Origin of the sequence: Streptomyces indicus (genome assembly GCF_900100315.1) — a bacterium.
Lineage (GTDB): Bacteria > Actinomycetota > Actinomycetes > Streptomycetales > Streptomycetaceae > Streptomyces > Streptomyces indicus.
In genome coordinates, this window is sequence record NZ_FNFF01000021.1 from 56,860 (window position 1) to 99,470 (window position 42,611).

Here is a 42,611-nt window from a genome sequence, read left to right on the forward strand (position 1 = left end):
ACCGGCCCGACGCTGGCGCGGGTGGCGGACCACCTGGACCATGTCCGCGCGGTGGCCGGGGTCGAGTGCGTCGCCCTGTCCGGTACGTACGACACCGAGGACCGGCCGGCCCAGGGCGTCGAGGACACCTCCCGCTACCCGGAGCTGGTCGCGGAGCTGCTGCGCCGCGGCTGGACCGAGACCGACCTCGCGCAGCTGACGTGGGGCAACGTCCAACGGGTGCTCAGGGACACGGAGTTCACGGCCCGCGCGGCCCAGGAACGCAGGCCCCCGTCTACGGCCACTGCGGAGCGGTTGGACGGCTGAGCGGCCGGGCGGCTGAGCGTCCGGACGGCTGCGTCTGGACGGCTGGGCGCGCCGGCTGGGCGCGCCGGCTGGGCGCGCCGGGGGCGATGTCAGTGGGCGGCAGTAGCCTTGAAAAGGGCACGGCCCCCGGGCGGGAGGGGTTTGTCCGGCGAAGGGGTGGCCACCTTACGCCGCCGGACGCCCCATCGCCCGGTACGTCCAGCCCGCCTCGCGCCACAGGACCGGGTCGAGCGCGTTGCGGCCGTCGAGGATGACGCGCTCGGCCGCGACCGCGCCGAGCGCCGCCGGGTCCAGCTCGCGGAACTCGCGCCATTCGGTGAGGTGCAGCACGACATCGGCGCCGCGGACCGCGCCGAGCGCGGTGTCGGCGTAGCCCAGCGTCGGGAACAGTTTGCGGGCGTTGTCCATGCCCTTGGGGTCGTAGACCGTGACCTGGCCGCCCTGGAGGTGGATCTGCCCGGCGACATTGAGCGCCGGCGAGTCCCGTACGTCGTCCGAGTCCGGCTTGAAGGTCGCACCGAGCACGGCGACGCGCTTGCCCAGGAACGACCCGCCCCCGACCGCCTCGCGCGCCAGCTCCACCATGTGCCCGCGCCGCCGCATGTTGATCGAGTCGACCTCGCGCAGGAAGGTCAGCGCCTGGTCGGCGCCCAGCTCACCGGCGCGCGCCATGAACGCGCGGATGTCCTTGGGCAGACAGCCGCCGCCGAAGCCGATCCCGGCCCGCAGGAACTTCTTGCCGATCCGGTCGTCGTAGCCGATCGCCTCGGCGAGCTTCACCACGTCGCCGCCGGCGGCCTCGCAGACCTCCGCCATCGCGTTGATGAAGGAGATCTTCGTGGCGAGGAAGGAGTTCGCGGAGGTCTTCACCAGCTCCGCGGTGGGGAAGTCCGTGACCACGAAGGGCGAGCCCTCGGCGATCGGCGTCGCGTACACCTCGCGCAGGACCTTCTCCGCGCGCTCGCTCCGCACACCCGCCACGAGCCGGTCGGGGTGCAGGGTGTCCTGGACGGCGAAGCCCTCGCGCAGGAACTCCGGGTTCCACGCCAGCTCCACGCCCTCCGGCAGCAGCTCCGCGAGCCGCGCGGCCGAGCCGACCGGCACGGTCGACTTGCCGACGACCAGGGACCCCTCCCGTACGACAGGGGCGAGCGAACCGAACGCGGCGTCCACGTAGCTCATGTCGCACGCGTACTCACCGTGCTTCTGCGGCGTGTTGACGCACACGAAGTGGACGTCGCCGAACGCGCCGACCTCCTCCCAGGAGGTGGTGAACCGCAGCCGCCCGCTCGACCCGGGCAGCCCCGCCACGTGCCGGGCGAGCAGTTCCTCCAGACCCGGCTCGTACATCGGCACCTTGCCCGCCGAGAGCATCTCGATCTTCTCGGGCACGACGTCGAGCCCGAGCACCTCGAAGCCGAGCTCCGCCATGGCCGCGGCGTGGGTGGCGCCGAGGTATCCGGTGCCGATCACGGTGATCTTGAGGGACATGTGCGGTGCTCCTGTGGATACGGGTCAGGACTGCCGACCGAGCATAGTCGGGGATGCGGAGGGGAACGTTCGTCCGTGGCGCGCGGGCGCTCCGCGCTGTCACCAAGCTCACGTATCCCCCGGGGGGCCCACCCCCTAAAATCTGGGTTACTTAACGGTAGTTAGCACCAGTTGTTTGCACCGGCACGCACCGACCGCAGCAGCGGCACCTTGGGAGTGAGAGAACTTGGCGGGAAACGCTGAATTCGACCTGTACCGTCCGGCCGAGGAGCACGACATGCTCCGCGACGCGGTCCGTTCGCTCGCCGAGGCGAAGATCGCCCCGCACGCGGCCGCGGTCGACGAGGAGGCCCGCTTCCCGCAGGAGGCCCACGACGCGCTCGTGGCCAACGACCTGCACGCCGTGCACGTCCCCGAGGAGTACGGCGGCGCCGGCGCCGACGCGCTCGCCACGGTCATCGTGATCGAGGAGGTCGCCCGCGTGTGCGCCTCCTCCTCCCTCATCCCCGCCGTGAACAAGCTGGGCTCGCTCCCGGTCATCCTCTCCGGCTCCGAGGAGCTGAAGAAGAAGTACATGGGGCCGCTGGCCAAGGGCGAGGGCATGTTCTCGTACTGCCTCTCCGAGCCGGACGCCGGTTCGGACGCGGCGGGCATGAAGACCAAGGCCGTGCGCGACGGCGACTTCTGGGTGCTCAACGGTGTGAAGCGCTGGATCACCAATGCGGGCGAGTCGGAGTTCTACACGGTGATGGCCGTGACGGACCCCGAGAAGCGCTCGCGCGGCATCTCGGCCTTCGTCGTCGAAAAGGGCGACGAGGGCGTCTCCTTCGGCGCCCCGGAGAAGAAGCTCGGCATCAAGGGATCGCCGACCCGCGAGGTCTACCTCGACAACGTCCGCATCCCCGCCGACCGCATGATCGGCGAGGAGGGCACGGGCTTCGCGACCGCCATGAAGACCCTGGACCACACCCGCATCACCATCGCGGCCCAGGCCCTCGGCATCGCGCAGGGCGCCCTCGACTACGCCAAGGGCTACGTCCAGGAGCGCAAGCAGTTCGGCAAGCCGATCGCCGACTTCCAGGGCATCCAGTTCATGCTCGCCGACATGGCGATGAAGATCTCCGCGGCCCGCGCGCTCACGTACCAGGCCGCCGCCGCCTCCGAGCGCGGCGACGCCGACCTCACGTACCTGGGCGCGGCCGCCAAGTGCTTCGCCTCGGACATCGCGATGGAGGTCACCACGGACGCCGTCCAGCTCCTCGGCGGCTACGGCTACACCCGCGACTACCCGGTCGAGCGCATGATGCGCGACGCCAAGATCACGCAGATCTACGAGGGCACGAACCAGGTCCAGCGCATCGTGATGGCACGCAACCTGCCGTAACGACAGCCGCACACACCGACGGCGGGCGTCCCCTTGGGGGCGCCCGCCGTCTGCTCTGCCGAGACCCGCCGGGGTCGCGACGGTCACTCCGTGACGGTGACCTTCTCGTCGTTCTTCAGCTGCTGCACCAGCTGCTGCACCTTGGCCTTGTCCCAGACCAGGTTGCCGCCGCGGCTGCCCGAGATCGGCATGTTCATCGACTTGCCGTCGCCGCCCGTGATGCCCTTCATCGCCCAGAACATCTCGGCCAGGTCGAACAGGCTCATGTCCTTGTCGACGATCAGGGTGTCCAGGCCCGCGCCCATCGTCGGGTAGAGCTTGAAGGGGTTCAGGACCGTGGTCGGGGTGGCCGCCTCGTTGGCGAGGGCCGCGAGGAACTTCTGCTGGTTCTTCGTACGGTCCAGGTCGCCGCCGGCCAGGCCGTAGCGCTGGCGGACGAAGGCCAGGGCCTGCTCGCCGTTCATCTCGTGCGTGCCCGGCTCGAAGTCCGCGCCGGACTTCTTGTCCTTCATGGGCTTGTCGACCTTGATCTCCACACCGCCGACCGCGTCCACGATCTTCGCGAAGCCGCCGAAGCCGATCTCCGCGTAGTGGTCGATCTTCAGGCCGGTGTTGTGCTCGACCGTGCGCACGAGCAGCTCGGGGCCGTCCTCGGCGTACGCCGCGTTGAGCTTCACGCGGCGGCCGGTGTTCGGGAAGGTCTTGCCGGACTCCGAGCCCACGAAGGACGGGATCTCGACGTCCGAGTCACGGGGCAGCGAGATCATCGTGTTCCCGTTGTCCCCGACGTGCAGGATCATCATCGAGTCCGTGCGCTTGCCCTCGGCGGAGCCGGTGTGCAGGCGCTTCTTGTCCTCGGCGGACAGCCCCTCACGGCTGTCGGAGCCCACGATCAGATAGTTCGTGCCCTCGCCGCCGCCGGGCCGCTCGATCACCTTCGACAGGTCGACCTCGCGCTTGAGCTTGGAGTCGGCCCAGAAGTACGTGGCGACGGACCACACCAGCATGACCGCGACGAGCGTGATCAGACCGATCTTGATACGGCGCTTCCAGTCGGGCGCCGGCCGGCCCGCGGCGTAGTAGCCGTCGTCCCCGCCGCGTCCCGCACCGCCCCGGCCGCCGCGGGACGTGCCGCCGTACACCTGGCCGTCGCTGTAGCCGCTGTCGTAGCCGGCGCGTCCGTCGTCGTACCCGCCCTCGTAGCGGTCGTCGTGACCGCCGTACGCGGGCTGCGACGGGACACCGTACGACGGTGCGGCCTGAGGGGCCTGACCGCGCTGGACATGGCGCATCGTGCGCGCGCCCTCCGGCTGCGCACTGCTCGCGCCGCGTCCGTATCCACGGTTGCGGTCGTCACCACTCCACCCCTGGGGCCAGTCATTCATGCCCCCAGTGTGCAGGGTGGATAAAGGCGTACGACAAGGGATGCCGTGAAACCGGGCCAGTGCTGTTGCACACCTGACACAAAGCACCCACGACCAGGCCAGACATAGAGTGGAGGGCATGACAGACCAGGCCCCTCACCCGGAGGCGGAGATTCCGGGCAAGCCGACCGCGGCCTCCCGGACCACGCTCAGCCACATCATGACCCACAACGACACCAACCTTCTGGGCACGGTGCACGGCGGGGTGATCATGAAACTGGTGGACGACGCCGCGGGCGCGGTGGCGGGACGGCACTCCGGCGGACCCGCGGTGACGGCGTCCATGGACGAGATGGCGTTCCTGGAGCCGGTCAGGGTCGGCGACCTGGTCCATGTGAAGGCCCAGGTCAACTGGACCGGCCGGACCTCGATGGAGGTGGGCGTCCGGGTCCTCGCCGAGCGCTGGAACGAATCCACGCCCGCCCAGCAGGTCGGCTCCGCGTACCTCGTGTTCGCCGCCGTCGACGCCGACGGCAAGCCGCGCCGGGTCCCGCCGGTGGTCCCGGAGACGGAGCGCGACCGCCGCCGCTACCAGGAGGCCCAGATCCGCCGCACCCACCGCCTCGCCCGCCGCCGCGCGATCATGGAACTGCGCGAGAAGCGGGCGGCGGAGGGCCTGGACGACTGAGCGGAAGCGGATCGGCCGCTTCCCTGCGGACCGGTCGCTTCTGCGCCTGAACGGCCCTCTCCCCGCGGACCCGCGGACCGGCGGCCCGCCCAGCCGGCCTCTACTTCCCGCACACCACCTGGTCCCCGGTCACCACACCGAACTCGCCCTGGTTGATGTCCGTGGCCCGGACCGGCCGCACCTGCTCGTAGTCGGGCCCCGCCGTCACCTTCAGCGTCCCGCCCTGCCCCTTGACCGCCTTCAGCTCGCAGCCGGGCAGCGCGGTGGCCAGCGAGCGGGCCGAGCGGTCCCAGCGCGGGTCGTACTCGACGAGGGTCCGCTTGACCGGTGCGGCGTCGAGCGGGGCGCCCGTCGTACGGAAGCCCGTCTTGCGCAGGGCCTTGTCCACCCGGGCGCCGAGGCCGGAGACGTCCGTGCCGTTGGCGACCTGGACGCGGATCTGCTGCGGGGCCACATCCACCAGCGTCACCTTGCGCTTCTTGCGCAGCGGCGCGAGCGGCCGGTCCTCGCGCAGGGCCTCGAAGAGCTTCTCCGAGCGCTCCGGGTCCCACTTCAGGGTCGAGCCGATGCCCTTCACCATGTAGCCCATCTCGCCGATCGGCACGGAGGTGAACTCGGAGGACGCCGGGGTGAACCCGCGCATCGCCCGGCCGAGGTCCAGCATCTCGTCGGTGCCGAAGGACTGGTCGGCGCGCACCGAGCCGAGGATGGTCCGGGTCACGTCGCGGAACTTCACCGGGTTCAGGAGCACCCCGGACGAGGTGGCCTTCGCGATGACGGCCGCGAGGAAGCGCTGCTGGCGCTGCATCCGGCCGAGGTCGGCCGCGCCGTCGATATGGCGCGAGCGCACGTACTGAAGGGCCTCGCCGCCGCTGAGGTGGTGCCGGCCCGCGGCCAGGTCGAGCCCGGTGTACGAGTCCTTCATCGGGGTCGTGGTGCAGATCTCCACCCCGCCGAGCACGTCCACCGTCTTCATGAAGCTGGTGAAGTCGACCTCCAGATAGTGGTCGATCTTGACCTTGGTCATGTGTTCCACGGTGCGCACCGTCAGGTTCGGGCCGCCCTCCGCGTACGCCGCGTTCAGCTTGATCGGGTGCGCCTTGTGCTTCTCGCCGCTGTTGCGGTCGGTGTGCGCGGGCGCCTCCGCGTAGGAGTCGCGCGGCAGGCTCACGATGCTGGCCCGGTCACCGTCGGCGGAGATGTGCACGATCATGATCGTGTCGGTGCAGTGGCAGGGTGCACCGCCCAGGCGGTACTTGCGGCGCTCCTGCTCGGTGATCTTGTCGCGGCCGTCGGTGCCGACCAGGAGCACGTTCATGCCGTCGCCCCCGGAGGGACGGTTCTTCATGTCCTTGAAGGGGTCGACCCGGTCGATCCCGGTGTCCAGGCTGGTGACCACCGCATGCCCGACCCCCGCCGCGGCGAGCACCGCCACCGAGAACGTCGTCGCCATCCGCATGGCCCAGCGGGGCCGGGTCCTGGGACGTCTGCGCCGCCCCGCCGCCTGTCGTGTCGAGGTCCGTACGGGCTGCCGTGGCCCTTGCCGGGGAGGGCGGGCGGGGCTGGGCGGCACGGGCACAGGGGACACCTCCGCGAGCTGTACTTTTTTACGACGTGGGCGCAGGGACCGTGCAACCGTAGGCCCATACGAAATGCGGCCCGGGGAGGCCACCCGGGGGCCGCGCACCCGTGTCCCCCATTCGCGGTAACGTGACGGGTGATGAGCGAGAATCCCCAGACGAGTACAGCGCAGCCGACGGCCGTGTCCGTGATCATGCCGGTCCTCAACGAGGAGCGTCATCTGCGCGGCGCCGTCCACGCGATCCTCCAGCAGGAGTACGCGGGCGAGATGGAGGTGGTGATCGCGCTCGGGCCGTCCACGGACCGCACCGACGAGATCGCCGCGGAGCTGGTGGCCGAGGACCCCCGTGTCCACACCGTCCCCAACCCGACGGGCCGTACCCCCGCCGCGCTCAATGCGGCGATCAAGGCGTCCCGGCACCCGGTCGTGGTGCGCGTGGACGGCCACGGGATGCTCTCGCCGAACTACATCGCGACCGCCGTGCGCCTCCTGGAGCAGACCGGCGCGCAGAACGTCGGCGGCATCATGCACGCCGAGGGCGAGAACGACTGGGAGCGCGCCGTCGCCGCCGCGATGACCTCGAAGATCGGCGTGGGCAACGCTGCCTTCCACACCGGTGGCGAGGCCGGCCCGGCCGAGACGGTCTACCTCGGCGTCTTCCGGCGCGAGGCCCTGGAGCAGCAGGGCGGGTACAACGAGGAGTTCATCCGCGCCCAGGACTGGGAGCTGAACTTCCGGATCCGCGAGGCCGGCGGCCTCATCTGGTTCTCGCCCGAGCTCAAGGTCTCCTACCGGCCGCGCCCCTCCGTGAAGGCGCTGGCCAAGCAGTACAAGGACTACGGGCGCTGGCGCCACGTGGTCGCCCGCTACCACGAGGGCTCGATCAACCTGCGCTACCTGGCCCCGCCGACCGCCGTGTGCGCCATCGCGGCCGGCCTGTTCGTGGGCGCGGCGGTGCACCCGCTCGGCTTCGTGATCCCCGCCGGCTATCTCGCTGCGATCGCCGCGGGCTCGGTCCCGGCGGGCAAGGGCCTGCCGCTCAAGGCCCGCCTCCAGATCCCGGTGGCCCTCGCGACCATGCACATGTCGTGGGGCTACGGCTTCCTGACCAGCCCGAAGGCCCTGGCCAAGAAGGTCATCGCCTCGCGTCGCCCTGCGGTGCTGCGCGAGAACGTCTGAGTCGTTTCGTAAGGGATCCCGTACGAGATCGCGTACGAGATCCCGTATGAGATCGCGTACGAGAAGAGCCCCGGCCGGGAGATTCGGCCGGGGCTCTTCCTGACGGGACCTCCCCGTACGGACGGAAGTGGTCACTTCCAGGTGTAGTTCGGGTCCACCTTCATGCAGGCGCCCTTGTCGGCGCCGTTCGAGAGCTGCTCCTTGTCCACGGCCTTCGGGGCCGGCTTCGGCGGGACGTCGCCCTCGCGCCAGTCCGCACCGACGATCAGCGTGACGCCCGGGACGTCGGCTGATTCCTTGACCGAACTCATCGGCAGACCAAGGGACTTGGCGAGCACTTGGGCGTCGCCCTCGAGGTCCGCACGCGGGAAGCGGATCACCGTACGGTCCTGGGAGGTGTCGTCACCGGCCTGGGGCTGTACGGCGGCCGCGCCGGTGTAGCCCTTGCCCTTGAGCAGCTCGGCGACAGCGGTGGCGCGGCCCTGGAGCGGGGCGCGGGTCGCGTCGCCCGACGCGTTGAGGACGGCCACCTCGGTGTCGGCGGGGGAGGCCGCCGGGTCGTCGGAGAGCTCCTCCTTCTTCTTGGCGCCCTTGCCGTCGAGCGCGACGTCCTCGCGTACGAGCTCGAAGAGGTCCTCCGCCTCTCCGGGCTTCGGCTCGACCTTCACGCCCACGTAGTTGAAGGGCATCGTCGTCATGTTGATGCGGGAGGTCGGCACCTTTTGCAGCTCGCCGCCCAGACTGGCAAGCCTCTGCACCGAGTTGAGGCTCTCGTCGAACACGATGGCGTCGATGGCGGCCTCGGCGAGGTTCAGCATCTCGGTCGGATTCGTCAGCCGTGCGCTGGACTTGAGCTCGCGGACCATTGAGTTCATGTACATGTGCTGCGCTTTCGCGCGGGCGATGTCGCTGCCGTCCTCGAAGCCGTAGCGGGTGCGCAGCCATTGCAGGGCCTGCTCGCCCTTGATCTCGGTGGTGCCCTCCTCGAGTTTGAGGCCGGAGCCCTTGCCGTCCCGGGTGCGGGAGTGGATGTTGGCGTCGACGCAGACCGGGACGCCGCCGATGGCGTCGGCCATCGAGACCACACCCGTGAAGTCCACCATCATGAAGTGGTCGATACGGATGCCAGTGAGCTTCTCCCAGGTGAGCACGGTGCAGGCGGGGCCGCCGCGGCCGAGGCTCTCGTTGGTGGGATGGCGGGTCAGGGCCTGGAACTTCTCGCCGGTGTCCGGGTCCTCGCACGCCGGGATGTCGAGCAGCGTGTCGCGCGGCATGCTCACCACCGACATGTTGCTGCGGTCCGCGGACAGGTGGAGCAGCATCTGCACGTCGGCGAGCGGCTTCGCCCCGACGCTGTCCTTGTGGCCGCCGAGCCGCAGGTTCTCCTCGCTGTTCCGGTCGTCGGAGCCGATCAGGAGGATGTTCAGCGGGGTCTGCCCGGCCGCGTTCGGCGTCGCCTTCGGCGCGCGGTTCTTGTCCGGCAGCGGCTTGGTCTGAATGTTGTCGTTCAGGTGCTGGTAATAGAGATACCCGGCCCCGGCGGTGCCGAGTATCAGCACCGCGAACACCACGGCCGACCAGCGCAGCACCTTGCGCCTGCGGCTGCGGGGTCTGCGCGCCGCGCGCCGCCGGGCGCTGCGCGTGGAGGGCTCGCCGTCGCCGGGGCCGCGGGGCCCCGGCACACCGGAGCCCTCGCGCTCGCCCTCGTACAGGCTGTCGTCCCACCCGAGGTCACGTGCATGCGGTGCGCGAGATCGTCGCGCACCTCTGCCGTTTCCGCGCACGCTGTTCTGCGTCATGCCAGTCCCTCCCCAGCCTGGCGCACCATACGACCCCCACCTGTGAACCGTTTGACTCAGCAGACGGTCAAGATGCCCCCGGGGTTGTTCACTTGGCGCAGGTCTTCTTGTCGGCCTCGGTCTTGTCGATGTCCGTCGGCGCGGTCGGAGCCCCCACGGGCGTACCCGGCTCCGAGAAGTCCGCTCCGAGGATCAGGACCATCGCGGGCAGACCCTGATCATTGGTCTCGCTCTCGCCCGGCTTCAGAGCCGACCCCGGAAGTCCCATCACCTCGGCCAGTTTGCGTGCCTGATCGGCCTGGTCGGGGTAGTACTCGAGGGTGGTCTTCGCCTGCTTGGGCTCGTGGTTGCCGAGCTGGCTGGCCTTGTTCATGCCGTGCTCGGTCTGCAGGTACGTGAGCGTCTTGCTCGCCGCACCCTGCGTATCGCTGCCGTTGTAGATGTTCACGCGGACGTCTGCGGCCGCGGACTTGGACCCCTTGAGACGGGCCGCTTCCTTGTCCTTCTGCTTCTTCTTGGTGGCCGTCAGGGACACATCGCCCTTTATGGCGCCGAACAGCGGCTTCGCCTTGGGCTCATTGACCAGGACGGTGGCGCCGTCGGTGTTGTCGACCACCGGGACGGTGGTGAAGCTGATGTTCTTCAGATCCACCTTGCCCAGCTCCATGCCCAGGTCACGGAGCTTGAACACATCGCTGAGCGTGTCGTCGACGGTCAGCGCCTTCGTCGCCGCCTCCGCCAGGTCGAGCATCGTGCCGGGGCTGGTCATCTTCGACTTCATCTTGCGCATCAGCGAACTCAGGAACTGCTGCTGCAACTTGATGCGGTCCAGGTCCGAACCGAAGCCCACCGCATGCCGGGTGCGGACGAACGCGAGCGCGTCGTCGCCCTCGACCGTGCTGGTGCCCTTGGGCAGCTCCAGGTGCGACTTCGGGTCCTTGATGGGCTTCTCGACGCAGACCTCCACACCGCCGACCGCGCTGCTGAGGGTCTTGACCGCGTTGAAGTCCGCGACCATGAAGTTGTCGAGCTTGATGCCCGTCAGCTCGGTGACCGTGCGCATGGTGCAGCTCGGCGTGCGCCCTGACTGCCCGAGGCTCTCGTTGAAGCGCGCCTTCGGCGTGCCCGCGATGACCTTCTCGGAGCCGTCCTCCTGCTGGGTCGGGCAGTCCGGGATGTCCACGATCATGTCGCGCGGGATGCTCAACGCCGTTGCGTTGGAACGGTCCTTGGAGACGTGCAGCAGGATCGTGGTGTCCGCGTGCCCGGGGCTGCCGGCGTCGCCGTAGCCCTCGTTGCCCTTGCCGGTGCGCTTGTCGGTGCCGATGATCAGCACGTTGATCGCCCGGTCCTTGGCCCAGCCGCCGGTCCCCGCGCCGTCGGAGGACACCGAGGTCAGGTTGCCGTTCAGATGCTCTATGTAGAAGTACGCGGTGGCCGCGCCGGCGACCAGCACGAACGCAAGACCGCCGCCCGTCCACAACAGGGCCTTCTTGCCCTTGGACTTCTTCTGCTTGGGCCTGCGCCGGCCCGGGCCGAGCGGCTCCTCGGGCGTCCGCCGCCTGCGCTGCCCGGGGAGGTCACCGGGCGGCTGCTGCTGCGGCCGGCGTCCGGGCGGTGCCTGACGGGTGCCGTTCTGGGCGGTGCCGTTCCGAACAGTGCCGTTCCGGCTGCCGTTCTGACGGGTCTGCGTTGCGTGCGGCGATCTGCGGCGTGGCGAGGGGATGCCTGACTCCGGTGCGGAGGGGTGCAGTCGCAGTTCGTAGTCGCCGGTCTGCGGGTTCAGGACCCACTGGTCTGCGGGGTCGATGTTCTCCGCCCGCCCACGGCCTTGCGCGTCCACGGTTGCTTGAGTCCTCCGTCGGGGCCACGCGGCGCCTTCCCCCTCCAAGGCGTCCGGTCGATCGGTAGTGCAAGTGCGGGTCGCTGCTTCGTCGCAGGCAGGTGCACCGGATCGCTCACACTATCCGCCCGGATCGGCGCGCAGCGACGGCGGTGACAAATTCCACTGCGCTTACAACCGGTCATTACGCCCCAATTCAAGGTCAACGACCCCTTGCGTTTGGGAATCCCTTTACTAACGGCTGGTGCCGGCGGTCCTAGCAGGTCGCCCCGGCGGCCGTGCTGCCGCGGAACGTCGGTGCGGGGGAGGGGGTTTGGGTGGAGGGTTCGTCCGGTTTGTCGTCGGATGCCTCGCCCTCGTCGTCCGACTCGCCCTTTTCGGCCTTACGTTTGGCCGGATCCTCATCCGTCGACTTGCCCTCGACCCAGTACCCGTCGTCGACCCAGTAGCCGTCGTCGCTCCAGTAACCGGTGTCCACCCAGTAACCGCCCCCGCCGTCCTCGGCGCCGTCCCGCTCGCCCGCGGGCTCCTCGCCCTCCGTGCCCTCGTCCGAGGCCTGCTCCGCCTCGGGTGCCTTCTCGGCCACGTGGAGCGGGGCGTCGTTGCGCAGCCGGTCGAAGAGACGCCCGGCATCGGGCTGCACCAGTTCGTCCCTGTTTGCGTCGTATGCGTAGGACTGCCGCGGCACGGTCAGGAACTGCACCTTGTCCGCGGGGATGTTGCGCATGGAGCGGACCAGGTCGTAGAGGTCGGTGAGCTGGGCGATGGCCGGGTCCGTGGTCAGCGAGGAGGTGGCCGCGTCCAGGACCGGGTAGAGCTTGGTCGGGTTGAGCAGGACGCCGCTGCCGCTCACCTTGCTGACGAGCGCGCCGAGGAAGGCCTGCTGGCGGTCCATCCGCTCGGTGTCGCTGCCGTCGCCGAGCGTCTTGCGGGCGCGTACGTAGCCGAGAGCCTGCTCGCCGTTGAGCTTGTGCCGGCCCGCGGGCAGCTTGAGCTTGGAGTCCGGGTCGTCGATCGGGTCCGCGAGGCAGACCTCGACGCCGTCCACCGCGTCCACCATCTTCTTGAACCCCCGGAAGTCCACCACCATGTGGTGGTCGATCCGGATATCCGTGAGCTGCTCGACGGTACGGATGGTGCAGGCGGCGCCGCCCCACTCGAACGCCCAGTTGAACTGGGCGAACTGCTCCTTGGTCCGCGAGCCGTCGCGCTTGCGGCAGCTCGGGATGTCCACCATCACGTCACGCGGCAGCGAGACCGCGGTGGCGCTTTTCCGGTCGGCCGCCAGGTGCAGCAGGATCGTGGTGTCGGAGCGGCCGCCGTCGGTGCCCGAGTCCTTGCCGTAGGTGTCGTTGCCCTCGCCGGACCGGGTGTCGGAGCCGATCAGAAGGATGTTCTGGGCGTTGTGCGTGGAGGGCGCGGGCCGCTCCTTCTCGTAGCGCTCCAGCTCCTCGGCGGCGGTGAGGTCCTCGGTGATGTTGCCCTGCAACTGCTTGTAGATCCCCCAGCCGACCCCGGAGGCGACGAGCACGACCACGGCGAGACCGAGCGCGATCCAGCGGCCCCAGTGGGGGCCTCGGTGCGGCGTCCCGGTGTCCTCGGGGTTCTCAGGGTTCCCGGGGTTCCCAGGGTTCTCGGGGTTCCCGGGGTTCTCGGTCTGCTGCCCGGTTTCCGGCGGGACCGGCGTAGGCGCGTCGTCACCGGACTGCTCCGGAACGTCGGGCGTGCCCGCGGTGTCGGTCACGTCGGTGTCCACCCCTCACAGCGTCGGCATCACGGACGGCACCCTCATGGAGGGCGCTTTTCCGACCATGACCCGAGGGCACCGGCCTCCGCCTGCGGGCGGGGGCGCGAGCTGCGCCGGACGGGTGGACTTCCGGGTGCGCGCGGGTGCTCAGCTTTCCCGGCGTACGGTGACGCGCTCGCTCTCGACCCGCTTCTCCAGCTGCTCGGCGCCGAGCCGGTCCAGGTTGCGGCACAGGACCACCGAGGCGCCGCCGGCCAGCGGGGCGTACAGGCCCGCGGACAGCCCGTCCCACGTTCCGTACGAGAGTCCCGAGAGCATCCGGTCGCCGGGGCCGAGCCCGAGGCCGCGCGCGTCGGCGAGGGCGCGCTCGACGATCTCGGCGCCCGTCAGCGTCGTATCGCCGATGACCAGGGCGTCGTCCGAGGCGTCGACGGGCGCGAAGGGCGCGAACTGGTCGCCCTGGCCCGGCACCTCGACCGCGTAGTCCAGGAACCCGGCCGGCGGCTGCGGGAAGCGGCCGCCGAGCGGGCGCAGCGCGAGCGCGACCCGCTCGCCGGAGCAGGCCGACGCGGCGTCGAGCGTGTCGGGTCCCGAGACGACCAGGTCGGCCTCGGCCGGGTCGCCGCCGACGACGGCCGTCACGCCGGTGGACGAACAGGCGAGCAGCCACACCGCCGTCTGCCAGTGCGCGGGCAGCAGCAGCGCGAGCCGGTCGCCCGGCTCCGCGGAGAGCTCGCCCTGGAGCAGATTCGCGGTCTTGGCCACCCAATTGGCGAAGGTGGCGACGGACAATTCGACGCGCTCGCCGGTCGCGTCGTCGTAGAAGGTCACGAGCGGGCGGCCCGGGTCCGCGGCCAGCGCGGATCGCAGCAGGTCGGCAGGGGTGCGGTCGGTCGCGTTCACACCGGCAAGCCTACGCGCGCACCGCCGAGCGTTCCGCCGGGCGGGGACACGGGCATCCCGCGAACGGGCCGACGGACCGTCAATTCCCTTACGTCCACGACATGCACGGATGCCGGTTTCCTCCCACCATCGACGCATGCGTGGATATCTTGCTTCCTCGATCGGTGTGGCCTGCGCCGTAGCCCTGTCCCTGCCGCTCGCCCTGCCCGCGAGCGCGACCGAGTCACTGCACGAGTCGCTGTCCGAGCCGCTGCGCGAGGCGGCCGCGGACCCGTCGCTGCGCGAAACCGACCTGGCCGGATCGACCCAGTCGCTGCCCCTGAAGCCGCTCGCCTCCGACCGGGCGCTCGGCGCGGGCGCCGCGCAGGGCGTCGTACGCCAGGACGTCCTGCCCTTCGCCCTCGTGGGCGTCGTCTGGGACAACCCCGAGGCCGAGCTGCACGGCCGGGTCGAGGTGCGCACCCGTGCCGCCGAGACCCAGGAGTGGTCGGCCTGGCAGGAGCTCGACACGCACAACAACGAGCACGCCGCCGACCTCGACTCGGCCGAGCGCGCGGGCGGCCGGGTGCGCGGCTCCACCGCGCCGCTGTGGGTGGGCGACTCGGACGGCGTCGAGGTCCGCGTCCTGGCCGAGGCACCCGAGGCCGCCGAATCCGGCTCAGGCTCCGGCTCGGGTTCCGACTCCCACTCGCACTCCGACTCCGGCTCCGACCGCGCTGCCGTCCCGCCGCTGCCGAAGAACCTGCGCCTCGAACTCGTCGACCCCGGCGACGAGCCCACGCCGCCCCAGGGCCCGCCCGCCGACGGCCCGCGCAGCGTCCTGACCGCCGAGGCCGCCGCGAGCTGGGCGGTGAACGCGGAGATGGCGCCGCTCGGCGCGTCCGTCATCCCGGAGCTGACCAAGGAGCAGACCGAGGCCGAGCTGCTGGCCTCGCGCGGCGAGAGCGCCGGCAAGCCGTACATCGGGCCCCGGCCGCGCATCATCACGCGCAAGGGCTGGGGCGCGGACGAGAAGCTCCGCGAGAAGAACTTCGTCTACACGAAGGCGGTCCGTGCGGCCTTCGTGCACCACAGCGCGTCCGGCAACAACTACCGCTGTGCGCAGGCCCCCTCCGTACTGCGCAGTATCTACCGCTACCACGTCAAGAGCAGCGGCTGGCGGGACTTCGGCTACAACTTCGCCGTCGACAAGTGCGGAAACATCTACGAAGGCCGCGCGGGCGGTGTCGCCAAGCCTGTCTACGGCGCACACACGCTCGGTTTCAACACCAACAGCATGGGCATCGCCGTCCTCGGGACCTACACGAACTCCGCGCCCCCGAAGGCCGCGCTCAACGCGGTCGCCAAGCTCTCGGCGTGGAAGCTCGGCCTGTACGGAGCCAATCCGAAGGGCACCACGGTCCTGAAATCGGGCGGCAGCAACCTCTACAAGAAGGGGAAGAAGGTCCGGCTCCACGTGATCTCGGGCCACCGGGACGGCTTCGCCACCGAGTGCCCCGGCCGCCATCTGTACAACAAGCTCGGCACCGCCCGGAGCACGTCGGCCCACTACCAGGGCCGATGACACATCCGGTACGACACGTTCCGTAGCACCAACTGCATACACTGGCCGATCCGTGACCAGGGCCGTCCGGCCCCCGGCAGGAAGCGAAGACATCGGTGACTGAAGCGATCCTTCTGGTCGGCGGCAAGGGCACCAGGCTCCGCCCGCTCACGGTGAACACACCCAAGCCGATGGTCCCGGCGGCCGGTGTCCCCTTCCTCACGCACCAGCTGGCCCGCGCCCGCGCCGCCGGGGTCACCCACATCGTCCTCGCCACCTCCTACCTGGCCGAGGTCTTCGAGCCGCACTTCGGTGACGGCGCGGACCTCGGCCTGGAGCTGGAGTACGTCACGGAGGACGAGCCGCTCGGCACGGGCGGCGCCATCCGCAACGTCGCCCCGCGCCTGCGCTCAGGACCCGACGAGCCGGTCCTGATCTTCAACGGCGACATCCTGACGGGCCTCGACATCCGCGCCCTGGTCGCGACGCACGAGTCCACCGGCGCCGACGTCTCCCTGCACCTCACGCGTGTCCCCGACCCCCGCGCGTACGGCCTCGTCCCGACCGACGACACGGGCCGTGTGACGGCCTTCCTGGAGAAGCCCCAGACGCCCGAGGAGATCGTCACCGACCAGATCAACGCGGGCGCGTACGTCTTCCGGCGCTCGCTGATCGACACGATCCCGGCCGGGCGCCCGGTCTCCGTCGAACGCGAGACCTTCCCGGGCCTGCTCGCCGAGGGCGCCCATCTCCAGGGCATGGTCGACTCCACGTACTGGCTGGATCTCGGCACCCCGCAGGCGTTCGTACGGGGCTCCGCGGACCTGGTGCTCGGCCGCGCCCCGTCCCCGGCGGTCCCCGGCCGCTGCGGCGACCGTCTGGTGCTGCCCAGCGCCCGCGTCGCCCCCGACGCCAAGCTGACCGGCGGCACGGTGGTGGGCGAGGACGCGGTCGTCGGCTCCGGCGCGCGCATCTCGGGCAGCACGATCCTCGCGGGCGCGGTGGTCGAGCCGGGCGCCGTGGTCACGGACTCGCTGGTGGGCGCGGGCGCCCGCATCGGTGCCCGCACCACGCTGGACGGCGCGGTGATCGGCGACGGCGCACAGATCGGCACGGATAACGAGCTGCGAGCCGGCGTCAGAGTGTGGTGCGACGCCACACTCCCGGACGGCAGTGTGCGCTTCTCGTCGGACGCGTAGCAGAGCGTTCGGGCCCGTCCCCCTGACAGAACGGCCTACCCTCGTAGAGCACCTCATCCACGCACCTCACCTCACCCGCACCCCCAGGAACCCCGTGGCCGGCCGCTTCGAACCCCGCGCACAGCGCCTCAACCGCACCACCGTGCGCGCCGGCGACACGCGCCTGCCGCGCCCGGCGCGCGCGCCGCGGTCGGCCCGCGCCCACGCGGCCCCGGCCAGGACCCGCACCTGGACCCCCACCGCCCCCTTCGACCTGGGCCTGGTCGTCGGCCCTCTCAGGCGCGGCCCCGCCGACCCCACCTTCCGCGTCACGAACGGCACGGTCTGGCGGGCCACCCGCACCCCCGAGGGCCCGGCCACCCTCCGCCTCACCAGGAGCAGCACCGGCATCGAGGCCGCAGCGTGGGGCGAGGGCGCCGACTGGCTGCTCGACCGGCTGCCCCATCTCCTGGGCGACACGGATGACCCCGGCGCCTTCACCCCGCGCCACCGCCTCGTCGCCGACTCCCACCGCCGCCGCCCCGGCCTGCGCCTGCTGCGCACAGGACTCGTCATGGAGTCCCTGATCCCGTCGGTCTTGGAGCAGAAGGTCACCACCGACGAGGCCTACCGCGCCTGGCGGATCCTCGTGCGCAAATACGGCGAGCAGGCGCCCGGCCCGGACGGCATGCCCGACCTGTACGTGATGCCGGAGCCGGCGACCTGGCGCATGATCCCGTCCTGGGACTGGCACCGCGCCGGCGTGGACAACAAGCGCGCCCAGACGATCCTGCGCGCGGTCCGCGTGGCCCCGCGTCTGGAGGAGGCCGTCGCACTCGACCCGCAAGCCGCCCGCAAGCGGCTGGAGTTGGTGCCCGGCATCGGACCGTGGACCTCCGCCGAGACGGTGCAGCGCACGCACGGCGCACCGGACGAGGTCACCGTCGGCGACCTGCACCTGCCCGGCATCGTCGGCTACGCGCTCGCCGGCGAACGCGACGCCGACGACGCCCGCATGCTCGAACTCCTCGAGCCCTACCGGGGCCAGCGCCACCGGGCGGCCCGCTACATCCTGCTCACGGGCCGCACCCCGCCGCGCCGCACCCCCAAGATGCCGAAGACGGACATCGGCAAGCTCTGACCCCGGCCGGCCGCCCTGACCGTCCGCCGGACCAGCCGGAGCCTCTGCCGGACCTCCCGGCGCGCCTACCGCACCTCGATGAACTCCGAAGCCGCGCGCGACGGACGGGACTTGGGCGCCGCGGCCGCGTGCCCCACGGCCACCGCCCCCATCGGATCCCAGTCCGCGGGAAGCCGGAGCACCTCGCGCACGACATCACGGCAGAACATCGTCGAGGAGATCCACGCCGAGCCCAGCCGCTCACCGGCAAGCGCCACCAGGAAGTTCTGGATCCCGGCGCCGGTCGCGACCACGAACATCTCCCGCTCGGCGGCATCGCGTCGCGCGTGCCCGTACGTGTGCGCCCCGTCCATCACCAGGCAGGGCACCACCAGATACGGCGCCTTGCGCAGCACGTCCCCGCGCCGCACCCGCTTCGCGATCGACTCCTCGGACTTGCCGTCGCGCCGCAGGTCCTCGATCCACTTCTCCCGCATGGCGTCGAGCAGCCGCACCCGCGACGCCTCGGACTCCAGGAGCACGAACCGCCACGGCGTCGTGTGATGGGGCGCCGGTGCCGTCACGGCCGCCGCGACCGCACGTCGGACCGCGCCCGGATCGACCGGCTCGTCGGTGAACTCCCGTACCGTCCGCCGCTGCGTGACCGCTTCCCGTACGGCCTCGGACGTGCCGAGCCGGAACATGTCGTCGGCGGCGGAGCGCACCAACTCCCGCGCGCCGCCGTCCTCCTGGGCCACCGCACCCGACAGCCCGCGCACCACCGCGACCGGCAGCCCGGCCGCCTTGCCCTTCACCAGGTCGCCGGCCGCGGCCAGTTCGTCGGCGGTGGCCACCACGGTGGCGCTCAGCGGATTGCCGTACGCGTCCGTGCCGCCGCGCAGATCGTCCAGGACCCGCACGCCCGCCGCACCGATCGCCACATCCGTCAGCCCGTTGCGCCACGGCCGGCCGAAGGTGTCCGTGACGAGCACGCCGACCTCGACCCCGAGCGCGTCGCGCAGCCCGTCGCGGATCGCGCGCGCCGAGGCGTCGGGGTCCTCGGGCAGCAACAGCACGGTCCCGGCAGGGGTGTTGGAGGCGTCGACGCCGGCCGCGGCCATCACGAGCCCCTGCCGGTTCTCGACGATACGCAGCGTCCCGCGCCGCGCCACGACCCGGACCGTCTCCGCGTCGATGGCCTCCTCGCGGGAGTCCGCGGCCACGATCCGGCCCTCGGCCTTGGACACGATCTTCGAGGTGACGAGCACGACGTCACCGTCGGCGAGCCCCGGTTCGGCGGCGGCGATGAGCTTGGCGAGGTCGTCACCGCGCTGCACCTCGGGCAGCCCGGGCACGGCCCAGACGCGGAACTGCGGAACCTCGTTCACCCGCGTACCTCTTCGGCCATCGCGAGCGCGGCCCGCGCCATCTCGGCGGTCGCGTCCAGGTCGGTCATCATCAGCGGCACCGCCTTGCAGCGGATCCCGGCCGCCTCGACCCGCTCGACCGCGCCCTTGTCGACGGTGTCGACGAGCCACCCGTCGAGCAGCCCCGAACCGTAGTGCTCGGCGACCGCCGCCGCACTGGACTCCACACCGACCGCGGCGAGCACCTTGTCGGCCATGCCGCGCACCGGGGCGTCGCCGACGATCGGCGAGAGGCCCACGACCGGCACACCGGCGTCGGCGATGGCCTCGCGGATGCCGGGCACGGCGAGGATCGTGCCCACGCTCACGACCGGGTTGGACGGCGGGAAGAGCACGACGTCCGCCTCGGCGACGGCCTCGAGCACCCCGGGCGCCGGCTTGGCCTGCTCGGCCCCGACGGGCACCACGGCCAGCGCGTCCACGGAGGCGCGCAGCCGTACCCAGTACTCCTGGAAGTGGATGGCCTTGCGCTCGCCGTCCAGTTCGACCGCCACATGCGTCTCGACCCGGTCGTCGGACATCGGGATCAGCCGGACACCCGGCTGCCACCGGTCGCACAGCGCCTCGGTGACCGCGCTCAGGGGGTAGCCCGCGGCGAGCATCTGGCTGCGCACGATGTGCGTGGCGAAGTCGCGGTCGCCGAGCCCGAACCACTCGGGCCCGACCCCGTACGCGGCGAGCTCCTCCTTGACCTTGAAGGTCTCGTCCGTACGCCCCCAGCCCTGCTCCTCGTTGATGCCGCCGCCGAGCGTGTACATCACGGTGTCGAGGTCGGGACAGACCTTCAGGCCGAACAGATGGATGTCGTCACCGGTGTTCCCGATCACCGTGATGTCCGCTTCGGGCGCGGCCGCCTTGAGGCCACGCAGAAAACGGGCACCACCGATGCCGCCGGCCAGAACCACAATGCGCTGCATGCGGACAGTCTCGCAGGTGCCCGCACGGAGCCTCGGCCGCCTGTGGACAACTCCCGCCTACCTCAAGGAAGTACGAGGTCAGACCACCGCCGCGGCAGCCTGAGCGGGCTGCGCAGCCGTCTCGCGCACCTTGTCGTGCATCGGCATCTCGGTCAGGCCCGGGTAGTAGACGTGCAGGCTGACGGCCGGCTCCAGGCCGTCGTTGACGATCTCGTGCACCGAGCCGGGCGCGTACACCTGCTGGGCCCCGGCGCCGAGCGGCTTCGTGCCGGAGCGGGTGTGCTCGGTGAGCTCGCCGTCGAGGACGGTCAGCACACCGGAGGAGGGGCCGTGGTCGTGCAGCCCGGTGCCCTGGCCGGGCAGCCAGGTCAGGATCCAGACCTCGTAACCGGGCCCGGTGCGCAGCCGGTGGTAGTAGCGGCTGGTCGCGTCGTACTGCACGAGGTGCTCCCACTGGGAGCGGTCGGAGGCGATGGAGCGCGCGAGACCGACGAACTCGGCCAGGGTCGAGGGGTGCTCACGTGCGGGCTGCAGGAGGTGCGGGACCTCGAGGATGTCGCCGGCGATCTGCAGGTCGCTGTCGCTGTTCATAAGGTGCGGGGTTCCTCGGCGGGAGAAGTGCTGGCGTTGCGGTCTGCGCCCGGGTCGCGGGCGGGGTGCCATGAGGCGGTTGCCCTGAGGTGGGGGCGGTGGCTCGGATCATGCGGCCGGCGGGCCGGATCGGCGAGCGGAGAGATCAGCCGGAGCTCGTTGGGCTCAACAGCTGGGACAGCAACAGCAACAGCTCGCGAGGGCAGCACTGCGGAACCCACTGCTGTGGGTCCGGGTGAGCGCCAAGTTCGCAAGCATGCCCACCAGGAGACCGGTTCACACACGGACTGTCAACCCAATGTCCGTATTGCGAGATATGTTTCACCGTATCCGGTTGTCCTGTCTGCTGAAAGGTTTGTGCAGGGGATGCGAAGGACAGGTGGCGCAGTGTCCGGGTGCGCAAACCTCGTGGTCGTTCCGTGATCCGACTGTGATCCGTTTCGCTTCGGCGCTCACTCTGCAACGAGATCAAACTCCAACGCGTCCTTCTGTATGTCGGATGGATGTACGGGGTTGGCCAAAGGTAAGTGTCTGGGTTTATGGCGATTTGAACACTTTCCGCACAGCCTTGGTTCCGCAGAGTGAATAAGGGGCCCAATAGCAGATCTCGGCTTGACTGGCCCGGATCGGCACACTTGTAATTTCACTCGTGTCGTTCGGCCGAAATCGGTAACGGCACCATCACGGGGCTGCACCAAACAGACGAGGGGCGCACATGACCGAGTCGTTCCAGCAACTGCTGGTCGAGGACGCGGAAGAGGAACTCGGCTGGCAGGAGCGCGCGCTGTGCGCCCAGACCGATCCCGAGTCCTTCTTTCCTGAGAAGGGCGGCTCCACCCGCGAGGCCAAGAAGGTCTGCCTCGCCTGCGAAGTCCGCTCCGAGTGCCTCGAGTACGCGCTCGCCAACGACGAGCGCTTCGGCATCTGGGGCGGCCTGTCGGAGCGCGAGCGCCGGCGCCTCAAGAAGGCGGCGGTCTGAGCCGGTTCGCGGCCGCCGGCCGGGTGGCGCGCGATGGCCGGCCGGCCCGGCGCGCGGTGACCGGCTGATCGGAATCCCGCCGCGAGGGCGCCTATCCGATCAAACCGCACACAGTGATACGTAGAGAACGGTCCGTCGTCCGTGGGTTGTCCACAGGCGGCGGACCTCGTTGTCTGGTTGCCGTTAGTGTGGGGCCCCGTCCGAGACGCCCCGTGCCCCCCGTGGGGCACAGGCGTCCACCGCAGTCCATCGAACCGGGGCCCGTACCTCGATGTCCGTGCACAGCTCACCGGCAGGCGCCTACGGCGCCGCCGCAGTCGACCCGAACCGCCCGGCGCTGTCCGACCCCACGCGCGCGCCCGAACACCCGCGGCACGTGGTCACCGCCGTGCTGGTCTCGCACGACGGCGCCCGCTGGCTGCCCGAGGCCCTGTCCGGCCTGCTCGGCCAGGAGCGCCCGGTGCAGAACGTCATCGCGGCCGACACCGGCAGCGGCGACGACTCCGCGCGGCTGGTCACCGAAGCGCTCGGCGCGGACCGGGTGCTGCACCTCGCCCGCCGCTCCGGCTTCGGCGCGGCCGTGGACGAGGCGGCCCGCACGGCGGGGATCCTCACGCCCGAGGAGCTGCCGTACCTCAAGCGCCCCAGCGGCTGGGACCCGGTCAGCAGGACCTGGCGCGACGACGCCTACGACCTGCCCGAACTGCCGTACGGCGAACCGGTCCAGTGGCTCTGGCTGCTGCACGACGACAGCGCGCCCGAGCCCGACGCGCTCGCCGAGCTGCTCCGCGTGGTCGAGAACGAGAAGGAGCTCGGCCGCGACGTGGCCGTCGTGGGTCCCAAGCTCCGCGGCTGGTACGACCGCAGGCAGCTCCTCGAAGTGGGCGTCTCGATCGCCCACAGCGGCCGCCGCTGGACCGGCGTCGACCGCCGCGAGCAGGACCAGGGCCAGCACGACCAGGTGCGGCCCGTCCTGTCCGTGTCCACCGCGGGCATGCTCATCCGGCGCGATGTGTACGAGGAGCTGGGCGGCTTCGACCGCCGGCTGCCCCTGATGCGGGACGACGTGGACCTGTGCTGGCGTGCGCAGGCCGCCGGCCACCGCGTCCTGATCGCGCCCGACGCGGTCATGCGCCACGCGGAGGCGGCCTCGCGCGAGCGGCGCACCGTGGACTGCGTGGGCCGCACCAGCACGAGCCCGCACCGCGTCGACAAGGCCGGCGCCGTCTACACACTGCTCGCCAACACCCGCGCGGCCATGCTCCCGTGGGTGCTGGTGCGCCTGGTGCTCGGCACGCTGCTGCGCACGCTCGCTTATCTGGTGGGCAAGGTGCCCGGCCAGGCGGTCGACGAAGTCGCCGGACTTTTCGGTACGTTGCTGCGCCCCGGCCGGATCATCGGCGCGCGCCGCCGCAGGCGCGCTGTCGTGGAGGCGGCCGAACTGCGGCCGCTCTTCCCGCCGCCGGGCGCGACCGTGCGGCTCACCGTCGAGCAGGTCGCCTCCCAAGTGGTGGGCCGCAGCGACCCCGAGACCTCGGCCGGCCGCCATGGCGCGGTCGAGTCCGGTCCCGGTGGCGACGACGCCGACTTCCTGGAGATCGAGCAGTTCGCGCGGCTCAAGCGGATCGCGCGCAAGCCCGGCCCGATGCTCTTCGTGGTCCTGCTGTTCGTGTCGCTGATCGCCTGCCGCGCCCTGATCGGCGGCGGCGCGCTGGCCGGCGGCGCCATGCTGCCCGCGCCCGCGGACGCCGCGGGGCTCTGGTCGCGCTACCTGGACGGATGGCACGCGGTCGGTACCGGCGGCACCGAGGCGGCGCCCCCGTATCTCGCGCTGGTCTCCGCGCTGGCCACGGTGTTCTTCGGCTCGACCGGACTCGCCGTCACCGTGCTCCTGGTGTGCTCGGTCCCGCTGGCCGGATTCACCGCGTACTTCGCCTCGCGCTCGCTGGTCCAGTCGCGCCTGCTGCGCGCCTGGGCGGCCGTCGCGTACGCCTTCCTGCCCGCCGCCACCGGCGCCCTCGCGGGCGGCCGGATCGGCACCGCCGTGCTCGCCGTGCTGCTGCCGCTGATGGCCCGCGCGGGCATCGCCGCGAGCGGGCTGCGCACGGAGAGCCAAGGGCTGCGCGGCAGTTGGCGTGCGACCTGGGCGTACGCCCTGCTGCTCACGGTCACCACGGCCTTCACGCCGATCGTGTGGCCCCTCGCGCTGCTGCTCGGCATCGGGCTCCTCGTGCTGCGCCGCGCCGACCTCACGGCGTACGGGCTGCGCTTCCTCGCCCAGCTCGGTACGCCGCTCCTGGTTCTCGCGCCGTGGTCGCTCTCGCTGCTGCCCTTCGGGTTCTTCCGCGAGGCCGGTCTCGCCTTCGGCGCCGGTTCCGCCGGTGCGCTCGACCTGCTGGGTGCGAGCCCGGGCGGGCCCGGCACCGTCGGCGGGCTGCTGCTCATCGGTGTCGTGCTCGCGGCGCTCGGCGCGCTCCTGCGCAGTGAGCGCGTCCTGCCGATCCGTACGGCGTGGGCCGTGGCGCTGCTCGGCTTCTTCTTCGCCGCGTTCTCCAACGGCTCCACCTGGGCCGGGCCCGCCACCCTCGTGCAGGGCCTCGCGCTGATCGCGGCCGCGGTGCTCGGCGCCGACGGTGCGCGCTCCCGCGTGGCCGAGCAGAGCTTCGGCTGGCGCCAGCCCGTCGCGGCCCTGATCGCCCTCGCGGCTGCCGCCGCGCCGCTGCTGTCCGCCGCGGGCTGGATGATCCGCGGCGCGGACGGCCCGCTGCAGCGCACCGACCCGGCCCAGGTCCCGGCCTTCGTGGCCGAGGAGGCCAACACCCGCGACCAGGCCCGCACCCTGGTCCTGGACAGCGAGTCGGAGCACTCCGTCGCGTACACGCTCGTCCGAGGCGCCGGTGCGCGTCTCGGCGACGCGGAACTGGCGGCGCACGGCAAGGGCGGCGACCTGCTCGACGAGACCGTGGCCCGCCTGGTGGCCGGCTCCGGCGCCGACCAGGCCGACGAGCTCGGCGGGTTCGCGGTGCGCTACGTCATGGTGCAGGAGGGCGCCCCGCGCCAGATGATCCGCGTCCTCGACGCGACGCCGGGCCTGTCCCGGCTCAGCCAGCAGGACGGCACCTACCTGTGGCGGGTCGACCGCCAGGTCTCGCGCGCCGCGATCCTCTCCGGGGACGAGGCGCCCAGGCCCGTCGCCGCGGGTCCGGTCGAGGTGCACACCGACATCCCGGCGGCGCAGGCGGGCGAGAGCGGGCGCGTCCTGCGGCTCGCCGACTCGGCCGCCGGGGGCTGGACGGCCACGCTCGACGGCAAGCCGCTCACCAAGAAGACGGTGGACGGCTGGGCGCAGGGCTTCGAACTGCCGTCCGGCGGCGGCCGGTTGAGCGTGGTGTACGAGGACTCCGGCACCCACACCGGATGGCTCTGGGCCCAGGGCGCGCTGGCCCTCGTACTGGTCGTGCTCGCCCTGCCGGGCCGCCGCAGGACCGTGGACGACGATCTGCCGCAGGAGGCCGTCGAGCTGCCGGCCCAGGCCGCGGCGGGCGAGGGCCGCAGGGCACGCAGGCTGCGCGCCCAGGCGGAGCAGAGCGCCCAGGCCGCCGGCGGACAGGGCGAGCCGGCCGAGGTCCCCGCGCAGGGGTCCTACGGCGAGTGGGACGAGCCGCAGCGGGTGGCCGCCGGAGAGCAGTCCTACGAGGCGGGCGCCTACCAGCAGCCGTACCAGGCAGACCCGTACCAAGCCGACCCGTACCAGGCGGGACAGAACCCCGACGGCGGGGGCCAGTTCGACCCGTACGGCTACGACAGCCAGGGCTACGGGACGGGCGGCTACCCGACCGGATCGTTCCCGGCGCAGGGCACGGACCCGGGTGGGTACGGCGGGAACGCGTACGGCGGCGACGGCTCCGGCGAGAACGCGTACGGCCAGGACGGGTCCGGCGAGGGTGCGTACGGCCAGAACGTGCCCGGCGGGCAAGGCGGCTACGACGCCACGGCCTACGACCCCGCGTCCTACGGCGGAGGTTACGGCCCGTACGAGGGCCAGGACCCCGACCCGTACGGGCAGAACAGCCAGACCGACCAGGAGCGCCCCGACGGGAGCCGGCAGTGAACCGCACCACCCTGTCCCTGATCGCCGCGGGCGCCGCGCTCGCCACCGTCACCGGCTTCGCGGCGCTCACCGCGCCGGACGGCGGCGACACCCCGGGCAAGGCCGCCGAGCAGCGGCCGGTAGACCGGTCCTCGCTGCTGTGCCCGGCGCCCAGCGCGTCCGAGCTGGCCGACACGGTCTACACCTCGTTCACACCCGAGTCCGAGGGCGCCGCGGCGACCGACGGCAAGGGCGCGGCCCGACTCGAGCCCTCCGTGAGGGAGTTGAAGGACGAGGACGCGAAGGACGAGGAGCAGGGCGAGGAGGGCGGCAAGAGCGACAAGCAGGACAAGGGCGGCAAGGACGCGAAGCCCGCGCTCGAAGCCGAGGCCGTCGGCAAGCCCGTCACCGCGAAGGCGTCGGGGGCCGAGTCCCCGGCCCTGATCGGATCCGCCGACGGCGCGCTCGCCCCCGGCTGGACCGTGCAGCAGACCACCGAGATGCCGGCGGGCAGCGGCCGCGGTCTGCTCGGCCTGACCTGCGGGGCGCCGGACACGGACTTCTGGTTCCCGGGCGCGAGCACCGCCGAGGACCGCGCCGACTACGTGCACCTCACCAACCCGGACTCCACCGCCGCCGTCGCCGACATCGAGCTGTTCGGACCGGAGGGCAGCCTCATGCCCGACGGCGCCGAGGAGTACACCGTGGCCCCGCACTCCACCCGCGCGGTGCTGCTGTCCACGCTGACCGAGGACCCCCAGGCCGACGTCACCGCCCATGTCACCGCCCGTACGGGCCGGATCGGCGCCGCCGTGCAGGCCGCGGACCAGAAGCTGGGCGCGGACTGGCTGGCCGCCTCGGCCGACCCGAGCGGCAGCATCATCCTGCCGGGCATCCCGAAGGACGCCGAGTCGGTCCGCCTGGTGGCCTTCGCGCCCGGCGACGAGGACGCGGACCTGAAGATCTCCCTTGCGGGAGCGGCCGGTTCGATCACCCCGGCCGGGAACGAGTCCTTGCACGTCAAGAGCGGGATGACCGCCGTGGCGGACCTCGGCGACGTGACCAAGGGCGAGGCGGGTTCGCTCGTGCTCACCCCGACCGACCGCTCCGTACCGGTGGTGGCGGCCCTGCGCGTGACCCGCGGCAAGGGGGCCAAGCAGGACGTGGCGTTCATCCCGGCCACCGCCCCCGTGGGCGAGCGCGCCACCGCGGCGGACAACCGCGCCAAGGGCTCCACCCTCAGCCTCACCGCCCCGCGCGGCACCGCCAAGGTGCGGGTCACGTCCTCGGACGGCAGCGGCGGCGGTACGTCGGTGACGAAGACGTACACCGTGCGCGAGGGCACCACGATGGAGGTCGCGCCGGAGGTGCCGGGCGGTCTGAAGGGTGCGTACGCGCTGACGGTGGAGACGCTGTCCGGCACGGCGTACGCGGCCCGCACGCTCGAACTCCCCGAGGCGGGCGTGCCGATGTTCACCGTGCAGACGCTGCCGTACGACCGCGGCACGGTGTCCGTGCCGGAGGCGGAGTACGACGTGTCGGTGGTGCAGAAGTAGCGGCGGCCGAGGCCCTCGCGGAGACGTAGGGACGGCCGAGGCCCTGCTCCGGGGTGCCGGAGCAACTGGGGCGGGGGCTCGCGCCGGTGGCGCGGTGAAGAGCAACTGCGGCCGGTGCAGGAGCCGGTGGCCGTGCGGCCCCCGGGTGGGTCAGTCCTCGCCGTAGCGCGGATCCACCGACTCCGGTGACAGGCCGAGGAGTTCGGCGACCTGCTCGACGACCACCTCGTGCACCAGCGCCGCCCGCTCGTCGCGGCTCTTGGTGCGGATCTCCACCGGGCGCCGGTAGACGACGACGCGGGCGGGCTTGCCCTCCCGCGCCGGGATGATCCCGCCCAGCGGCACCGAGCCGCCGAAGTCCGGATCCGGCACCCCGTCCGCGGATTGCGTGCGCGGCACTTCGAGCACGAGGAACTCGACATCGGCCAGCTGCGGCAGCCGCCTCTCCAGGCGCTCCACGGAGTCCTGCACCAGGTCGGTGAACACCTCGGCCCGGCTCGCCGACAGGGGCACCTGCGGGGGAGCGACGGGTCCGCGCATGCCGCGGCCGTGTCGGTCGCGGCGGCGGGGCCTCGGCTCGGTGGGGCGGGGCGGTACGGGGCTGTCCATCACCGGTGAAGCCTAGTCCTCCGGGCCGACAGCCGCCGTTCCCGGCGCGGGGGCGTCCTTCCGCCGTGTCCTCGCACGCCCGCGGAGGGTGCGGCGTCCGGCGTAGGTGCTGTCGGTTCCTGACCGTTCCTATCGCTTCTGAGTGCGGTTCCGTACAGCTCACGGACCATCCGCCGCATGGCAAATGACGGCATTTGCACCGAGTGGTGACCGCATTCAACACCCTTCCCCACCGCGCCGGATGGGGCCGACGCAGGTCAGCGCGGAGACGATCGCGGGCGGTGTGTCCGGGTTCACAGCACGACACGGGGGAGTGACCTCGTGGAGAGTCGTCGCGGCCCGCTCAAGAGTGCGGTACCGTCCAACGTCGTGAGCCTCGTACGTCGCTGTTCGCGCACCGCCTGCGGCCGTCCCGCCGTCGCGACGCTGACGTACGTCTATGCGGACTCGACCGCCGTGCTCGGTCCGCTCGCCACGTACGCGGAGCCGCACTGCTACGACCTGTGTGCCGAGCACTCCGAGCGGTTGACCGCCCCGCGCGGCTGGGAGGTCGTCCGCCTCGCGGACGGTTCCGCCCCGCCCCGTCCCAGTGGTGACGATCTCGAAGCCCTCGCCAACGCCGTACGCGAAGCCGCACGCCCGCAGGAGCGCGCGGCCGAGGCCGGGGGCAACGGCGGGCGCTCCGGGGCCGATCCGATGGAAGTCGCGCGCCGGGGGCACCTGCGGGTGCTGCGGTCGCCCGAGTCCTGACGCCTGCCGAGTTCAACGGGCTTACGTGGGCGTCGAGTTCCCCAACTTCCCTGCTCGCGCAATGTCGTGAGGCCTGTCTACGCATCGAGCGCCTGATGCCTCCCCAACAGCCTGTGCCACATGGCGTGTTGCTGCTGCTCATCCACCTCATCGCCCTCTGCGGCGCATGATCACCTCCGCCTTCGTGGCGGTGTTGTGAAGCGGAGGTGAACCTTCTGCCGGGGAGCGGCCTGTGGAGTTATCCACAGGCCGGTACGGGGGCCGGTCCGCTCCCGGTACGTTTGGCGCATCGGAGCGGACATTTCCAGAGAGGCTTGGGCTGTGGTTGATCTGTCGCAGATCGTGAAGGCGTACGACGTGCGCGGCGTGGTTCCCGATCAGTGGGACGAGCGGCTGGCGGAGCTGTTCGGTGCTGCGTTCGTGCGGGTGACGGGCGCCGACGCGATCGTGGTCGGCCACGACATGCGTCCGTCCTCGCCGGGTCTGTCGCGGGCGTTCGCGCGGGGGGCGGCGGCGCTCGGGGTGGATGTCACGGAGATCGGCCTGTGCTCGACGGATCAGCTGTACTTCGCCTCGGGTGATCTGGATCTGCCGGGTGCGATGTTCACGGCCTCGCACAATCCCGCGCAGTACAACGGGATCAAGATGTGCCGGGCGGGTGCGGCCCCGATCGGTCAGGACACGGGACTGTCGGAGATCCGTGCGCTGGTGGAGGAGTGGGCCGAGACGGGTGCGCCTGAGCCGGCTGCCGCCGCGGGTGGGATCACGCAGCGCGAGACGCTCACGGACTATGCCGCTTACCTGCGCAATCTGGTGGACCTGACTTCGATCCGCCCGCTGAAGGTCGTGGTGGACGCGGGCAACGGGATGGGCGGGCACACCGTGCCGACCGTGTTCGAGGGTCTGCCGCTGGAGTTGGTGCCGATGTACTTCGAGCTGGACGGCACCTTCCCCAACCACGAGGCCAACCCGCTGGACCCGGCCAACATCGTGGATCTGCAGAAGCGGGTCCGCGAGGAGGGCGCCGACCTCGGCCTCGCGTTCGACGGGGATGCCGACCGCTGCTTCGTCGTGGACGAGCGGGGTGAGCCGGTCTCGCCGTCCGCGATCACGGCGCTGGTCGCGGCGCGTGAGCTGGCGAAGGCGGGCGGCAAGGGCACGATCATCCACAACCTGATCACGTCGTGGTCGGTTCCGGAGGTCGTGCGGGAGAACGGCGGGACGCCGGTGCGTACCCGGGTCGGCCACTCCTTCATCAAGCAGGAGATGGCCGCGACCGGTGCGATCTTCGGTGGTGAGCACTCGGCGCACTACTACTTCAAGGACTTCTGGAACGCCGACACGGGCATGCTCGCCGCCCTGCACGTGCTGGCCGCGCTGGGCGGTCAGGAGGGCTCGCTGTCGGATCTGGTCGCGCAGTACGACCGCTACACCGGCTCCGGCGAGATCAACTCGACCGTGGCCGACCAGGCCGGGCGCGCGGCCGCGGTGAAGGCCGCCTACGAGGGCCGCGAGGGTCTGGCCCTGGACGAGCTGGACGGTCTGACCGTCTCGGCCGAGGACTGGTGGTTCAACCTGCGCGCCTCGAACACCGAGCCGCTGCTGCGCCTGAACGTCGAGGCCCGCGACACCGCCACGATGGAACGCGTACGCGACGAGGTCCTCGCCCTCGTACGGGCCTAGCCTCGGCGCGTCGGTGGGGCGGACAGAAGGCGGACACACGCCCTCACCCGCCCCACCGCGGCTGCACCCCGAACTACCCGTCGCCGCCCCGCCCCGAACTACCCGGCGCCGACTCCGCACCGCAGAGCCTTGCCCTCTACCCCAAGACCAGCCACGTCCACTCACTCGGAGATACGCTGACGTGGTCAAACCAGACGTTCGAAGGGACGCCCCATGCCGCTCGAAGCCGGCCTTCTCGAGATCCTCGCCTGCCCGGCCTGCCACGCCCCTCTCGAGGAGGCGGACGCCGAGCTGATCTGCACCGGCACCGACTGCGGCCTGGCCTACCCCGTCCGCGACGGCATCCCCGTCCTGCTCGTCGACGAGGCCCGCCGCCCGGCCTGACCCGGCCGGAAAAGACTCCAGCGATCGGAGGCCCACCCCCGTGCTAGACGACGCGCTGCTGGACTCTCCCGAAGCACTCGCCCGTGCCGATCGCAGAGGTCTGCTCCGCGGTGCGGCGGAGGCGGGCGCCCGGGTGCGCACCGCCGTGCGGCACGCGGAGGAGGCCGGCGTGGGAAAGCTGCGCCCCGAGGGGCGCCCACGGGCGATCCTCATCGCGGGCCCCGGTGCCGCCTCTGTCTGCGTGGCCGACCTGATCGACAGCCTCGCCGGCGCCGCCTGCCCGGTCATCAGGCTGCAGCCCACGGGGGTCGCCCCGGCTGCCGGAGCCCTCCGCTGGACGCTGCCCGGCTGGGCGGGCCCGGTCGACCTGCTCCTGATCGCCACCCCGGACGGCACGGAACCGGGCCTCGAGCTCCTCGCCGATCAGGCGTACCGCCGGGGATGCTCGGTCACCTCCGTCGCCCCGGCCGCTTCCCCGCTGCACGAGACGGTCGGCGCCAAGCACGGACTGGCCGTCCCCATGGCGAAGAGCCTCTACGCGGAGTACGAGGAGGGCGCCGCCGCAGGACCCGATGCCCTGTGGGCGCTGCTCACGCCGCTGCTCGCCCTGCTCGACCGGGCCGGCCTGATCGAGGCCGCGCCGGACAGCCTGCAGAAGATCGCCGACCGCCTCGACAGCACCGCCGAGCGCTGCGGCCCGGCGATCGCCACGTACAGCAATCCGGCCAAGACCCTCGCCGCCGAGCTCGACGAGTCCCTGCCGCTGATCTGGACCGAGGGTCCGCCCGCGGGCCCGGTGGGGCGCCGGTTTGCCGCGATGCTCGCCGAGATCGCGGGGCGCGCCGCCCTCGCCGGCGAACTGCCCGAGGCGCTGCCCGCCCACGGCGCCCTGCTCACCGGCAACCTTGCGGCAGGCGGCGACCCGGACGACTTCTTCCGCGACCGCGTGGAGGAGCCGCAGGCCCTGCGGGCGCGCGCCGTCCTCCTGCGCGACCGCCCCACCGGCGGTCTGAGCGCCGCCCCCGCGGCCCGGGAGCTGGCGCTCGGCCACGACATCGCGATCAGCGAGCTCGAGCCCCAGGAGGGCAGCGACCTCGAGAGCCTGGCGGAGCTGATCGCCGTCACGGATTTCGCCGCCGTTTACCTGTCGCTCGCCTCGGGCGGCTCATCATGAGCGTCCCTCCGAGCCCCGGGCGCCCGACGCGCGGGCGCCCACGGCCCAGGAGCGCACCGCTGATGAGCGCACCGCTGATGAGCGCACCGCTCACCCCGCACCTGCCGGTGCCCGCGTCGGGCGCCTGATTCCCGTACGTACGACAGAAAGCCCCTCATGGACCGCCTCAGCAACACCATCCGCCCGTACGCCTGGGGTTCGACCACCGCGATCCCGCAGCTTCTCGGAGTGGCGCCGACCGGTGAGCCGCAGGCCGAGATGTGGATGGGCGCCCACCCCGGCGCCCCCTCGCGCCTGGAGCGCGGCACGCTCGACGAGGTCATCGACGCGGACCCCGAGGCCGAGCTGGGCGCGCGGGCCGTGGCGAAGTTCGGCCCCCGGCTGCCCTTCCTGCTCAAGCTGCTCGCCGCCGGCGCCCCGCTCTCGCTCCAGGTGCACCCGAATCTGGAGCAGGCCAAGGAAGGTTTCGCCGACGAGGAGCAGCGCGGCGTCCCGATCGACGCACCGCACCGCAACTACAAGGACGCCAACCACAAGCCCGAACTGATCTGCGCCCTCACCCCGTTCGACGGCCTGTGCGGCTTCCGCGCCCCGCAGGAGGCCGCCGATCTGCTCGCCGGCCTCGGGGTCGACTCCCTGAAGCCGTACGTCGACCTGCTGCACGCGCAACCCGAAGAGGCCGCCCTGCGCGAGGTCCTGACCGCGGTGCTCAGCGCGGACAAGGACGCCATGTCCGCCACCGTCACCGAGGCCGCGGCCGCCGCCGAGCGCCTGGGCGGCGCCTACGCCCCGTACGCGAGCATCGCCCGCCACTACCCCGGAGACCCGGGCGTGATCGCCGCGATGCTGCTCAACTACGTCCAACTGCAGCCCGGCGAGGCCCTGTTCCTCGGGGCGGGCGTGCCGCACGCGTATCTGAACGGCCTCGGCGTCGAGATCATGGCCAACTCGGACAATGTCCTGCGCTGCGGCCTCACCCCCAAGCACGTCGACGTCCCCGAACTCCTGCGCATCGTCCGCTTCGAGGCCACCGACCCGGGCGTCCTGCGCCCCGAGGCGGGGGCGGACGGCGAGGAGGTCTACGAGACGCCCATCGACGAGTTCCGGCTCTCGCGGTACGTCCTGGCGGAAGGCTCCGCCGCCCGCGACCTCACCGCTGCCACACCGCAGATCCTGCTGTGCACGGCGGGTGCGGTGCGCGCGGGCACGTTCGAACTCGCGCCGGGCCAGTCGGTCTTCGTCCCGGCCGGCGGAGCGGCGGAGATTTCCGGAAACGGCACCCTCTTCCGCGCCACCGTGGTGGCCTGACACCCCGTCGCCTGCCACTGCTGCAACAATGGCGCACCGCACGGCCCTCAGCGGCCGTGCGGTCCATTGGCGGTTCGAAGGGACATCGGGCTAGATGAGTGCGTCAGGCGGAACCAAAGCGATCGTGGCGGCACTCGCCGCCAACCTCGCCATCGCGGTAGCGAAGTTCGTGGCCTTCATCTTCAGTGGCTCCTCCTCGATGCTCGCGGAGAGCGTCCACTCGCTCGCCGACTCGGGCAACCAGGGTCTGCTGCTGCTCGGCGGCAAGAAGGCCCAGCGCGCGGCCACGCCGCAACACCCCTTCGGCTACGGCCGGGAGCGCTACATCTACGCGTTCCTCGTCTCGATCGTCCTCTTCTCGGTCGGCGGCATGTTCGCCATCTACGAGGGCTACGAGAAGATCAAGCACCCGCACGAGATCGACCACTGGTACTGGCCGGTCGGCGTCCTGGTGTTCGCGATCATCGCGGAGACCTTCTCCTTCCGTACGGCCATCAAGGAGTCGAACGCGATCCGCGGCAAGCAGTCGTGGAAGGAGTTCGTCCGCCGTGCCAAGGCGCCCGAGCTTCCCGTCGTCCTGCTCGAGGACCTCGGCGCGCTCGTCGGCCTGATCCTCGCCCTGGTCGGCGTCAGCCTCGCGCTCGCCACCGGAAACGGTGTGTGGGACGGCATCGGCACGCTGTGCATCGGTGTCCTGCTCATCCTGATCGCGATCGTCCTCGCCGCCGAGACCAAGTCGCTGCTGCTCGGTGAGTCCGCGGGCGCGGACGAGGTCGCCAAGATCGAGGCGGCGATGGTCGACGGCGAGACCGTCACGCGCATCATCCACATGCGCACGCTGCACCTCGGCCCGGAGGAGCTCCTCGTCGCGGCCAAGGTCGCCGTGCAGCACGACGACACGGCCGCCGAGGTGGCCGCCGCCATAAACGCCGCCGAGGACCGCATCCGCGCCGCCGTCCCGATCGCCCGCGTGATCTACCTCGAGCCGGACATCTACAGCGAGTCGGCCGCGGCGGCGGGGGAGAACCCGGCGAAGGCACCGGGCGGACCGACCGGGGACGCCGGTCACTGACTCCCTGCCCGACTCCCTGCGTCCACGGATACGGCGACGGGCCCCGCACCTCGATGGGTGCGGGGCCCGTCCGCGTACCGGCAGACCTCGGGACTACTGGATCTCGCGCAGCACGTCCAGAATCGCCGCCTCGTCCGGAGCCGCCTGCAGTCGCTCACGGAAGCCGGTGTCCATCAGCTTGCGCGACAGCAGCGCGAGGATGCGCAGGTGCTCGTCGCCCGCGGCGGCCTCCGGCACGGAGATCATGAAGATCAACTTGGCCTTCGTGCCGTCGAGCGAACCCCACTCGACCCCCTCGGCGGACCGCGCGAACCCGACCACCGGAGCGCTCACCGCATCCGTCTTGGCGTGCGGGATGGCGATCTCCTCGCCGAGCCCCGTGGTGCCCTGCGCCTCGCGCCGCAGCGCGGTCTGCACGAGCTCCTCGGTGTCGGTCACCTTGCCGGTGGTGGCCAGCATGTTGGCCATCTCGCGGATCGCCGCCTCCTTGTCGTCGGAGACGAGCTGGGTCTTGACGGTCTGCTCGGTGAGGTAGCCGGAGAGGACCTCGTCACCGGAACCCGTGTCCGAGCCGGAGCCGGCATTGACGCCGGCACCGGCGCCCGCAGCCGCACCGGATCCAGTGGATGCGGGCGGGACACCCGCTTCCTTCGCCCCGGCCGGAGTGGCGGCCGAGGCGGTGCCCGCGGCTGCCGCGGCGGCACCGGCGGACTTCACCCCCGCGCCGACCCCGGCGAGGGCAGGCTCGGGGGCGCCGAGCGCGGCGTCCTTGCCGGCCTCCTTGCGGGCCTTCATGCCGACCAGCGCGTTCGTGGTCAGGGCGGTCACGACCGTACCGGCCGCAATGGCGACGAAGAACATCGCTACGCCGGCGATGGCACCGAACAGCGAGACGATCGGACCACCGTGCGGTACGGAGTCCTCGACGCCGGCCACACCCGCGATCGCACCCGCGACCGCGCCACCGAGCATGTTCGCCGGGATGACCTGGGCGGGCCGCGCCGCCGCGAACGGGATCGCACCCTCGGAGATACCGAAGAAGCCCATGAACAAGGCCGCGAGGCCGGTCTCCTGCTCCTGCTGCGTGTACAGCTTCTTGCGCAGCAGCGTGGCCAGGCCCTGGCCGAGCGGCATGACCGGGATGGCGGCCGCGGCCATACCCATCACGGCGTTGTTGGTGCCGATGAGGGCGGTGGCGACGAGGAAGGCGGTCTTGTTGACCGGACCGCCCATGTCGAAGGCGATCATGAGACCGATGATGGCGCCGAGCAGGATCGCGCTCGTGCCGGTCATGCCGTTCAGCCAGTCGGTCAGGTGCGTGAAGACCCAGGAGATCGGCTGGCCGATCAGATAGATGTAGACCAGACCCACGATCAAGGTCGAGACGATCGGGATCACGATGATCGGCATGATCGGCGCGACGACCTTCGGGACCTTGACCTTGCGGATCCACAGCACCAGGTAGCCGGCGAAGAAACCGGTGACGATCGCGCCGAGGAAGCCGGCGTTGGCATCGGCACCGTAGATGTTCACGGCGTCGGCGGCCAGGAAGCCGCCGATCATGCCGGGCACGAGCGCGGGCCGGTCGCCCAAGGCGTACGCGATGTAGCCGGAGAAGATCGGCAGCATCAGCTTGAAGCCGGTCTCGCCCAGCTTGCTGACGTAGAACCAGAAGGTGCCCTCGGGGATCACGAGGCCCTTGCTCGTGGCGTCACCACCGAGGGAGAGCGAGATCGCCAGGAGCAGACCGCCGACGACGACGAACGGAATCATGTACGAGACACCGTTCATCAGCGCCTTGTACGCGAGGCTCCGCTCCTTGCCCCCGCCCGCACTCGCGGAGCCGCCCGACGCACCGCCGCCGGAACCGCCGCCCGCGTAGACCTTGGCGCTCTGCACCTCGGCGATCAGCTGCTCGGGACGGTGGATGCCGTCCGCGACCGGGACCGTCAGGAGCTTCTTGCCGGCGAAGCGGTCGAGCTCGACCTCCTTGTCGGCGGCGATGATGATGCCGTCCGCTTCTCTGACATCGTTGTCAGTGAGGACGTTCTCCGCGCCGATCGAGCCCTGCGTCTCCACCTTCATGTCGATGCCGAGGCCTTCGGCCGCCTGCTGGAGCTTCTCGGCCGCCATGTACGTGTGGGCGATACCGGTGGGGCAGGCAGTGACCGCGAGGAGCTTGAGCTTCCGCCCATCGGGCCCCGCGCCCGCGGGGGGTTGCGCCGGACTGGTCACGTAGATCTCCTCAAGCTCTGTGTCGTCTCCGGATGCGCCTGTCCTGCATCACGGAGTTCGGCCAACCGCATCCTGCTATGGGCAGGTCTACGGGCAAAAGTCTAAAAGGCCCGGATCCAACAGGCCTCTGGACCCGTATCCACCGGGCCCCGGGCCCTTTGCGGTCATCGACCCTACGTCCCAGGGGCGGACTACTGTCCGCTGGGCCGATCGGTGTAGATTCGTGACCTGACAGACGTCGCTGCTGATGGCGGTCGGGCGGTCCGCGATTGGGCCGTCCGAGGGAGAGAGGGCCTCCGACGGACTGCGCTGCGAGCTACCGGGTGCACCCCTGTGTACCCGCGCGGGCTGCCTGCACCGCCCGCGCGTCCGTGTGCCCGCGCCGCAGCCGCTCCATGCCCGAAAACCGCCTCCGATCTGGGAGCAGCTTCACATGACCCTTGTCAATGGACAGGACTTCAAGGTCGCCGATCTCTCGCTGGCCGAGTTCGGCCGCAAGGAGATCACCCTCGCCGAGCACGAGATGCCCGGCCTGATGTCGATCCGCAAGGAGTTCGCCGAGTCGCAGCCGCTGGCCGGCGCGCGGATCATGGGCTCCCTGCACATGACCGTGCAGACCGCCGTCCTCATCGAGACCCTGGTCGCCCTGGGCGCCGAGGTCCGCTGGGTCTCCTGCAACATCTTCTCCACCCAGGACCACGCCGCCGCCGCGATCGCCGTCGGCCCGAACGGCACGCCGGACAACCCCCAGGGCGTCCCGGTCTTCGCCTGGAAGGGCGAGACGCTCGAGGAGTACTGGTGGTGCACGGAGCAGGCGCTGACCTGGCCGAACACCCCCTCCGGCGGCCCGAACATGATCCTGGACGACGGTGGCGACGCCACCCTCCTCGTCCACAAGGGCGTCGAGTACGAGAAGGCCGGCAAGGTCCCCTCGGTCGACACCGCCGAGAACGACGAGCACCGCGTCATCCTGCAGCTCCTCAACCGCACCATCTCCGAGGGCTCGCAGAAGTGGACCAAGCTCGCCTCGGAGATCCGCGGCGTCACGGAGGAGACCACCACCGGTGTCCACCGCCTGTACGAGATGCACCGTGACGGCACGCTGCTGTTCCCGGCGATCAACGTCAACGACGCCGTGACCAAGTCGAAGTTCGACAACAAGTACGGCTGCCGCCACTCGCTGATCGACGGCATCAACCGCGCCACCGACGTCCTCATCGGCGGCAAGACCGCGGTCGTCTGCGGCTACGGCGACGTGGGCAAGGGCTGCGCGGAGTCGCTGCGCGGTCAGGGCGCCCGCGTCATCGTCACCGAGATCGACCCGATCTGCGCGCTGCAGGCGGCGATGGACGGCTACCAGGTGACCACGCTCGACGAGGTCATCGACAAGGCCGACATCTTCATCACGACGACCGGCAACAAGGACATCATCATGGCCTCGGACATGGCCAAGATGAAGCACCAGGCGATCGTCGGCAACATCGGCCACTTCGACAACGAGATCGACATGGCCGGCCTGGCCCAGATCCCGGGCATCGTGAAGGACGAGGTCAAGCCGCAGGTCCACACCTGGACGTTCCCGGACGGCAAGGTCCTCATCGTGCTGTCCGAGGGCCGCCTGCTGAACCTGGGCAACGCGACGGGCCACCCGTCCTTCGTGATGTCCAACTCGTTCGCGGACCAGACCCTGGCCCAGATCGAGCTGTTCACGAAGCCCGAGCAGTACCCGACCGACGTGTACGTGCTCCCCAAGCACCTCGACGAGAAGGTCGCCCGCCTCCACCTGGACGCGCTCGGCGTGAAGCTCACCGAACTGCGCCCGGAGCAGGCCGACTACATCGGCGTCAAGGTCGAGGGCCCGTACAAGCCGGACCACTACCGCTACTGATCCGACCGCGGCCGCCGCGTCACCGGTGGTCCGCACCGACCGGGTGACTGCCCGGCGTACGCCCTGCGAGCAGGACAAAGGCGTACGCCGACAGTAGCCCGGCAAGGTCTGCATCACCGCTGACACGCACCGCCGTTACCGCTGACACGCGGCAGCGGCATTGCCGACACGCAGCAGCGTCACCGCTGACCCCGGCAGCGCGTCACTGCTGACGCGCCTGAACGTCGCTGCTGACATGCATCGGCGTCGGCGGTGACCCGGTCCACCGCGATCGGTCGGCACCGACAGCCGTCACCGGCGGAGCACTTGGCGCCAGGCAGGCCCTCGCCCCTCAGGCGGGGGCCTGCCCGCGGGAAGGCCCCTGAAGACCCGAGCAGGACCCCGGCAGGCCCCACGCAGCACCCAGCAAGGACCCGACCTCATGCCCCGCGGCCGTTATTCGCTCCATGATCCGCACGATCACACCCCCCTCGGTGAAGAGCACTTCCATTGCGCCCCCGGCCCTTCCGGGTGGCGCTACGTCTCCCAACTGACCTCCCCCTCCGGAGACTTCACCGGATCCGTCGACCTGGCCGTCGACGAACTCGGCCGCCCCATCCGCGTAGAACTCCACGCCTCCGACTGGCAGGTGCGCGGCGCCGCACTCGACGGCGTGACCTGGGTGCGCACCGATCCCACCGGCGAGCACGCCACCGAAGGCAATGTGCAGGCCCATGCCTTCGCCGGCAGCTCACCGGGCTTTCTGATCGCCACAGCGCGACTGCTGCGACTGACCCCCGACTCCCCCTCGAAGCGCGTCCGCCTCGTCCGCTTCACCGACCCCGTACTCGCTCCGCGCACCCTCGACCAGTCCTGGTCGCTGCAGAAGATCGAAGCACACGCCACTGACAACGGCCCGCTGTCCGTGGCGGAATACCAGGTCAGCGACCTCGACACGGGCGAGCAGCACACGGTCCACATCGCAGGAGACGTGGTCCTCGCGGCCCCCGGCCTCGAACTCGAGGACTTGGAGACCCCGCCCTCGGCCTTCCCGTAACTCCGCACCCGCGTAAGGGATATACAGGACCCGATTCCCGTCGGCCCCTCAAGCAGGCGGCGCGAACCCGGTCTTGGGCGGCTCGCTCTCCCGCACAGGACGCTGCGGCGCGGGCTCGGGCTCGTATCCGGATTCGCCCCGAGGTGCGACCTCGGGGCTGGTCACAGGGGAGTGATGCGTGGGCTGAACCGGCTGATACACGGGCTGCGCAACCCTCGGCGCGACCCCAGCCCCCGGACCCGCCGGACCTGGCCCGTATCCCGCACCTGGCTCGTACCCCGGACCCGGCCCGTACCCCGGACCTTGCCCATACGCAGCCCCCGGCCCGTACCCGGGACCCACTCCATAAGCCGGCCCCAGCGCACCGCCGCCCCCGAACGCCTTCCGCGCATCCCGGGCCTGCCGCTCATGCACCACGGCGGCCAGGAACGCAGCCGGCGGCACGCCCTGCGGCGCGGCCGTCCCCGTACAGGCAGCGAGATCCGCTGCCAGCCGGCCCGCCATCGACCACCCCACCTGCGGATCCAGCTGCCCCATCCGCGTCAGGTACTGCCGGATCGCCAGCCAGAGGCCGTCGGGCACGCCGGACAGGTCCAGCTCGGCGAACCGCCCCACCAGCCAGGGCGGAGGCGGCGGTACGTAGGCGGTCTGGGCCACGGGGATCCGCTCCCGTACGACCAGAGTCCCCGCGAACACATCGCCGAGCCGCCGCCCACGCGCCGACACCAGAGAGGCGATACAGGCCACCACCCCGACCGTCCCGAGAATCTCGATGATCCCCATCGCCCCGCGCACGAGCGCATGCCGGAACCGGATGGGACCACCGTCGTCGCGTACGACACGGAGACCGCAGGCGAGCTTCCCCAGCGACCGCCCATGGCTCAGGGTCTCCACGGCGATCGGCCCACCGACGAGGATCAAAAGGAAGGTGGCCACGGAGATCGCCGCCTGCGCCGCCGCGTCCAGGGACCCGGCCGCAGCGAACAGAGCCACCGACACGGCGACGTACGCGGCGATCGCCACGGCCAGATCGATCATCACCGCCAAGGCCCGGCTGGGCAGCCGCGCGGCACGCAGCTCGAGCGCCACCGCCTCGCCGGTCACCAGCTCACTCACGCGTCCCGCCCTTCCCCGCACTGCCCCTTGACCCGACAGTCTGCCAAGCTGAGTGCACATCGCGCCGCAGCAAGGGGAGCAGCCGCCGGATGGACCTGGACGTCTTCGTCACCGCACACCGCGCCGAATGGGACCGCCTGGACGCACTCCTGCGCCGCCAGCGCCGCCTGTCCGGAGCCGAGGCGGACGAACTCGTCGTCCTGTACCAGCGCACCGCCACCCACCTCTCGCTGATCCAGTCCAGCGCGCCCGACCCCCAGCTCACCGGCCGCCTCAGCCAGCTCGTGGCGCGCGCACGCAGCGCGGTCACCGGCACGCGCCGGGCGTCCTGGCGCGACGTCACCCACTTCCTGGGCCACGGATTCCCCGCCGCGATGTACCGGACTCGCCACTGGTGGGTACCCGTCGCCCTGCTCTCCACCCTGGTCGCGGCCCTCATCGGCTGGTGGATCGGCACCCACCCCGAAGTCCAGTCCGCGATCGCCGCCCCCGAGGAGCTCCGCCAGCTCACACGCCCCGGCGGCGACTACGAGACGTACTACTCCAGCCACCCGGCAGCCTCCTTCGCCGCCCAGGTCTGGACGAACAACGCACAGGCCGCCGCGATGTGCCTGGTCCTCGGCGCGTTCCTGTGCTTCCCGGTGATCTGGATCCTGTTCCTCAACATGCTCAACCTGGGCGTCGGCATCGGCCTCATGTCCTCCGCGGGCCGTCTCGACACCTTCCTCGGCTTGGTCCTGCCGCACGGCCTCCTCGAACTGACCGCGGTCTTCGTGGCAGCCGGCACCGGCCTGCGCCTCGGCTGGACCCTCATCGACCCGGGCCCGCGCACCCGCCGCACCGCCCTCGCGGAAGAGGGACGGGCCGCGCTGGGCATGGCCATCGGCCTCGCCCTCGTCCTGTTCGTCTCGGGTGCGATCGAAGGCTTCGTCACCCCGTCCGGCCTGCCGACATGGGCGCGCATCGCCATCGGCGTCGCCGCGGAACTCGCCTTTCTCCTCTACGTGTACGGGGTGGGCGGCCGCGCAGTCCGCAGCGGTGAGCGGGGCGATGTAACCGAGGCAGAGCGAAGCGCCTCCGTGCCGATGGCCGCGTGATGTGCGTCCGACCCTCCTGACCTGCTACTGTCCTCTCCGCCCCAAGAAAGCCGTTGACACGGCAGGACAGGGGAGGTAGATTCGAACAGTTGCCTGGAGCCGGATCGGTTCGGCGGCAGCATTCACATCTACGTGCTTCGCAGGAAATTCATTCCTCACGAAGCCTCTTCCGATTCATCAGAATCCACGCCGGTCAGACCGGCCGAGAAACTCTGATAAAGTCGGTCTCGCCGGAAAGGGAAACCGCCGAAAAGCGGAAGCCCTGGAAAGCACCGAGGAAATCGGGCCCGAAAGAGTCTGATAGAGTCGGAAACACCGAAGGGAAGCCCGGAGGAAAGCCCGAGAGGGTGAGTACAAAGGAAGCGTCCGTTCCTTGAGAACTCAACAGCGTGCCAAAAGTCAACGCCAGATTGACAACCCCGTCTCTCTCATTCTCATTCGAGAGGACGCGGTTCCTTTGAAAAAGTCCATCCCACTGGGATGGCACATCAGCGAGGACGCTGAGAACAGTCGGCTTATTCCGCCGTACTGTTCCGCTCAACGCGGATGGGAACCCGATTACGGGTACACAT

The 42,611-nt window shown here is 71.0% G+C and carries 33 protein-coding genes (1 of these 33 running past the window's edge); 19 read left to right on the plus strand and 14 right to left on the minus strand.

The genetic code is table 11. The annotated features are described in order from the left end of the window. Window positions 1–306, plus strand: partial view of a dipeptidase gene (locus BLT97_RS33140; protein WP_093617003.1) — the 3' end only. The gene continues 867 nt to the left of window position 1, outside the view; only the last 306 of its 1,173 coding nucleotides appear in the window; its start codon lies beyond the left edge, outside the window; its stop codon occupies window positions 304–306. 165 nt (window positions 307–471) lie between these two features. On the opposite strand, the gene BLT97_RS33145 is transcribed toward BLT97_RS33140, so the two are convergent. Next, window positions 472–1,797 (minus strand): UDP-glucose dehydrogenase family protein, encoded by a 1,326-nt coding sequence (locus BLT97_RS33145; protein ID WP_093617005.1) that lies wholly within the window; start codon window positions 1,795–1,797, stop codon window positions 472–474. A 226-nt stretch (window positions 1,798–2,023) separates the two neighbouring features. Between BLT97_RS33145 and BLT97_RS33150 the strand changes: the two genes are divergently transcribed. Then, window positions 2,024–3,181, plus strand: coding sequence for an acyl-CoA dehydrogenase family protein (locus tag BLT97_RS33150; RefSeq protein WP_093617007.1), 1,158 nt, complete (start codon window positions 2,024–2,026; stop codon window positions 3,179–3,181). Window positions 3,182–3,264: 83 nt separating this feature from the next. Here BLT97_RS33150 and BLT97_RS33155 read toward each other — a convergent pair whose 3' ends face one another. Continuing rightward, complete coding sequence (locus BLT97_RS33155; RefSeq protein WP_093617009.1) at window positions 3,265–4,566, minus strand: LCP family protein; 1,302 nt, start codon at window positions 4,564–4,566, stop codon at window positions 3,265–3,267. Between the two features lie 118 nt (window positions 4,567–4,684). Between BLT97_RS33155 and BLT97_RS33160 the strand changes: the two genes are divergently transcribed. Next, entirely contained in the window at window positions 4,685–5,233 is a 549-nt protein-coding gene (locus BLT97_RS33160; protein WP_093617012.1) for an acyl-CoA thioesterase, read from the plus strand. A gap of 100 nt (window positions 5,234–5,333) precedes the next feature. Here the strand turns inward: BLT97_RS33160 and BLT97_RS33165 are convergent, their stop codons facing one another. Beyond that, window positions 5,334–6,806 (minus strand): LCP family protein, encoded by a 1,473-nt coding sequence (locus BLT97_RS33165; RefSeq protein WP_483883504.1) that lies wholly within the window; start codon window positions 6,804–6,806, stop codon window positions 5,334–5,336. Window positions 6,807–6,953: 147 nt separating this feature from the next. Here BLT97_RS33165 and BLT97_RS33170 point away from each other — a divergent pair, with 147 nt between their 5' ends. Continuing rightward, window positions 6,954–7,994, plus strand: coding sequence for a glycosyltransferase family 2 protein (locus BLT97_RS33170; RefSeq protein WP_093617071.1), 1,041 nt, complete (start codon window positions 6,954–6,956; stop codon window positions 7,992–7,994). Between the two features lie 131 nt (window positions 7,995–8,125). Here the strand turns inward: BLT97_RS33170 and BLT97_RS33175 are convergent, their stop codons facing one another. The 4 genes from BLT97_RS33175 to BLT97_RS33190 all read right to left on the minus strand — a co-directional run bounded on the left by BLT97_RS33175 (window position 8,126) and on the right by BLT97_RS33190 (window position 14,286). Beyond that, window positions 8,126–9,793: an LCP family protein gene (locus tag BLT97_RS33175; RefSeq protein ID WP_093617014.1), complete on the minus strand. Its 1,668-nt coding sequence runs from the start codon at window positions 9,791–9,793 to the stop codon at window positions 8,126–8,128. A gap of 88 nt (window positions 9,794–9,881) precedes the next feature. Beyond that, the gene (locus BLT97_RS33180; RefSeq protein WP_093617016.1) at window positions 9,882–11,636 is read right to left on the minus strand and encodes an LCP family glycopolymer transferase; all 1,755 of its coding nucleotides are present in this window, start codon (window positions 11,634–11,636) and stop codon (window positions 9,882–9,884) included. Window positions 11,637–11,892: 256 nt separating this feature from the next. Beyond that, on the minus strand, window positions 11,893–13,392 hold the full coding sequence (locus tag BLT97_RS33185) for an LCP family protein (RefSeq protein ID WP_245769683.1): 1,500 nt from the start codon (window positions 13,390–13,392) through the stop codon (window positions 11,893–11,895). A gap of 138 nt (window positions 13,393–13,530) precedes the next feature. Continuing rightward, the gene (locus tag BLT97_RS33190; RefSeq protein ID WP_093617017.1) at window positions 13,531–14,286 is read right to left on the minus strand and encodes a TIGR03089 family protein; all 756 of its coding nucleotides are present in this window, start codon (window positions 14,284–14,286) and stop codon (window positions 13,531–13,533) included. Between the two features lie 136 nt (window positions 14,287–14,422). Here BLT97_RS33190 and BLT97_RS33195 point away from each other — a divergent pair, with 136 nt between their 5' ends. The 3 genes from BLT97_RS33195 (at window position 14,423) to BLT97_RS33205 (ending at window position 18,148) form a co-directional block, all read left to right on the plus strand. Continuing rightward, window positions 14,423–15,850 carry a peptidoglycan recognition protein family protein gene (locus BLT97_RS33195; protein WP_093617019.1) on the plus strand — a complete coding sequence of 476 codons (1,428 nt, stop codon included), beginning with the start codon at window positions 14,423–14,425 and terminating at the stop codon, window positions 15,848–15,850. Window positions 15,851–15,945: 95 nt separating this feature from the next. Continuing rightward, window positions 15,946–17,028: a mannose-1-phosphate guanylyltransferase gene (gene manB / locus BLT97_RS33200; protein WP_093617021.1), complete on the plus strand. Its 1,083-nt coding sequence runs from the start codon at window positions 15,946–15,948 to the stop codon at window positions 17,026–17,028. Between the two features lie 94 nt (window positions 17,029–17,122). Further along, window positions 17,123–18,148, plus strand: coding sequence for a DNA-3-methyladenine glycosylase family protein (locus BLT97_RS33205; RefSeq protein ID WP_093617023.1), 1,026 nt, complete (start codon window positions 17,123–17,125; stop codon window positions 18,146–18,148). A 65-nt stretch (window positions 18,149–18,213) separates the two neighbouring features. Here BLT97_RS33205 and BLT97_RS33210 read toward each other — a convergent pair whose 3' ends face one another. From BLT97_RS33210 to BLT97_RS33220, 3 genes are all read right to left on the minus strand, one after another. After that, window positions 18,214–19,515, minus strand: coding sequence for a coenzyme F420-0:L-glutamate ligase (locus BLT97_RS33210; RefSeq protein ID WP_093617025.1), 1,302 nt, complete (start codon window positions 19,513–19,515; stop codon window positions 18,214–18,216). Further along, on the minus strand, window positions 19,512–20,471 hold the full coding sequence (gene cofD / locus BLT97_RS33215; RefSeq protein WP_093617027.1) for a 2-phospho-L-lactate transferase: 960 nt from the start codon (window positions 20,469–20,471) through the stop codon (window positions 19,512–19,514). Before cofD ends, BLT97_RS33210 begins: the two co-directional genes overlap by 4 nt. Window positions 20,472–20,549: 78 nt before the next feature. Next, window positions 20,550–21,062, minus strand: a complete 513-nt coding sequence (locus tag BLT97_RS33220) for a cysteine dioxygenase (protein ID WP_093617029.1) — start codon at window positions 21,060–21,062, stop codon at window positions 20,550–20,552. 715 nt (window positions 21,063–21,777) lie between these two features. On the opposite strand from BLT97_RS33220, the gene BLT97_RS33225 reads away from it, so the two are divergent. The 3 genes from BLT97_RS33225 (at window position 21,778) to BLT97_RS33235 (ending at window position 27,687) form a co-directional block, all read left to right on the plus strand. Then, window positions 21,778–22,041, plus strand: a complete 264-nt coding sequence (locus tag BLT97_RS33225) for a WhiB family transcriptional regulator (protein ID WP_093617031.1) — start codon at window positions 21,778–21,780, stop codon at window positions 22,039–22,041. A gap of 271 nt (window positions 22,042–22,312) precedes the next feature. Further along, window positions 22,313–26,152, plus strand: coding sequence for a glycosyltransferase (locus BLT97_RS33230; protein ID WP_093617033.1), 3,840 nt, complete (start codon window positions 22,313–22,315; stop codon window positions 26,150–26,152). Further along, window positions 26,149–27,687, plus strand: coding sequence for a DUF5719 family protein (locus tag BLT97_RS33235; protein ID WP_093617035.1), 1,539 nt, complete (start codon window positions 26,149–26,151; stop codon window positions 27,685–27,687). Before BLT97_RS33230 ends, BLT97_RS33235 begins: the two co-directional genes overlap by 4 nt. 150 nt (window positions 27,688–27,837) lie before the next feature. Here BLT97_RS33235 and BLT97_RS33240 read toward each other — a convergent pair whose 3' ends face one another. Further along, a complete protein-coding gene (locus BLT97_RS33240; protein WP_093617037.1) occupies window positions 27,838–28,296 on the minus strand; it encodes a metallopeptidase family protein in 459 nt (152 codons plus the stop codon). 321 nt (window positions 28,297–28,617) lie between these two features. On the opposite strand from BLT97_RS33240, the gene BLT97_RS33245 reads away from it, so the two are divergent. From BLT97_RS33245 to BLT97_RS33270, 6 genes are all read left to right on the plus strand, one after another. Continuing rightward, window positions 28,618–29,046 (plus strand): DUF3499 domain-containing protein, encoded by a 429-nt coding sequence (locus BLT97_RS33245; RefSeq protein ID WP_093617039.1) that lies wholly within the window; start codon window positions 28,618–28,620, stop codon window positions 29,044–29,046. Window positions 29,047–29,367: 321 nt separating this feature from the next. Beyond that, window positions 29,368–30,729: a phosphomannomutase/phosphoglucomutase gene (locus BLT97_RS33250; RefSeq protein WP_093617041.1), complete on the plus strand. Its 1,362-nt coding sequence runs from the start codon at window positions 29,368–29,370 to the stop codon at window positions 30,727–30,729. Between the two features lie 213 nt (window positions 30,730–30,942). Beyond that, entirely contained in the window at window positions 30,943–31,113 is a 171-nt protein-coding gene (locus tag BLT97_RS33255; protein ID WP_093617043.1) for a Trm112 family protein, read from the plus strand. 40 nt (window positions 31,114–31,153) lie between these two features. Beyond that, window positions 31,154–32,287, plus strand: coding sequence for an SIS domain-containing protein (locus tag BLT97_RS33260; protein ID WP_093617045.1), 1,134 nt, complete (start codon window positions 31,154–31,156; stop codon window positions 32,285–32,287). Between the two features lie 156 nt (window positions 32,288–32,443). After that, the gene (manA, locus tag BLT97_RS33265; RefSeq protein ID WP_093617047.1) at window positions 32,444–33,595 is read left to right on the plus strand and encodes a mannose-6-phosphate isomerase, class I; all 1,152 of its coding nucleotides are present in this window, start codon (window positions 32,444–32,446) and stop codon (window positions 33,593–33,595) included. Between the two features lie 94 nt (window positions 33,596–33,689). Continuing rightward, on the plus strand, window positions 33,690–34,667 hold the full coding sequence (locus tag BLT97_RS33270; protein WP_093617049.1) for a cation diffusion facilitator family transporter: 978 nt from the start codon (window positions 33,690–33,692) through the stop codon (window positions 34,665–34,667). Between the two features lie 93 nt (window positions 34,668–34,760). Here BLT97_RS33270 and BLT97_RS33275 read toward each other — a convergent pair whose 3' ends face one another. Beyond that, window positions 34,761–36,902 (minus strand): PTS fructose transporter subunit IIABC, encoded by a 2,142-nt coding sequence (locus BLT97_RS33275; protein ID WP_093617051.1) that lies wholly within the window; start codon window positions 36,900–36,902, stop codon window positions 34,761–34,763. A gap of 433 nt (window positions 36,903–37,335) precedes the next feature. On the opposite strand from BLT97_RS33275, the gene ahcY reads away from it, so the two are divergent. Together ahcY and BLT97_RS33285 are read left to right on the plus strand one after the other, a co-directional pair. Continuing rightward, window positions 37,336–38,790 (plus strand): adenosylhomocysteinase, encoded by a 1,455-nt coding sequence (ahcY, locus tag BLT97_RS33280; RefSeq protein ID WP_093617053.1) that lies wholly within the window; start codon window positions 37,336–37,338, stop codon window positions 38,788–38,790. Between the two features lie 421 nt (window positions 38,791–39,211). Further along, window positions 39,212–39,826, plus strand: a complete 615-nt coding sequence (locus tag BLT97_RS33285) for a hypothetical protein (protein WP_093617055.1) — start codon at window positions 39,212–39,214, stop codon at window positions 39,824–39,826. A 48-nt stretch (window positions 39,827–39,874) separates the two neighbouring features. Here the strand turns inward: BLT97_RS33285 and BLT97_RS33290 are convergent, their stop codons facing one another. After that, window positions 39,875–40,942, minus strand: a complete 1,068-nt coding sequence (locus BLT97_RS33290; protein WP_093617057.1) for an RDD family protein — start codon at window positions 40,940–40,942, stop codon at window positions 39,875–39,877. Window positions 40,943–41,031: 89 nt separating this feature from the next. Here BLT97_RS33290 and BLT97_RS33295 point away from each other — a divergent pair, with 89 nt between their 5' ends. Further along, window positions 41,032–42,039 (plus strand): stage II sporulation protein M, encoded by a 1,008-nt coding sequence (locus BLT97_RS33295; RefSeq protein WP_093617059.1) that lies wholly within the window; start codon window positions 41,032–41,034, stop codon window positions 42,037–42,039. A 193-nt stretch (window positions 42,040–42,232) separates the two neighbouring features. On the opposite strand, the gene BLT97_RS38330 is transcribed toward BLT97_RS33295, so the two are convergent. After that, window positions 42,233–42,611 (minus strand): hypothetical protein (locus BLT97_RS38330; protein ID WP_218137341.1); only part of this gene is annotated, 379 nt, incomplete at its 5' end.

What these genes read in the sequence shown, in the direction of transcription:
- BLT97_RS33175 (WP_093617014.1), bottom strand. Translation starts at nt 9,793, where the DNA reads ATGACGCAGAACAGCGTGCGCGGAAACGGCAGAGGTGCGCGACGATCT.
- BLT97_RS33145 (WP_093617005.1), bottom strand. Translation starts at nt 1,797, where the DNA reads ATGTCCCTCAAGATCACCGTGATCGGCACCGGATACCTCGGCGCCACC.
- BLT97_RS33195 (WP_093617019.1), top strand. Translation starts at nt 14,423, where the DNA reads ATGCGTGGATATCTTGCTTCCTCGATCGGTGTGGCCTGCGCCGTAGCC.
- BLT97_RS33220 (WP_093617029.1), bottom strand. Translation starts at nt 21,062, where the DNA reads ATGAACAGCGACAGCGACCTGCAGATCGCCGGCGACATCCTCGAGGTC.
- BLT97_RS33230 (WP_093617033.1), top strand. Translation starts at nt 22,313, where the DNA reads ATGTCCGTGCACAGCTCACCGGCAGGCGCCTACGGCGCCGCCGCAGTC.
- BLT97_RS33255 (WP_093617043.1), top strand. Translation starts at nt 30,943, where the DNA reads ATGCCGCTCGAAGCCGGCCTTCTCGAGATCCTCGCCTGCCCGGCCTGC.
- ahcY (WP_093617053.1), top strand. Translation starts at nt 37,336, where the DNA reads ATGACCCTTGTCAATGGACAGGACTTCAAGGTCGCCGATCTCTCGCTG.
- BLT97_RS33225 (WP_093617031.1), top strand. Translation starts at nt 21,778, where the DNA reads ATGACCGAGTCGTTCCAGCAACTGCTGGTCGAGGACGCGGAAGAGGAA.
- manA (WP_093617047.1), top strand. Translation starts at nt 32,444, where the DNA reads ATGGACCGCCTCAGCAACACCATCCGCCCGTACGCCTGGGGTTCGACC.
- BLT97_RS33270 (WP_093617049.1), top strand. Translation starts at nt 33,690, where the DNA reads ATGAGTGCGTCAGGCGGAACCAAAGCGATCGTGGCGGCACTCGCCGCC.
- BLT97_RS33170 (WP_093617071.1), top strand. Translation starts at nt 6,954, where the DNA reads ATGAGCGAGAATCCCCAGACGAGTACAGCGCAGCCGACGGCCGTGTCC.
- BLT97_RS33285 (WP_093617055.1), top strand. Translation starts at nt 39,212, where the DNA reads ATGCCCCGCGGCCGTTATTCGCTCCATGATCCGCACGATCACACCCCC.
- BLT97_RS33240 (WP_093617037.1), bottom strand. Translation starts at nt 28,296, where the DNA reads ATGGACAGCCCCGTACCGCCCCGCCCCACCGAGCCGAGGCCCCGCCGC.
- BLT97_RS33155 (WP_093617009.1), bottom strand. Translation starts at nt 4,566, where the DNA reads ATGAATGACTGGCCCCAGGGGTGGAGTGGTGACGACCGCAACCGTGGA.
- cofD (WP_093617027.1), bottom strand. Translation starts at nt 20,471, where the DNA reads ATGCAGCGCATTGTGGTTCTGGCCGGCGGCATCGGTGGTGCCCGTTTT.
- BLT97_RS33295 (WP_093617059.1), top strand. Translation starts at nt 41,032, where the DNA reads ATGGACCTGGACGTCTTCGTCACCGCACACCGCGCCGAATGGGACCGC.
- BLT97_RS33160 (WP_093617012.1), top strand. Translation starts at nt 4,685, where the DNA reads ATGACAGACCAGGCCCCTCACCCGGAGGCGGAGATTCCGGGCAAGCCG.